This is a genomic window from Burkholderia stabilis, assembly GCF_001742165.1.
GTDB lineage: Bacteria > Pseudomonadota > Gammaproteobacteria > Burkholderiales > Burkholderiaceae > Burkholderia > Burkholderia stabilis.
In genome coordinates this window covers 3,791,818-3,847,732 of record NZ_CP016442.1, presented here as the reverse complement: position 1 = coordinate 3,847,732, position 55,915 = coordinate 3,791,818, and the positions used below count along the sequence as shown (strand labels likewise).

Sequence of the window (55,915 nt, the reverse complement as noted above, 5' to 3'; positions counted from 1 at the left end):
CCGAGTGTGCGCATGCGGCCCAGGCCGCATTTTTTGTTTCGACCGTCAGCAAGCCATCGTCTGCGCGAGCCAGCGGCTTACCTGCCAAGGAGCCTGTCATGGAATTGCTGATCGGATTTGTGACCACCGTTTGCATCTCGCTGCTGATCTTCCGCAAGTAATGCCGATTCACCCGCCGCGCCCCGGGTGCGACATCGTTCTTTCAAGCTAACATGCAGGCTTCGTATTCCGCTCCTGCCGGCGCCTTGCCGGCTGCACCACGTATGAATCCCCGAGTGATCGCCGTCGCAGTCGGTGTGCTTGCCGCACACGCGATCATGCTGACGGCCGCCTGGCTCCATCGCAACGCGCCGCCACCGAAATCGGTTGAGGTCCAGACGATCACCGCGCAGCTCATCACGCCCGCACCGATCGCCCAGCAGGTCGCGGCCGAATCGATTCCGCAGCCTACGCCGCCGAAGCCGACACCCGTCAAGCAGAAGGTCCAGCCGAAGCCGGTACCGAAAGTGGCGAAGCCGACGCCTCAGCCGGTCACCCAATCGCCGACCCCGTCGCCGACGCCCGCACCGGCGGCCGCCGATCCGACGCCTGCCCCGGCCGCGCCCGCTCCTGCGGCGCCGGCCGCGACGCCCGCCCCGGCTCGCGAAACGATGCAGGTCAGCGCGCCGAAAAACGTGCCGACGCTTCAATGCAACTTCGTGAAGCCCGACTACCCGTCGATGTCGCGCCGCCGCGGCGAATCGGGCACGGCCTATGTTCACTTCGTCGTCGGCGTGACCGGCAAGATCGAAAGCATCGATCTGCAGAAGAGCAGCGGCTACCCGCGCCTCGACGATGCCGCACTCGACGCGATGCGCTCGACCACCTGCCGTCCGTATATCGAGAACGGCCAGGCGATCCGCGCCGCCCGCACACAGCCCTACAGCTTCGGGCTCACCGACTAACCTGCCTCATCCGGAAGATTCAAAGGAAACAATAAAATGCAAAGCTACGGTATCGCGCACGTCTGGGCGCAAGGTGATTTCGTCACGCGCGCCATTGCGATTACGCTGCTCGTGATGTCGGTCCTGTCGTGGATCGTGATCGTCCTCAAGGGCTGGAACGTGGTTCGCCTGAACCGCCTCACGAAGAACGCCGAACAGGCGTTCTGGCATTCGGACAATTTCGACGACGGCATCAAGAAGCTCGGGCTCGCCGCGTCGACGCCGAACGACAACCCGTTCCTCGCGCTCGCGCTGTCGGGCAAGGAAGCCGCCGATCACCATCACCAAACGCAACCGCACCTGCACGACCGCATGGACGTGTCGGACTGGGTCACGCGCTGCCTGAAGGACACGATGGACGAAGGCATCTCGCGCATGCAGAGCGGTCTCGCGATCCTCGCGTCGATCGGCAGCACGGCGCCGTTCGTCGGCTTGTTCGGCACGGTCTGGGGGATCTACCACGCGCTGCTCGCGATCGGCGCAACCGGTCAGACGTCGATCGACCAGGTCGCCGGCCCGGTCGGCGAATCGCTGATCATGACGGCCTTCGGCCTGTTCGTCGCGATCCCGGCCGTGCTCGGCTACAACGCACTGACCCGCGCGAACAAGGGCGTCGTCAGCAAGCTGCGCCGCTTCGCGCACGGCCTGCATGCGTACTTCGTGACGGGCGCGAAACTCGCATCGTCGTCGACGCGCGACGGCCTGCGTCTCGCGACGCGCGCCAGCTGAGACGGGGTGAACCATGGCAATGAATACCGGTTTCAGCGACGATGACGACGATGCCGTGATGAGCGAGATCAACATGACGCCGCTCGTCGACGTCATGCTCGTACTCCTGATCATTTTCCTCGTGACGATCCCGGCGATGCAGCATGCGGTGAAGATCGACCTGCCGCACGCCAGCAGCCAGCCCGTCGACGAAAAGCCGCAGACGGTCGACGTCGCGATCCAGGGCGACGGCACGATCCTGTGGGACGACCACGCGGTCACGCGCGAGCAGTTGCAGGCGCGCATCGCCGAAGCGGCGCAACGCAAGCCGCAGCCCGAGTTGCACCTGCGTGCGGATCGCAAGGTTGCCTACGAGCATGTCGCCGAAGTGATGTCGGATGCGCAGGCCGGCGGCCTGACGAAACTCGGCTTCGTGACGGAGCCGGGCGCGAAAACGAAGTAACGCGCGCACGTCTCGCCCCTCACCGGGGCCGCACAAAGTAAAAGGCCTTCATCGCCAGATGAAGGCCTTTTTTCATGCGCACGCGGGCGCCTTCGGGCGGCGGGCTCTTTGGCGGTATCGGTTGCGCCTCGAGCAACGCAAATGCGACTCTGCCGTGGTCTGCACGGACTGCGCGTTCTGCCCTATCTGGCTCGCAATATATGCGGCCACCTGATTTCGCTCAGAACTTCCTTCACGAAATGGGATTTCAATATAGGCCCGGCCGCGCGCGCATTCAAGGTTCCGGCGATTGAAACTTGCGATTGCAGGCGACGCTTCAATGACAAAACAAATTTGCCTCGTCGCGTGCGTCGTGTTCAGGTCGCCGAAACATCGGCCGCCGCTTCCTTCTTTGCGCGCTCGGGGCAACCCGGCTCCTTGTAGGCGCCGTGATCGAGCTTCTCGACCAGGTAGTCGACGAACGCGCGCACGGCAGGCGGCATCCCCTGCCGCGACACGAACACCGCATACAGTTGCGGCACCGGCAGCGTCCAGCCCGGCATCACGGGCGACAGCTGCCCCGCGCGCAGCGCGTTGCCGTACATCATCTCCGGCAACGCCGCGATGCCGAGGCCGTCGAGCACGGCCTCGCGGATCGTCATCAGGTCGGCCGTCACGAGCCGCGGGTCGTGCTCGTGCACATGACGCGTACCGTCCGGGGCGATCAGGTTGAACACGTGCCGCCCGTCGACGCTCGGCGTATCGAGCGTCTCGAAGCCGGTCAGGTCGTCAGGCACCAGCGGCGGCGCATTCTGGCTCAGCAGGCTCGGCGCGCCCACCAGCATCTGCTCGGTACGCCACAGCGGCCGCACGACGATGTTGGCGTTCTGCGGCGGCTCCGAGCGCACGCGCAGCGCGACGTCGATCGAATCCTCGAACAGGTCGATCACGCGGTTCGTCACGCGGACGTGCACCTTCACCTCGGGATAGCGGCGCAGGAATTCAGGCAGGATGCGCGACAGCATCGTCTGCGACAGCGTGACAGGCACGCTGACGCGCACCGATCCGCGCGGCGACGCACGCAACTGCTGCACCGCGTTCATCGCGGCCTGCGCTTCGGCGAGCATCGCCTGGCAATGCTGGTAGAACAACTCCCCCGCCTCGGTCAGCGCGAGCTTGCGCGTCGAGCGCTGCAGCAGGCGCACGCCGAGCGCCGCCTCGAGTTCGGTCAGGCGCCGCGACAGGCGCGATTTCGAGATGCCCAGCACGCGCTCCGCGGCCGAGAATCCGCCATGTTCGACGACCTGCGAAAAGTACATCAGGTCGTTCAGGTTATGTGCATCGATATTCATGTCATCGTTCCAATTTCAGAACAATCCATTGCGAACCATCGCCAATCGGACGGTAAAACGCCCAATATAATAGCGCCATGTTTCAAAAATAACGCTATTCCGATGATCTCGAGGGCTTCCCCATGACGACCGCTCGCTCGCTTGACCGTACGTACCCCGCACTTCGCACGACCGAAGGCGGCGGTTTCGTGGTTCACCGTCCGTTCCCGACCCGGCTGCTGATGGATTTCGATCCGTTCCTGCTGCTCGACGAAATGGGCCCTGTCGACTACGCGCCCGGCGAGGCCAAGGGCGCGCCCGATCATCCGCATCGCGGCTTCGAGACCGTGACCTACGCGCTCGACGGGCGCTTCTGCCATCGCGACTCGTCCGGCCACGCCGGCACGCTCGGCCCCGGCGACGTGCAATGGATGACGGCCGGCGCCGGCGTCGTGCACAGCGAAATGCCCGATCCGGCGTTCGCGCAGGCAGGCGGCCGCTCCCACGGCTTCCAGCTCTGGGTCAACCTGCCGCGCCGCGACAAGCTGATCGCGCCGCGCTACCAGGAGATCCCGGCCGACCGCATTCCGAGCGCGACGTCGCCGGATGGCCGCGCACGCGTTCGGGTCATCGCCGGCGAAGCGTTCGGTGTCCGGGCCGCGATCGAGACGCGCACGCCGATCCTCTACCAGCATTTCACGCTGGAACCCGGTGCAACGGTCACGCAGCCCGTGCCGGCCGGCTATCGCGTGTTTGCCTATCCGATCGACGGAACGGGGCGCTACGGGCCTGACAGGCAGGCTGTCGACGCTCGGCACATGGTCGTGTACGGCGACGATGGCGACACGGTCACGTTCGCCGCCGGCGACACGCCGCTCGACCTGCTGCTGATCGGCGGCGTGCCGCTCAACGAGCCGATCGTCCGCTACGGCCCGTTCGTGATGAATACCGAGGAAGAGATCCGGCAGGCCGTCGTCGACTATCAGACCGGCCGCATGGGCCGTATCGAAGCCTGAGGTTCGATCGGGGGCGGCAGGTGCCGCGAAGCGGGTAGTTTTGCGTCACAATAACTTCTTGAACCATGTGGCCGCCCGCCACCAGAAGGAATCCGTCCCCTTGAACTTCGAACACCTGATCCAGATCAACTCCGACGATCCGGCCGTGCCGGCCCTCACCCGCGAACAACTCTGGGAAGGCCTCGTGCTGCGTGCCGAACAGCCGCAATTGTTCGTACTCGGCCTCGATAGCTGCGTCATCAGCGAACGGACGGACACGACGCTCGAACGCGAGCTGCACTATGGCCACGCGATCGTACGCGACCACGTCACGTTCACGCCGAACCAGCAGGTCCGCTACGACATCCGCGCGGCCGATGGCGAGATCGGCGGCTCGCTGACGATGGCGATCGAGGAACGCGACGATCACCAGCTGTTCCTGCGTTTCGAATACCGCACGACGCTGACCGTCACCGACGACAGCGAAGAAGCACGGCAAACGCACGGGATCGTCAAGGAGGCGTACCGCACGTCGGATATCGACACGGTCCGCCTGATCCGCGAATACGCACAGGGCCGCAAGGACCCCGATCCGCTGCACTGAGTCCGGCGGCGGCCTGCGGGCCGCCTCTTTGATTCAAACTATCAGACTTGCAACATCGATCGATAAAGAGTTTTTGTAAATGGTAATGGTTATCATTTAGAATTCATTCCATCGTATCGACAGTCACCGATCAACCGAATGACCGACACCATGCGCCCGACCACGCTGACCTTGCGCCGTACAACCGGCACCGCAGGCAGCAGCCGCCAGAAAACGGCAGCGGTCACGACGCCGGCGAAACCCGCCGGCAACCGCGATGCAGGCACGCGGGTCCTCAACAGCGAAGCGCTGCTGCAAGGCCACAGCCACATCAGCATCGCGCATAACGGAGAGACCTATCAGTTGCGTGCCACCCGGCTCGGCAAACTGATCCTGACGAAGTAACGACAGAGTATTGTGGGGACCACCTCCCTGAGAGGTGTTGGGCATTAGCCAGCGTAACGGCTTGCACGCGAGATCTAGACCCCTTCGTGCAAACACACTCAAGCAGCCGTTGCAGCAAGCCAAGCCACTTTTTTTGGTTCTCGCACAAGGAAGAAAAAAAGCGACACGTCGAAGGACGTGTCGCTTTTTTGTTTGGGCGGTCGATGCGCAAAGCATCCCGCCCGTGTTCAATCGATCGAAGCCGGAGCGGCGCGCGAGCCGCTTCAGAAGCCCCAGAACATCAGCCACCATGCGCTGTCGACGACGGCAAGCGCAACGGCGAACCACGCGAATGCGGCGAGCCGGCGCGGCCAGGCCGCATAGCGCCCCGTGACTTTCCAGGCGAGCCACGCACTCCATACGTTGGCGCCGACCAGAATCGCGATCCGCACATCGGTCGCCCAGCCGAGCGGCACATGCTCGGCGCGCAGCAACGACAGCGTCGTTGCCGAGAGCCCGAGAAACACGCCCGCGCCCGCGAGCGGAATCAGCGCCTGCGCGAGGTGATGCAGCCGCACGCGATCGAAGCGGCCGAGCATCAGCGTGGCGCCGGCCAGCAGCACGAGCAGCGCCGTGCCGTACACAAGCCCCGTGCCGACGATGTAGCTGACGATCAGCCCGCCGTCGAGCCAGGAGAACACGTCGTTGCGATCCGGGTAATGCGTGAGCAGGAACCACGGCGCATTGGTTTCGAGCGGCCACGTGATGTCATGGTCGATCAGCCAGCCCGCTAGCCATTGCTTGATCTGCACGAACCACGGACTGACGGTCCAGTGGAACGCGCCGATCGCCACGCCGAGCAGGCCGTACAGGATCAGCGCGGTGTCCCACGGGTTCGCCTGCTGCGCACCGAGGTTCACGACTTCGTCGGACGGCGAGCGCAACGACAGCGAGACCGCATCGCGGTGCCCGCTGCAGCGGCCGCACATATGGCACTCCGCCGCACCCTTCATGCTGCGCAACGGCACGAGCGGCGCGCAGTTGATCGGAATCACGCGATGACCGTGCTCGCCGTTCTTGTACGAACGGCGCCACGCATCCTCGTCGACTTTGTAGCGCATCGGCGCGAGCCGCGCGAGCAGCCCGAACACGCCGTTGACCGGGCACAGATACTTGCACCACACGCGCTTCTCGCGGCCGTACAGCACGCCGATCACGATCGCGCCGACGGTCGAGCCGCCGAGCACGAACAGCACCGCGAGCGGGTACTGGTACACGCTCACCATCTGCCCGTAGATCGTCGTGATCCCGAACGCGACGAACGGCCAGCCGCCCCACCGTATCCAGCGCGGAATCGGGCCACCGCGGCCGAACTTGCTCGCGAATTCGGTGAGCGCGCCCTCCGGGCACAGCACGCCGCACCAGACACGGCCGAGCATCACCATCGACAGCAGCACGAACGGCCACCAGATACCCCAGAACGCGAATTGCGCGATGAGCGTGAGGTTGCTCCACAAATGCGCGGAATCGTCCGGCAGCGGCAACACCGCCGGCACGATGATCAGGAACGCATAAACGGCGACGACACCCCACTGGATGCCGCGGATCAGCGCGCCATGGCGCTGCATCCACTGGCCGGCCTGTGCGAGCCAGCCCGGCTTGGTTGCGGCGACCACGCTCATGCCGCGCGGCCCGCGGCGACGGCCGGACGACGGCTCGCGCGCTTCATCAGCAGCCAGACGACCGCCCAGTACACCGCATAGGCGACCAGGTTGGTCAGTGCCGGGTGCGCGCGATAACCGGTCAGCGTCGCGATGAGCGAGCCGAACGTGCCCGAATCATCGAGGATCGCGGACGTATCCCACACCTGCGAGATGCCGAGCGGCAGGATTTCCTTGTCGATCAGCTTGTCGACGCCGGTCTGGAACAGGCCCGCACCGAGGAACAGCAGCATCACTTCGGTGACGCGGAAGAAATGCCGCCACGAGAAGTACTTGCCGCCGAGCTGCAACAGATAGAACGTGAGGAACGCGAGCCCGAGGCCGATCACGACCGCGAGCATCTGGCTACCGTCGACGTGGCCCGACTGGCCGAAACCGAGGCCGTACAGGAAAATCACCGTCTCGCTGCCTTCGCGCGCGATCGCGAGCGCGACCAGCACCGCGACGCCCCACCAGTTCGAATCGCGCGTACTCTGCTGCAGCGATTGCTCCATGTCGCGCTTCAGCGTGCGGCCGTGCCGGCGCATCCACAGCACCATCTGCACGATCAGCACGCATGCGATCAGCACCATGGCAGTCTGGAAGTAATCCTGCGCGTCACCGGACAGCACTTCGGTGAAACCAACCAGCGCGGCGCCGAGGCCGACGGCCATCAGCAAGCCGACGCCGACGCCGGCCCAGAGAAAAGGCAGGCCGCGGCGCGCGTCGTCGTCGCCGTTTTTCAGCCATGCATAGAGAATGCCGACGACGAGCAGCGCTTCGACGCTCTCCCGCCAGACGATGAACAAGATCTGACCCATCGATACCTCCTGACGCGCGGGGCAAGGGACGTGCGCACCCGCGCGCAGATAAAACGCGTTACTTCGCGACGATCACGCCCTGCGCCTGCTGGTGGAAATCATCGAAAAACTTGTATTCGCCCGGCGACAGCGGAGCGACGACCACGAACGAATCCGCGCCCGGCGCGAGCACCTTCTCCTTGCGCAGCTGCACGCTCTCGAATTCGGCGGCGCCCTTGCCGGTGTTCTTGATCTCGATCTTGAAACGCTGGCCGGCCGGCACTTCGATGCGGGTGGGATTCAGCTTGCCGTCCGTCATCTCAAGCTTGAACGTCGGCAGATCGGCAGCGTACGCTGCACCGGCAAGCCACAATGCAGCGGTCGCGGCGACGATTTTCTGGGGAATTTTCATTCTGGGTTCTCTACGCCGACGGCGCGCCGAAGCGCGCCGTCCGTGATGCTGCCGATCAGTAACCGCCCTTCTTGCCGATCCCGGCGAACGGGAAGTCGTACTCGAGGGTAACGGGCTTGAACCACGCGCCCACGCCCGTTTCCTTGTCGACGTGACGGCCGAACGCCATGTGGCCCGACTGCATCGGCGGCTTGACGACCATCGTCAGGTGGTACTTGCCCGGGCCGTTCAGCTTCACGTTGTCGCCGTAGTGCGGGCCGTCGCTCGCGACCATGCCCATCAGGTCGCCTTCAGCCTTCCACTTCGTGTCGCCCTGCTTCGTCAGCTTGTACGTGACCTGCAGGTACGGCATCCAGTCGCCTTCCGCGAAACCCGTCGGGTTGTTCTTGACCGCGTGGATGTCGGCCTCGAGGTGGATGTCGGAATCCGACGCCTTGCGCATCATCCCTTCCGGGTCCATCGTGATCGGCTGCAGGTACACCGCGCCGATTTCCATGCCGCCCTGGATCTGCTGCTTGCCGATCGGATACTCGGCCGCCGAGGCCGACATCGCGGCAAGCGCCGCCGCTACCGCAACCGTCGTGCGGATGAACGAAGAACCCAACATGGACACTCCTTGTTATTTGTCTGACTATCTGACGACACGCGAACCGCCGCCCGGGCGGCTCGCTGGAAACACTAACGCGACGAAGAACGTTAATGCGAACAATTCTCAATAATTGCGGAGTTTAGCACCGAACCTGTTTTGGAACAAACGGGAGTCCGTGTAAACCCCTGATCCGACAAGGCTTACAGGCCTGTTAGCAACAGGTTCCGGTGACGCTTGGAAAGATTTACCGGCCGCCGTTGACGTGGTCGCCGACGTTCGCGCCGAACACGCGCTCGCGCAGCAGCGCAAGCTGGTCGCGGGTCGCGGCCGCCTTCTCGAACTCGAGGTTCTTCGCGTAATCGGCCATCTGCTTCTCGAGACGCTTGATTTCCTTCGCGAGCTGCTTTTCCGACATGTCCTCGAATTTCGCGCGCTGCTGCGCTTCCTTCAGCTCCGCGCGCGCGTCGTCCGCGTTGTAGACGCCATCGATGATGTCCTTGATGCGTTTCACGACGCCGCGCGGCGTGATGCCCATTTTCTCGTTGTGCGCGATCTGCTTCGCGCGGCGCCGCTCGGTTTCGCCGATCGCGCGCTTCATCGACTCGGTCATGTTGTCCGCGTAGAGGATCGCCTTGCCGTTCACGTTCCGCGCGGCGCGGCCGATCGTCTGGATCAGCGAGCGTTCGGCGCGCAGGAAGCCTTCCTTGTCCGCATCGAGGATCGCCACGAGCGACACTTCGGGAATGTCGAGACCTTCGCGCAGCAAGTTGATCCCGACCAGCACGTCGAACGTGCCGAGCCGCAGGTCGCGGATGATCTCGACGCGTTCGACCGTGTCGATGTCGCTGTGCAGGTAGCGCACCTTGACGCCGTGGTCGGCCAGGAACTCGGTGAGCTGCTCGGCCATGCGCTTCGTCAGCACGGTGATCAGCACGCGCTCGCCGGCGTTCACGCGCGCGTTGATCTCGGTGAGCACGTCGTCGACCTGCGAGCTCGCCGGCCGCACTTCGATTTCCGGATCGACGAGCCCCGTCGGCCGCACGACCTGTTCGGCGATCTGCCCCGTCACGCGCTTCTCGTAGTCGGCCGGCGTGGCCGACACGAATACGACCTGGCGCATCTTGCGTTCGAACTCGGGGAACTTGAGCGGCCGGTTGTCGAGCGCCGATGGCAGGCGAAAACCGTAGTTGACGAGGTTTTCCTTGCGCGCGCGGTCGCCGTTGTACATGCCGTTCAACTGGCCGATCAGCACGTGCGATTCGTCGAGCAGCATCAGCGCATCGGGCGGCAGGTAGTCGACGAGTGTCGGCGGCGGATCGCCCGGCGCCGCGCCCGAGAAATGCCGCGAGTAGTTCTCGATGCCCTTGCAGAAGCCGAGCTCCTGCAGCATCTCGAGATCGAAGCGCGTGCGCTGTTCGAGGCGCTGCGCCTCGACGAGCTTGCCGTCGCGATGGAAGAACTCGAGGCGTTCGCGCAATTCGTCCTTGATCGTCTCAACCGCGCGCATCACGGTGTCGCGCGGCGTCACGTAGTGCGACGACGGATACACGGTGAAGCGCGGAATCTTCTGGCGCACGCGCCCCGTCAGCGGGTCGAACAGCTGCAGCGTCTCGACCTCGTCGTCGAACAGCTCGACGCGCACGGCCATTTCCGCGTGTTCTGCCGGGAAGATGTCGATCGTGTCGCCGCGCACGCGGAACGTGCCGCGCTGGAAATCCTGCTCGTTGCGCGTGTATTGCATCGCGATCAGCCGCGCGATCACGTCGCGCTGGCCGAGCTTGTCGCCGGCGCGCAGCGTCAGGATCATCTGGTGGTATTCGGACGGGTTGCCGATACCGTAGATCGCCGACACCGTCGCGACGATCACCACGTCGCGGCGCTCCATCAGGCTCTTCGTCGCCGACAGGCGCATCTGCTCGATGTGCTCGTTGATCGACGAGTCCTTCTCGATGAACAGGTCGCGCTGCGGCACGTAGGCCTCAGGCTGGTAGTAGTCGTAGTACGAGACGAAGTACTCGACCGCGTTGCGCGGGAAGAACTCGCGGAACTCGGCATAAAGCTGCGCCGCGAGCGTCTTGTTCGGCGCGAAGACGATCGCCGGGCGGCCGAGCCGCGCGATCGTGTTCGCCATCGTGAAGGTCTTGCCCGACCCCGTTACGCCGAGCAGCGTCTGGAATGCAAGGCCGTCGCCGACGCCTTCGACGAGCGTTTCGATCGCGGTCGGCTGGTCGCCGGCGGGTGGATACGGTTGATACAGCTGGAACGGCGACCCTTCGAAGGTGACGAATTTGGATTCGTCGAGCGCGTCGCCGACTTCGGCATGATGTTCGGACATGGAATGCGGCCGGAGCGAGGGCAAAGAGAGCATTCTAGCGCTTCGCGGCCTCGCGAACTGCTGTCGGCTCCTGACGCGCGACAGACGGCCGAAATCGCGATTCGCCGCCGAATCGCGCGCCCCCGCCAGCGCGAATTCGCTACAATATCAGGCTGCTGCGCTTTCCGGCGTCGCGCCCGTTGGCGCGCGATCCGCTGCGCCCGCCCCGCCGGTTGAAAGCCTGACCCTCTTTTCACTACTGCCGAATCATCATGTCGCTCTTCTCCGCTGTCCAGCTTGCTCCCCGCGACCCGATCCTGGGCCTGAACGAAGCCTTCAACGCCGATGCGCGTCCGACCAAGGTCAACCTCGGCGTCGGCGTGTACACGAACGAAGAAGGCAAGATTCCGCTGCTGCGCGCGGTTCGCGAAGCAGAGAAGGTGCGTGTCGAAGCCGGCCTGCCGCGCGGCTATCTGCCGATCGACGGGATCGCCGCCTACGATGCGGCCGTACAGAAGCTGCTGCTCGGCAACGATTCGCCGCTGATCGCAGCGGGCCGCGTGGTCACGGCCCAGGCACTGGGCGGCACGGGCGCGCTGAAGATCGGCGCCGATTTCCTGCGCACCGTGAACCCGAACGTGAAGGTCGCGATCAGCGATCCGAGCTGGGAAAACCACCGCGCGCTGTTCGAAGCGGCCGGTTTCGAAGTCGTCGCGTACCCGTACTACGACGCGGCCTCCAACGGCGTGAACTTCGAAGGCATGCTGTCGGCGCTGAACAGCTATGCGGCCGGCACGGTCGTCGTGCTGCACGCGTGCTGCCACAACCCGACCGGCGTGGACCTGACCGAAGCGCAATGGCAACAGGTCGTGGACGTCGTGAAGGCACGCAACCTCGTGCCGTTCCTCGACATGGCCTACCAGGGCTTCGGCGAGAACATCGAGGCCGATGCCGCTGCCGTGCGTCTGTTTGCCGCGGCCGACCTGAACGCGTTCGTGTCTTCGTCGTTCTCGAAGTCGTTCTCGCTGTACGGCGAGCGCGTCGGCGCGCTGTCGATCATCACGTCGAGCAAGGAAGAAGCCACGCGCGTGCTGTCGCAACTGAAGCGCGTGATCCGCACAAACTACTCGAACCCGCCGACCCACGGCGGCGCCGTGGTCGCGGCAGTGCTCGCCTCGCCGGAACTGCACGCCGCGTGGGTGCAGGAACTCGGTGAAATGCGCGATCGCATCCGTGCGATGCGCAACGGTCTCGTCGAGCGCCTGAAGGCAAGCGGCGTCGATCGCGACTTCAGCTTCATCAATGCGCAGCGCGGGATGTTCTCGTACTCGGGCCTGACCTCGGCGCAAGTCGATCGCCTGCGCGACGAGTTCGGCATCTATGCGGTCGGCACGGGCCGGATCTGCGTTGCAGCGCTGAATACGCGCAACCTCGACGCGGTCGCCAACGCCGTCGCAGCCGTCCTGAAGTAAATCGGCGGTAGCGGGCGGCAGCCGTCACCGGCCCGCCCTGCCGAAATGAAAAACGCGCTCCCCGGAGCGCGTTTTTTATGCCGACCGCTGTGGCGCGACGACTAGGCCAGCGCCGCCCGCGTCACTGCATGAACCAGCCATGGCTGACGACCACCGACTGGCCCGTGAGCGCGGCGCTCGGGAACGCCGACAGGAACAGCACCGTCTGCGCGACATCCTGCACCGTCGTGAACACGCCGTCGACCGTAGCGCCGAGCATCACCTTCTTCACCACGTCCTCTTCGCTGATCCCGAGCTCCTTCGCCTGCTCCGGAATCTGCTTGTCGACCAGCGGCGTGCGCACGAAACCCGGACACACGACATGCGAGCGCACGTTGTGCTTCGCGCCTTCCTTCGCGAGCACGCGCGCCAAACCGAGCAGACCGTGCTTGGCCGTCACGTAGGCCGACTTCAGCGGCGACGCTTCGTGCGAGTGCACCGAACCCATGTAGATCACGACGCCGCCGCGATCGTCCTTGTACATGTGCTTGAGCGCGGCCTTCGTCGTCAGGAACGCGCCGTCGACGTGGATCGCCTGCATCTTCTTCCAGTCGGAGAACGCGTAGTTCTCGATCGGGTTGACGATCTGGATGCCCGCGTTCGACACGAGGATGTCGACCGAGCCGAACGCCGCGGCCACCTTGTCGATGCCGCTGTTCACGGCTTCCTCGTTCGTCACGTCCATCGCGACGCCGATCGCCTTGCCACCCGCCTTGTTGATCTCGTCGGCGACCGCATTCGCGCCGTCCTGGTTCAGGTCGGCGATCGCGACGGCCGCGCCCGCCTTCGCGAGCTCGAGTGCGATTTCCTTGCCGATGCCGCTCGCGGCACCCGTGACGACTGCGGTCTTGCCATTCAGATCTGCTGCCATGTCCGTCTCCTCCCGTTGTCGGATCGATAAAGCACGCGCCCGCCGCATCCGCTTTCGTTGCGCGATCGTACCGGCGGGCCAGCCGTCATTGTGCACGATCGGCCCCGCCGTTCGCGTGCAAAACGTCTAAGCTTAAGGTCGGTTCTGTCACGCAGGAGATTCGCATGCACTATCGACGGCTAGGCCGCTCCGGCCTGCAGATCAGCGAGCTCTCGCTCGGCTCGTGGGTCACGTACGGCAATCAGGTCGACCAGCGGGTCGCGCGCGAATGCCTCGCGGCCGCACGCGACGCGGGTGTCAATTTCTTCGACAACGCCGAGGTCTATGCGGGCGGCAAATCCGAGGAAATCATGGGCCAGGCGCTCAAGTCGCTCGACTGGCCGCGCATCAGCTATATCGTGTCCACGAAGTTCTTCTGGGGGCTCGCAGAGGCCCCGAACCAGTACCACACGCTGAACCGGAAATACCTGCTGAACGCAATCGACGGCTCGTTGCGCCGGCTGCAGCTCGACTATGTCGACCTCGTCTATTGCCATCGGCCCGATCCGAACACACCGATCGAGGAAACCGTCTGGGCGATGAGCGACATGATCGTGCGCGGCAAGGCGCTGTACTGGGGGACGTCGGAATGGAGCGCTGACGAGATCCGCGCCGCATGCGAAATCGCCGAGCGGCATCACCTGCACAAACCGGTCGTCGAACAGCCCCAATACAACCTGTTCCACCGCACGCGGGTCGAACAGGAATATGCGCGGCTCTACGACGACTACGGTCTCGGCCTCACGACCTGGAGCCCGCTAGCATCAGGCCTTCTCACCGGCAAATATCGCAACGGCGTGCCGCCGGGCAGCCGTGCGCAACTGCAGGGCTACGACTGGATGCGCGACCGCCTGACCGATCAAGCCAGTAACGACATCGTCGAGCGACTCGGCGGGATCGCGGCCGAACTCGGCTGCAGCACGAGCCAGCTCGCGATCGCGTGGGTGCTCGCGAATCCGCGCGTGAGTTCGGTCATCACAGGCGCATCGCGAATCGAACAGATCGGCGACAACATGCGCGCGCTCGACGTCGCCGCAAAGCTGACGCCGGAGGTAAAGCAACGTATCGAGGAGGTGGTCGGCAACGCATACGAGTAAGGCGACTCACGGCCACTCGCGTACAATACGCGGCCGCATCGGCGCCCGGCCTGACGGCCGCGCACGATCGACCGCTTTTATCGATTCACCTTTCGTTTCAGGCAGCCCGCCATGCTCAGTTATCGTCACGGTTTTCACGCAGGCAACCACGCGGACGTGCTCAAGCACGCCGTCGTCGTCCAGCTGCTGCGCTACCTGAACAAGAAAGACAAGTCGTACTGGTACATCGACACGCACGCAGGCGCCGGCGTGTACTCGCTGCGCGACGGCTACGCGGCAAAGACGGCGGAATTCGACACCGGCATCGGCCGGCTGTGGAACGACAAGAACCTGCCGGAAGCGCTGGGCGACTATGTGGACGAAGTCCGTGCGCTGAACGACGATGGCGAACTGCGCTACTACCCCGGTTCCCCGTACATCGCGTGGCGATCGATGCGCGAACAGGACCGCATGCGCCTGTTCGAAATGCACACGACGGAAATCGACGTGCTGCGCCACAATTTCCGCGACGCAGGGCGGCGCGCGATGATTTTCGCCGGCGACGGCTTCGAAGGCATCAAGGCGTTGCTGCCGCCGCCGCCGCGACGCGCACTCGTGCTGATCGACCCGTCTTACGAGGACAAGAAGGATTACGCGCGCACCGTGAGCTGCGTGACTGAATGTCTGAAGCGTTTTGCGACCGGCTGCTATGCCGTCTGGTACCCGCAGGTCACGCGGCTGGAGTCCCAGCGCTTCCCCGATCAGTTGAAACGCCTGCAACCGAACAACTGGCTACACCTGACGCTGACGGTGTCGAATCCGCCGACTGACGGCCTGGGCCTCTACGGCAGCGGGATGTTCATTCTGAATCCGCCGTATACGCTCGCCGAGAGCATGAACGAGGCACTGCCCTATCTGGTCGAGATGCTCGGACAGGATAGCGGCGCCCGATACCAGATCGAGCAGCGCGGAAACTGATCGCGCGACACGCCGTTACGGCTACGGCCTCGGCGCAAGTCTCGGTTGATTGACCGGCGGTGCACCCCAGGCGGGGACATTGATATACGGCGCGACGAACAACGGCACCGACGTATTCGGCGTCTGCCCGGCCGGCGTCCGCATGCCCGCCGGCTCGACGATCAGCTCGGTAGACAACGGCGCTGTCTGCAGCACCAACCCGCCCTTGCCGTCCTGGATACCGCGTTGTGTATCGAGAATCAGCGGTTTGGACGAAGTCGCAGCGATGGCCGCGAAGCCATGGACAAGCACCGCCGCGCCCAAAACGAGACGCGCGCGGGCACCGCGACGCACATCGAGACGCAAACGCATGATCGTGTCCTTCAGGATGAAAAGCAGGCCCATACCATAGCGCCGCATCGACGATTTCACCAGATCCGGCGCACAAAAAAACAAAGCCCCGTCAATACGGGGCTTGCTTATCGTTCGGTGCCACACGGCACCTGACGGTGACTCCGATTACAGCGAGTAGCCGTTGGTTTCGAGCGAGCGGATGCGGTGCTCGAGCTGGACGATGTCCGACGACGTGGCGAGGTAAGCCTCACGGCGCTCACGTTCTGCGGATTCGAACCAGTTGCTCAGCTTTTCGACGATGTAGGCGATCATGACGTTCTCCAAGGAAGAGGGACCCCTGGTGAATCGAGATTCAGGGATTTCCCGTATAGGGTTATCCCGAATTATAGCGACGCTGCACCAAGATGCTAGTGAAATACTTGCATGGAAGCCATTCCGATTCGGAATGAGCAAGCGTCACTCGATCGCAACCCTTTGATTTTTATAGATATTGAGACAGAGGCCCATTTCGGGCCTCGAGTGCATGCACTAATCTGGTTCACTGACGGGGTCAGCCAGACGCGCCAAAATCGGGCAATCGGGCCGCCCATCACCATGACAGTGCGCGGCCAAGTCGGCCAGCGTGTCGCGCATATCACTCAATTCCGCGATGCGTTTGTCGAGCTCGGCCACGTGCTCGAGGGCGATCGACTTCACTTCGGAGCTGGCGCGTGAGCGATCTTGCCAGAGCATCAGCAGCTTGCGGATGTCCTCGACGAGAAAACCGAGCCGCCGCGCCTGGCGGATGAAACGCAGGATGTGGATTTCGTCCGCGCCGTAGATCCGGTAGCCGGCATCGGTCCGTTTGCTCGGCGCAAGAAGGCCGACCTGTTCGTAGTACCGGATCATTTTTGCGCTGACGCCGGATTCGCGTGACGCGTCGCCGATATTCATTCCCCCGCCCTCTCCATCAAGCCCTGGTTTCGAACATGAGGCCGGCAAATGCAATCGCCGACGATATTTCGATCGTACCAAATCGCGTGGTTTCGTTCCGCGGCGGACATTGATATGGACAGAGAGGAAGGAGCCTGCCGATTTCAGTGACGAGGAACTGCGGGGTGCTCAAGGTTTGAGCGCGTCTCGGTGGTCTTGACCTGCTCCCCGTAAACCGGGCCAGTCGGAATCTAGTAAAGTCCGTTTTCGGAGAGGAAGACGGACATGAAGAAGCGCTTTTCGGAAGAACAGATCATCGGCTTCCTGAAGGAAGCGGAGGCGGGCCTGCCGGTGAAGGAGCTGTGCAGGAAGCATGGGTTCAGTGACGCCTCGTTCTACACGTGGCGCGCGAAGTTCGGCGGCATGGAGGTGTCGGAAGCCCGTCGGCTCAAGGAGCTGGAAGCCGAGAACGCGAGGCTGAAGAAGCTGCTGGCCGAGGCGATGCTCGATATGGAAGCCCTGAAGGTGGTCGTGAAGGGAAAGCCCTGAGCCCGCAGGCCAGGCGCGAGGCGGTCGCGGCGATTCGGCAGAAGGTCAATGTCTCCGAGCGCCGTGCCTGCCGGCTTGTCGGGCTTTCGCGCAGCGTGCTGCATTATGAAGCGCAGCCGGACCACGAGAATGAGGCGCTCAAGGCGCGCCTCATCGAGCTGGGGCACCAGAGGCGGCGTTTCGGCTATCGGCGGCTACACGCGCTGCTGGCGCGCGAAGGAAGGCACGTAAACCACAAGCGCGTGCACCGGCTGTATCGCGAGGCCGGACTGGCCGTGCGGCGCCGGCGACGGCGCCACGGCGTGATGGTCGAGCGCGAGCAGCTGGCTTTGCCGAGTACGCCGAACGAGGTGTGGTCCCTCGATTTCGTGATGGACGCATTGTCCAACGGGCGTCGCCTGAAGTGCCTGACCATTGTCGACGACTTCACCAAGGAAGCGGTCGAGATCGTGGTGGACCACGGCATCTCGGGTCGGTATGTGACGCGCGTGCTGGACCGGGTGGCGCGCTTCAGGGGCTACCCGAAAGCGTTGCGCACGGACCAGGGACCCGAATTCACGAGCCGCGCGCTGGACCAGTGGGCCTACGCCAACGGCGTGACGTTGAAATTGATTCAGGCGGGCAAGCCGACGCAGAATGCGTACATCGAGTCGTTCAATGGCAAGTTTCGTGACGAGTGTCTGAACGAGCACTGGTTCACGACGCTCGCCCACGCCCGGGCCGTGGTGTCGGCATGGCGCCGGGACTACAACGAGGCACGGCCGCACAGCGCATTGAACTACCAGTCGCCGGCCGAATTCGCGGCGAAGCATCCGGCACCAGTAGGCGCTCCTGTCTTGCAGGAGCATGTTTGAACAGGACTTTACTAGAAGCTCCGTGGCCCTATCGAAGGGGCAGGTCAGTCTCGCGAATGGCGGGTTCTGGTCTGAAGGTAACGTCTGGAAGAGCGACTTGGAGGGGCAAAGGCCGAGCGGCCATCCTCTCGCGCATGCATTTCCATCACCGAAATGCAAAAACCCCCGCCTGGTCGGGCGGGGGTTTCTGGCTTAGGGAGCCTGACGATTACCTACTTTCACACGGGAATCCGCACTATCATCGGCGTAGAGTCGTTTCACGGTCCTGTTCGGGATGGGAAGGGGTGGGACCGACTCGCTATGGTCATCAGGCAAAGAGGGTTGTCACGTTGCTTCGCAACGCAACCAATCGGGAAGAAGCAGTAATTTTTGAGGTTGTGCGTATCAGCACATCGCGGTCATTCAACCGCTGTCTGTAAAACAGACTTGTTATAGGATCAAGCCTTACGGGCAATTAGTATCAGTTAGCTGAACGCATTACTGCGCTTACACACCTGACCTATCAACGTCCTGGTCTCGAACGACCCTTCAAGGGGATCTAGTCCCCAGGGATATCTCATCTTAAGGCGAGTTTCCCGCTTAGATGCTTTCAGCGGTTATCTCTTCCGAACATAGCTACCCGGCGATGCCACTGGCGTGACAACCGGTACACCAGAGGTTCGTCCACTCCGGTCCTCTCGTACTAGGAGCAGCCCCCTTCAAATATCCAACGCCCACGGCAGATAGGGACCAAACTGTCTCACGACGTTTTAAACCCAGCTCACGTACCTCTTTAAATGGCGAACAGCCATACCCTTGGGACCGGCTACAGCCCCAGGATGAGATGAGCCGACATCGAGGTGCCAAACACCGCCGTCGATATGAACTCTTGGGCGGTATCAGCCTGTTATCCCCAGAGTACCTTTTATCCGTTGAGCGATGGCCCTTCCATACAGAACCACCGGATCACTATGACCTGCTTTCGCACCTGCTCGACTTGTCGGTCTCGCAGTTAAGCACGCTTATGCCATTGCACTATCAGCACGATTTCCGACCGTACCTAGCGTACCTTCGTACTCCTCCGTTACGCTTTGGGAGGAGACCGCCCCAGTCAAACTGCCTACCATGCACTGTCCCCGACCCGGATCACGGGCCAAGGTTAGAACCTCAAACAAACCAGGGTGGTATTTCAAGGACGGCTCCACCGAAACTAGCGTTCCGGTTTCATAGCCTCCCACCTATCCTACACAGATCGGTTCAAAGTCCAATGCAAAGCTACAGTAAAGGTTCATGGGGTCTTTCCGTCTAGCCGCGGGTAGATTGCATCATCACAAACACTTCAACTTCGCTGAGTCTCGGGAGGAGACAGTGTGGCCATCGTTACGCCATTCGTGCAGGTCGGAACTTACCCGACAAGGAATTTCGCTACCTTAGGACCGTTATAGTTACGGCCGCCGTTTACCGGGACTTCAATCAAGAGCTTGCACCCCATCATTTAATCTTCCGGCACCGGGCAGGCGTCACACCCTATACGTCCACTTTCGTGTTTGCAGAGTGCTGTGTTTTTATTAAACAGTCGCAGCCACCAGTTTATTGCAACCCCTTCACCCTTTGCCCGCAGGGGCATCAAGCTACAAGGGCGTACCTTATCCCGAAGTTACGGTACCAATTTGCCGAGTTCCTTCTCCCGAGTTCTCTCAAGCGCCTTAGAATACTCATCTCGCCCACCTGTGTCGGTTTGCGGTACGGTCATCGTTAGACTGAAGCTTAGAGGCTTTTCTTGGAACCACTTCCAATTGCTTCGCTCCCTAAGGAGCTCGCGCCACACCCTTGAATCCTGCGCCCGGATTTGCCTAAGCGCCTTCTCCAATGCAGCGACCGGGACTTCCAACACCCGGACAACCTTCCGCGATCCGTCCCCCCATCGCATCTAACAATGGTGCAGGAATATTGACCTGCTTCCCATCAGCTACGCATTTCTGCCTCGCCTTAGGGGCCGACTCACCCTACGCCGATGAACGTTGCGTAGGAAACCTTGGGCTTACGGCGAGGGGGCCTTTCACCCCCTTTATCGCTACTCATGTCAGCATTCGCACTTCTGATACCTCCAGCATCCCTTCCGAGACACCTTCGCAGGCTTACAGAACGCTCTCCTACCATGCGAGCATAGCTCGCATCCGCAGCTTCGGTATATAGCTTAGCCCCGTTACATCTTCCGCGCAGGACGACTCGATCAGTGAGCTATTACGCTTTCTTTAAAGGGTGGCTGCTTCTAAGCCAACCTCCTGACTGTTTTAGCCTTCCCACTTCGTTTCCCACTTAGCTATATTTGGGGACCTTAGCTGGCGGTCTGGGTTGTTTCCCTCTTGACACCGGACGTTAGCACCCGATGTCTGTCTCCCGTGATTGCACTCTTCGGTATTCGGAGTTTGCTATGGCGGGGTAATCTGCAATAGACCCCCCAACCATGACAGTGCTCTACCCCCGAAGGTGAGACACGAGGCACTACCTAAATAGTTTTCGGAGAGAACCAGCTATTTCCAAGTTTGTTTAGCCTTTCACCCCTATCCACAGCTCATCCCCTAACTTTTCAACGTTAGTGGGTTCGGACCTCCAGTACGTGTTACCGCACCTTCATCCTGGCCATGGATAGATCACTTGGTTTCGGGTCTACGCCCAGCAACTGAACGCCCTATTCGGACTCGCTTTCGCTACGCCTGCCCTATACGGTTAAGCTTGCTACTGAACGTAAGTCGCTGACCCATTATACAAAAGGTACGCCGTCACCCCTTACGAGGCTCCGACTGTTTGTATGCATGCGGTTTCAGGATCTATTTCACTCCCCTCCCGGGGTTCTTTTCGCCTTTCCCTCACGGTACTGGTTCACTATCGGTCGATCACGAGTATTTAGCCTTGGAGGATGGTCCCCCCATCTTCAGACAGGATTTCACGTGTCCCGCCCTACTTGTCGCACACCTAGTTCTTTCATACTGTTTTCGCCTACGGGGCTATCACCCGCTATGGCCGCACTTTCCAGAGCGTTCGGCTAACAATACAAATAAAGAGTGCAAGGCTCATCCCATTTCGCTCGCCACTACTTTGGGAATCTCGGTTGATTTCTTTTCCTGCGGTTACTTAGATGTTTCAGTTCACCGCGTTCGCTTCGCATGGCCTATGTATTCAGCCATGGATACTCCAAAAGGAGTGGGTTTCCCCATTCGGACATCTACGGATCAAAGCTCGTTTGCCAGCTCCCCGTAGCTTTTCGCAGGCTACCGCGTCCTTCATCGCCTGTGATCGCCAAGGCATCCACCACATGCACTTGTTCGCTTGACCCTATAACGAGTCTGTCTCTCCGACAGTCGTTACAGGTTGAGTTTTCGCGTTGTGCCGTATTCCAATTGAGTCAAACATAGAGTTCGAATCATCTTGAGATACATCGATACAATCACAACCCGGATAACTTCCACGTCCATCTCAAGACGCTTCCGCTATCCAAATTACTTACTTCTTCCAGATTGTTAAAGAACGACAGCCGATATGGTGTTACTCATATCACTCTGACTGGCTCAATCGCCAATGGCAAATGCTCGTCTCACACGTCACTTTCGTGTGATCCAAACGCTTCCCATTGAAGATTGGTGGAGGCAGACGGGATCGAACCGACGACCCCCTGCTTGCAAAGCAGGTGCTCTCCCAGCTGAGCTATGCCCCCATGAGTACAGATTCCTCAGGTACTACCGCCAGACAAGACATTGGTGGGTCTGGTTGGATTCGAACCAACGACCCCCGCCTTATCAAGACGGTGCTCTAACCGACTGAGCTACAGACCCCTGAGTCTGTCTTTAATTTACAGCCGATAAGCGTGAGCGCTCAACTTTGCGAGATAGCTCTGGAAAGGAGGTGATCCAGCCGCACCTTCCGATACGGCTACCTTGTTACGACTTCACCCCAGTCATGAATCCTACCGTGGTGACCGTCCTCCTTGCGGTTAGACTAGCCACTTCTGGTAAAACCCACTCCCATGGTGTGACGGGCGGTGTGTACAAGACCCGGGAACGTATTCACCGCGGCATGCTGATCCGCGATTACTAGCGATTCCAGCTTCATGCACTCGAGTTGCAGAGTGCAATCCGGACTACGATCGGTTTTCTGGGATTAGCTCCCCCTCGCGGGTTGGCAACCCTCTGTTCCGACCATTGTATGACGTGTGAAGCCCTACCCATAAGGGCCATGAGGACTTGACGTCATCCCCACCTTCCTCCGGTTTGTCACCGGCAGTCTCCTTAGAGTGCTCTTGCGTAGCAACTAAGGACAAGGGTTGCGCTCGTTGCGGGACTTAACCCAACATCTCACGACACGAGCTGACGACAGCCATGCAGCACCTGTGTATCGGTTCTCTTTCGAGCACTCCCACCTCTCAGCAGGATTCCGACCATGTCAAGGGTAGGTAAGGTTTTTCGCGTTGCATCGAATTAATCCACATCATCCACCGCTTGTGCGGGTCCCCGTCAATTCCTTTGAGTTTTAATCTTGCGACCGTACTCCCCAGGCGGTCAACTTCACGCGTTAGCTACGTTACTAAGGAAATGAATCCCCAACAACTAGTTGACATCGTTTAGGGCGTGGACTACCAGGGTATCTAATCCTGTTTGCTCCCCACGCTTTCGTGCATGAGCGTCAGTATTGGCCCAGGGGGCTGCCTTCGCCATCGGTATTCCTCCACATCTCTACGCATTTCACTGCTACACGTGGAATTCTACCCCCCTCTGCCATACTCTAGCCTGCCAGTCACCAATGCAGTTCCCAGGTTGAGCCCGGGGATTTCACATCGGTCTTAGCAAACCGCCTGCGCACGCTTTACGCCCAGTAATTCCGATTAACGCTCGCACCCTACGTATTACCGCGGCTGCTGGCACGTAGTTAGCCGGTGCTTATTCTTCCGGTACCGTCATCCCCCGGCTGTATTAGAACCAAGGATTTCTTTCCGGACAAAAGTGCTTTACAACCCGAAGGCCTTCTTCACACACGCGGCATTGCTGGATCAGGCTTTCGCCCATTGTCCAAAATTCCCCACTGCTGCCTCCCGTAGGAGTCTGGGCCGTGTCTCAGTCCCAGTGTGGCTGGTCGTCCTCTCAGACCAGCTACTGATCGTCGCCTTGGTAGGCCTTTACCCCACCAACTAGCTAATCAGCCATCGGCCAACCCTATAGCGCGAGGCCCGAAGGTCCCCCGCTTTCATCCATAGATCGTATGCGGTATTAATCCGGCTTTCGCCGGGCTATCCCCCACTACAGGACATGTTCCGATGTATTACTCACCCGTTCGCCACTCGCCACCAGGTGCAAGCACCCGTGCTGCCGTTCGACTTGCATGTGTAAGGCATGCCGCCAGCGTTCAATCTGAGCCAGGATCAAACTCTTCAGTTCAAACCTGTTACTGTTTTCGGTTCTGTTAAGAACCGGTCGCTCACTCAAAGCTGACAGGTATATGAATTGCTTCATAAACCTGACTTACTTTAGTGTGAGACTCTTGATACTTTCGCTTTCTGATCCGAGGATCAGCTCGCTTCCATCAAGCGCCCACACTTATCGGCTGTTAATTTTTAAAGAGCATTTCTGCGAGAAACCGTTTGTTTCTCAGCAGCGCTGCGTTTTCAGCAGCAGAGAAGCGAGATTATGAACCGAGTTTCGCAGTTCGTCAACAACTTTTTAACTACTTCGTTGCGACTGCGGGGCCCATCTTCCTGCGCCAGCTGTGCGCCGAACCTGCTGCGCACCACCGACTTTGCTTCCCTCTTCCGCGCCGCGTTTCCGTTAGCGCGAAAGAGGCGTGATTCTATGCACCACACGACGATCGCGCAAGGGGGATGAAGCAACTTTTTCACAAAAGCCGCAATTCAGCCGTCCGGCCATGCCTCGGCACGAGACCGCTTATGGTGCAAAGAACGGACTAGAATGTGAGGTTCTTCGCCTCTTTCTATATACGTCTTTAATATGCGCCAGCGAATCGCCAAACGCCTCCCCCCCGATGCCGACAAACTGGTTGGTCTGTCGCTTGCGCTCTTCGCCTCGGGCAGCCGCATCGAGGATCGCTTCTGGGAAGCGAAGCTCGACGCGCTGCTCGCCAAGATTGTTCGCAACGGCAACCAGACCACGCTCGACGCAGCGCTCGACCATCTGCAGCAGAATCATCCCGACGCCTACGGCGCGCTCGCCGACATGGCCGAGACCCACAGCGAGTCGATGGTGATCGAACACGATGGCCAACCGTACGATGCGCTGCTGGTCGCCGTCCCGGTGCTCGCATGGACGCGCTACATGATTCCGTCGGGCCCGCTCAAGGGTGACGTTGCCGACGCGTTGCGCACGCACCTGCAGGCCCACGTCCTTGCGAACGGCACACTCGTCGGACTTGCGCCGCTCCTGTACAGCATCGACCAGTTGCCGCGGCACCACGTCGAAACCTACCGGCTTGCGCAGCAACTCGCGCATGCGGCGATCAGCCAGCACACGCCCAAGCTCAGCTTCGGTGATCTGCCCGAAACTTCGCCGATCCTGGCCGACCCGCGCTTCCTGCTCGCCGTCGTCGCCGCGCCGGTCGGCTCGCCGCTGTTCCGCTGGCAGGAAGAAGAAAACGGCAGCCGTATCGAGCGCGGTCAATGCCTCGAGCAGTGGACGGCCCAGGGCGGTCCGAACCTGTCGATCGCCCTGCCCGGGTGCGAGTTCGAATGCCTGCTTCCGGACGCGTACTACTCGGCCTGCCGCGATGCTGACGAACGGATTCGTCCGCACACGGTGCGAACCGCCATTCGTTATCTATTCGACACACTTGGTGCTGCACCGCAGGAGCTGCGCGCGGTGGTCGCCGGCTTCGGCGAACGCCGCATCGACGAGTATCGCGTCGGCTTCACGCGGCGTGCCAGCAATGACGTGATCTACGGCGTCGTGTGGCCGCTCTACGGCCGTGAAAACGGCGACGTGTCGACCGACAACGCGACGCTCGAAGGCGAAGCGCCGATCGAAGGGCCGCTCGAGGAAATCGTGAGCCTGCTGAAAGAGTGCGGCGTAACCGACGTCCGGCGGCACGCGGGCCGATTCGAACCCGAATACTGCGACGACTGCGGCGTGCCGCTCTACGCAGATCCGCTCAGCGAAATCGTCCACGCGGAAATGCCCGAAGACGCATCGCCTGCCCAGCCGCACTTCCACTGACCCGCGCAGCAGGCCCTCACGGCCTGCCCGCCCGAAGCCGCTCCCGGTTCCCGCCGGCGCGGCTTTTTTCTTGTCCGCTGTTCCACCACCCGAAATTTCAGACTTTTCCTAAGCCTTTCAGCCAAGCAGACATCGTGTAAGGTCTTTGTCATTATCGAACCCAAGGCATGCCCGCCGGCAGATCAATGACTCACCTTATGGAGATTGAATATGCGGTTCCTGGTGCTCAATTCAGACGCCGAGCGGCGTGACGGACTGAAGGCCCTGTTGCGGCAGATCGACCGTCACGCCAGCATCAACGATGCGCCCGACGGTTTCCAGGCGCGCCGGCTGTTGCGCACCCAGCGTTTCGACCTCGTCGCAATCGACTGGCTCGACGTCGGCCGGCTCAGCGAGCTTCAGGCGCTCTGCAGCGCGTGTTCGCCGACGCCCGCTGCCGTCCTGATCGACGAAGCCTCGCCGGAGGCCATCCAGCGTTTCTTCAACTATGGTGTCGCGGGCGTGATCCCGCATTCCACGCGGCCTCACCTGATCGTGCGCGCGCTCGAGATGGTGCTGCTGGGCGGGCACTACATCCCGCCGATCGCCCTCAGCCTGCTGCCGTCCGCCGCTGCGGCACGCCACGACGCCCATTTCCAGACACTCGCCGGATCGCTTCCCCGCCGCCCGCCGAGCGGCCTGTTGTCGCCGCGGCAAGCGCAGATCATGCGCTTCGTCCACATGGGCAGCACGAACAAGATGATCGCCCGTACGCTCGGCATCAGCGAAGGCACCGTGAAGATCCACCTCGCCAGCATCTTCCAGCAGCTTGGCGCCGCGAACCGCGCCGCCGCGGTCGCAATCTACAACGGCTGGCTGTCGCCCCATCTCGAGGTGCTGCTCGCGAACCGCAGTCGCGCGCGCAAGCCTGCCGTCGGCGAACACGGCCCGGTTCCGCTGCGCAAGCAACAACGGAACGACCATCCGTACCCGTTGCCGGCCGCAAACACCGGCACGCAGGACCTGCCGCTCGCCGCCGAGCCGCCGGCACGGTTCCGGCGCGAACGCTAGGCAAACAGTCTCGATATTGCGACGGTCGGCATGTGCGGATTCCCACCTTTGATGCTCAACGAGTAATATGAACGCATGGGTTTTCTTTTCACACCGCTTCCGCTCTGGATTGGCATCGGTGGCTGGATCGCCGCCGCGGCCCTGCTCGCGCTCGCGATCTGGAATCGCCCCTTCGTGCGCCTGCAGGACGCGACGCTCCAGCACGTGTGGCTCGCGCTCGTCACCGCGATTGCGGTCCTCTGGGCTTCGAATGCGTGGCTCGACGACGGCATCGTCATGCATCTGCTGGGCGCGACGCTGCTCGTTACGCTGTTCGACTGGACACTCGCACTGATCGCGATGGGGCCGTCACGGCTGTTGCCGCGATCATCTTCGACGCGCCGTGGCAGGGCATTGGCCTGACCTATCTGATCTACGGCGCGCTGCCTGTCGGCGTGTCGGCGTTACTGCAACGCGCCGCGCTCGCATGGCTGCCGCACAACCTCGCATCGTTCATCACCGGCCAGGGATTTCTGTCGCCGGCCATCGCGATCGTCACGGTCGCCGCCGCCGCGGCCGGCGTCCAGCTCGCGCTCGCGGATGGCGTGCCCGTCGTGATTCCCGCCGGCTATCTGCTGAACACTGCGCTGCTCGCACTCGGCGAAGCGTGGTTCACCGGCATGGCGACCGCGCTCATCGCCGTCTATCGTCCGGCATGGGTCACGACCTTCGACGTCCGGCGCTATCGCCTCGGCGGCCCGCGCGCCTGAATCTCCTGCGGATCCGGGCACCGTCAACGCGTGCCGGCGGCACTTTCCGCGCTGCGGGAGAATACGCCATCTACTGCCGCACAACTTTTTTACGCTAAGATTGAACTCCTGTTCTTCATCGGGCATCTATACGTGCCCGATGTCTCATTCGCTCCTCACCAATAACCAGATGGACAGCTCACCTGCCTCGCTCCGGATTCTCCGAGCGTTCGGCAAGCTGGCAGCCTGTGTCGCGGGCCTGTCGCTTGCGCTTCCGGCACCGGTATTCGCCGACCTGCTCGACCAGCGCTCCGAACTGATCAACAAATTCGTCAACGACATGCATGCCGATCCGCTCGCCGCCGATTGTGCAGCGCACGGCAGCTTCATCGCCAGCACGTCGTCGGCCTTCGACCGCGTCGACTTCGCACCGAACGCCTTCGACAGCGGCAACGCGACGATCACGCCGTGGAACGACTCGTTCGACCAGGGCAAGCAGCGTGTGAAGGTCGACAATATCGTTACTGTCGACGGACTCGGCGTCCACAGCGACGGCAGCGACCCGACACCGCTGAAATTTCGTTGCGGCTACGTCGGCCAGCAAATGCTCGCGTTCAGCTGGAACGATCCCGTTCCGCCGCTGAAGCCGCGCGTCGAACGCTCGACGTCGTCCACGAAGAAGGTCAAAGGCAAATCGCACCGGGGCAAGGCCAAGGCAAAGGCATCGGGCCGCACCGTCAAGAAGGCCGTCGCAACAAAGAAGCCGAGCGCCCAGAAGAAGGTCGTGAAAAAGAAAACCGCGAAGAAGTCCTGACACGACGGAGCGGCAACGACAAAAGCAAAAAAGCCGGGGCATCCTGAGATGCCCCGGCTTTTTTCATGCGACGACGATACGCTTACGCGAACGCGTCGATGTGCACCAGGATCGCGGCCAGCATCGCCGCACCGAGCGCCGCGCTGCGTTCGCCATTCCAGCCGACACGCTCGTCGGGCAGGTTCGCGTTGTCCTTGAACGGCATCTCGAGCGTCAGCGACAGGCAGTCGAACTGGTGGCCGATGTACTTCGACGCAAGCTTGAGTGCGTCTTCCTTGTACTTGCTTGCCGCATAACCATGCTCGGTCTGGAAGTCGGGGCTCGCGACCTTGAACGCGTCGATGAACGCGGTCTGCTCCTTGCCCTGCTGCTCGGTAAAGCTCGGCAGCATCTCGGAACCGGCAACGAACACGTACGGCAGATCCTCGTCGCCGTGAATGTCGAAGAACATGTCGCAACCGATCGCGTGGATCGCGTCGCGCACGGCCAGCACCTCGGGGCTGCGCTCGGCATCGGGCGTCATCCATTCGCGGTTCAGGTTCGCGCCTGCCGCGTTGGTGCGCAGGTTGCCGTGCACACTGCCGTCCGGGTTCATGTTCGGGACGATGTAAAACGTTGCCCGATCGTAGAGCTTGCGCGCAACCGGATCGCCGGACCAGTCGCCCCATCCGGCCAGCCGCTTGACGAGCCCCTCGACGAACCACTCGGCCATCGTCTCGCCGGGATGCTGGCGCGCGATGATCCACACCTTCTTCTTCGGTGCGCCGTCGGTTTCCGGCGTACCGAGCGTCAACATCGACATCGGGCGGCCTTCGACCGTGCGGCCGAGCTCGACGACGCTCGCCTGCGGCAACTGCTGGACTGCGCCGAGGAACGCCGCGTGGCGCTCTTCCGAGTACGGCTCGAAGTATGCGTAGTAAATGCTGTCGAATTCCGGCGTGTGGTCGATGGTCATCGTCTTGCCGTCGAACGTCGTCGGCACGCGGAACCAGTCGACCCGGTCATAGCTCGCCACCGCGCTGTAGTTGCGCCAGCCCGACGGATACGCGCATTCGGCCGCGTTCTCGAACGTCATCACGCACCGCTCGCCGCGCGCGCCGGTCAGGCGGTAGTAAAACCATTGCGCGAATTCCGAGCGGCTGTCGCCGCGCACGCGCAACCGGATCGCATCGGGGCTGTCGCACGACACGACGTCGATTGCGCCTGCGTCGAAGTTGCTGGTGATCGAAAGGGTCATCTGTCTCTCCTGTGTCGACCGGAGTCAGCGCGTCAGCACTTACTCCGGTCCCATGCAAAGCTGTCGACCGGAACGGGCGGTGTGCCGCTTGCCCGGCCTCATGCATGAGCCGGCCGTCTCGTGAACGGCCGGCATGGTCACTCGCCGATTCGCCGGCGATATACGTAAGTCGAATCGTTCGACGCAGCCGCGTCGAACGCATAGCCTTCCGTCGCGAAATCCTTCAGCGCGTTCGGCTCGGTAATACGGTTCTCGACGATAAAACGCGCCATCAGGCCGCGCGCGCGCTTCGCATGGAAGCTGATGATCTTGTAGCGGCCGCCCTTCCAGTCCTCGAACACCGGCGTGACGACGGGCGCAGCCAGCAGTTTCGGCTTGACCGACTTGAAATATTCGGTCGATGCGCAGTTGACCAGCACGCGCGACGCGCCGCTGCGCGCTTCGAGCTGCTCGTTCAGCGCCCGCGTGATGCGGTCGCCCCAGAACGCGTACAGATCCTTGCCGCGCGCGTTCGCGAAGCGCGTGCCCATCTCGAGCCGGTACGGCTGCAGCAGGTCGAGCGGGCGCAGCAGCCCGTACAGGCCCGACAGCACGCGTACGTGCTGTTGCGCATAGTCGAGATCGGCGGACGACAGCGATTTCGCGTCGAATCCCTCGTAGACGTCGCCGTTGAACGCGAGCACGGCCTGCTTCGCATTGGCCGGCGTAAAAGTTGGCGACCAGTCGGCGTAACGCTGAAAGTTCAGGCGCGCGAGCGGATCGGAGATATCCATCAGCGCGGCGATGTCCTGCGGCGAAAGCTTGCGCAGGCCGTCGATCAGCTCGGACGCGTCGTCGACGAATGCAGGCTTCGTGTAAGACTGGACGTGCGCGGGCGTATTGTAGTCGAGGGATTTGGCGGGAGAGAGAACGATTATCATAGAGGCTCGCTGGCACGCCGTGCCTTGCGGTCAGACGAAAACCACCGATTGTAACGAATGACCCGCTCTCTCGCCCCGCACGCCGCGCATCGCGTCGTGCTCGACTCGAACGTCTGGATCGACATTCTCGTATTCGACGACCCCGCCACGCGCCCGATCCGGGCCGCGCTCGAACGCGGCGCGCTGGCCGCCGTGATCGACGGCCGCTGCCTGACCGAGCTCGAGTACGTGCTCGATTATCCGCAGTTCCAGGCGCGTGCGGTCGACAAGACTACCGCGCTCGCCACCGTCGCGCGCCTCGCGAGTCTCGTCGAGCCGCCGCCTGTCGACGCCGACGCCCTCCCCCTGCCGAAATGCAAGGACCGCGACGACCAGAAGTTTCTCGAACTCGCCCGCGCCGCGCAGGCCGATTGGCTCGTGTCGAAAGACCGCGCGCTGCTGAAGCTCGCGAAGCGCACCGCACGCGACTTCGGCTTCCGGATCGCGCAACCCGCGCCGTTTGCCGAGGCCTGCGCGCTCGACGCCGCGCCGGCCGCCCCTGCCACACCGGCCTGACGCACGCCGCACCACCCGATTTCGACCGTATCGATGAACGCTCCTTCAGACATGCCAACGACTCCCGTTTTCCCCTCGCGCCTGCCGAACGTCGGCACGACGATCTTCACGGTCATGAGCGCGCTTGCCGCCGAAAAAGGCGCCGTGAACCTCGGCCAGGGTTTCCCGGATTTCGATTGCGACCCGCGCATCGTCGATGCGGTCACGACCGCGATGCGCAACGGGCACAACCAGTATCCGCCGATGGCCGGCGTCGCGCCGCTGCGCGACGCGATCGCCGACAAGATCGCGCAAATCTACGGCCGGCGCTACGACCCCGCCACCGAAATCACCGTGACGGCGGGCGCGACGCAGGCGCTGCTGACGGCGATCCTGTGCGCGGTGCATCCGGGCGATGAGGTGATCGTCGTCGAACCGACCTACGACAGCTACCTGCCGTCGATCGAACTCGCGGGCGGCAAGCCGGTGTTCGTCACGCTGGAAGCGCCCGACTATGCGATCCCGTTCGACCGTCTCGCGGCCGCGATCACGCCGAAAACGCGCATGATCCTGATCAACACGCCGCATAACCCGACGGGTACCGTGTGGCGCGAGGCGGACATGCGCAAGCTCGAGGAAATCGTGCGCGGCACCAACGTGCTGATCCTGTCCGACGAGGTCTACGAGCACATGGTCTATGACGGCGCGCGCCACGAGAGCGTCGCGCGCTATCCGGAACTCGCCGCACGCAGCTTCATCGTGTCGAGCTTCGGCAAGACTTATCACGTGACGGGCTGGAAGGTCGGCTATGTCGCGGCGCCTGCCGCGCTGACCGCGGAATTCCGCAAGGTCCACCAGTTCAACGTGTTCACGGTGAACACGCCGATGCAGATCGGGCTCGCTGACTACCTGCGCGACCCGGCACCGTACCTGACGCTCGCCGGCTTCTACCAGAAGAAGCGCGACTTCTTCCGCGCAGGCCTCGAGCGCACGCGCTTCAAGCTGCTGCCGTGCACGGGCACGTACTTCCAGTGCGTCGATTACTCGGCGATCAGCGACCTGCCCGAAGCGGAATTCTCGAAGTGGCTCACGTCGGAGATCGGCGTGGCGGCCATTCCGGTGTCGGCGTTCTATCACGAGCCGCACGAATCGGGTGTCGTGCGTTTCTGCTTCGCGAAACAGGAAAGCACGCTCGCGTCCGCGCTCGAACGGCTCGCCAGCCTGTAAGCCCGGCACGGGCGGCCATGCGCCGCCCGCCGGTGCCGCGCTTAAGAACGCGCGCCGCTGGTCGACTCGATATAAACCTTGCGCTCGGCCGCCACGCGCTGCGCGGCTGCGCGCTCACCGACCTTCTTCGCATGCGCCTTCCAGTCGATGCCGGCATCGAGCAGGAAGTCGCGGCCGAACACGGCCTTCGTCGCCATCCCGATGATCGGAAGATGGATCGACGCGGCGATGTCCGCGAGGCTGAACGACTCGCCGAGCACATACGGCGAGAATTGCGTCATCTGCTTGAACGCATCGATCGCGCGCGGCAGGCGCTTCTCGACATGCGCCTTCATTCCGTCGCTGACCTTGCCGCCGAAAAACGCTTCCGTGTAGACCTCGCGCGCCACCCATTCGAGATACAGCTCGAGCGTCTCGACCAGTTCGCGCACCTTCGCGGCCGCGAACGGCGCCGACGGGAAAATGGCTTTCTCGGGATAACGCGCCGCCAGGTATTCGATGATGACCTGCGACTCGAACAGCGCGCCTTCTTCGGTCTTCAGGAACGGAATCTTGCCGAGCGGCGAATCGGCGAGCTGGGCCGGATCGCTGATCGGCAACCCGCACACCGACTCCTCGAACGGGATGTCGTGCTCGAGCAGGACGAACTTCACCTTGTTGTAATAGTTGGACAACGGAATACCGCACAGCTGTAGCATCGGAGTCTCCTTCCTTGCTGGAGCGCGGCCGCAACGGTGCCGGCCGCATCGGGATTCGTCGCGCTGAAAAGCACGTTCGTGCTAGTCTAAAACAGTTTCGTGTCCGTCACGACAACATTGCATCCGTTACGGCAGCGACCTCGCCTGCCCACATCACACGCGCGGCGCCCCAGCGTCGCCATCCGATGGAGACACACTCGCATGAGTGCTGAACTGCTGGCCTCGCGTCCGCCCGAGAGCGATTCGACGCTCGTCCTCACGTTATCCAATCCCGGCGCGCGCAACGCGCTGCATCCCGACATGTACGCGGCCGGCGTCGAAGCGCTCGCCACGGCCGAGCGCGATCCGCAGATTCGCGCGGTCGTGCTGACGGGCGCCGACCGCTTCTTCTGCGCGGGCGGCAACCTGAACCGGCTGCTCGACAACCGCTCGAAGGATCCGGCCCACCAGGCCGACAGCATCGATCAGCTCGCTGCCTGGGTTGCGGCGATCCGCGCGTCGACGAAGCCGGTGATCGCGGCAGTCGAAGGCGCCGCGGCCGGCGCCGGCTTCTCGCTCGCACTCGCATGCGACCTGATCGTCGCCGCGCACGACGCGAAATTCGTGATGTCGTATGCACGCGTCGGCCTGACGCCCGACGGCGGCGGGTCGTGGTTCCTCGCTCGCACGCTGCCGCGTGCTATCGCGGCCGAGATCCTGTTCGAAGGCAAGCCGATCGCGGCCGATCGCCTGCACACGCTCGGCGTGGTCAACCGTCTTGCGGTGCCCGGCGCGGCGCTGACCGACGCGCTTGCATGGGCCGACGCACTCGCCGGCATCTCGCCGAATGCGCTCACGCGCATCAAGTCGCTGCTCGACGATGCGACGATGCAACCGCTCGAAGCGCATCTCGGCACCGAGCGCGATCACTTCGTCGCGTCGCTGCATCATGCGGACGGGCTCGAAGGCATCACGGCCTTTCTCGAGAAACGCCAGCCCCGCTACAAACGCTGATCCGTCATGCCCTGTTGCGAACGAGCCGGCCCGACGATCCGCGCCGACGGGGACGTCTACCTGGCCAACGACATGTTCCGTATCGCGGCGATCCTGCAGGGCATCATGAAGCGCGTCGTCGACGGCACCGCGTCGAGCGCGCAGGCGCTGGATGCCGGACGGCGCACGCGCCCGATGGCGGAACTCGCGTGGCGGTACGCGCAGAAAGTGCGTCAGCGAAAGCCGCGCGCGGCGTCGGCGGTCATCGCCCGTTTGCGTGTGCCCACGCGTCGGCACGCACGTTTTCGCCGTCAGCAGCCCGCGTCGATCCATGCTCTAATGACCGCCTGTCGCGGCGCGCCCCCCGCGCCGTTTTCGCGCATGCCACAAAGGAGTTGACGATGATCGACGTCTATAGCTGGGCGACCCCGAACGGCCACAAGGTGCACATCATGCTCGAGGAAACAGGCCTCGCGTATCGCGCACTTCCGGTCGATATCGGCGCAGGCGACCAGTTCAAGCCCGAGTTCCTGAAGATCAGCCCGAACAACAAGATCCCCGCGATCGTCGATCCGGAAGGCCCCGGCGGCACGCCGATCTCGCTGTTCGAATCGGGCGCGATCCTGATCTACCTCGCGGAGAAGACCGGCAAGTTCCTGCCGACCGATCCGGCCGCGCGCTATGCGACGCTCGAGTGGCTGATGTTCCAGATGGGCGGTGTCGGCCCGATGCTCGGGCAGGCGCACCACTTCCGCCTGTATGCGCCGGAAAAGATCGAGTACGCGGTCAACCGCTACACGAACGAAGCGAAGCGCCTGTACAACGTGATGGAAAAGCGTCTCGGCGAATCGGAATATCTCGCGGGCGACGCGTACACGATCGCGGACATTGCGACGTTTCCGTGGACACGCTCGTGGCAGAACCAGGGCATCGTGCTCGACGAGTTGCCGAACGTGAAGCGCTGGCACGAGGCGATCGCTGCACGGCCGGCCGTGCAGCGCGGCGTCGAGGTGCTCGCGTCGATGCGCAAGGCGCTGCAGGACGACAAGGCACGCGAGGTGCTGTTCGGCGCGACGCAATACGCGAAGCACTGACACGCACGTGACGGGCGGGGCGGCATCCGTGCATGCCGCCCCGCGCTTCAGAAGTAATGCAGCGTGATGAATTCCGCGGCGCAGACGGGCAACGGCGCGTCGGGACGCTCGATCTGCATCGACACCGACCACGTCACCTGCACGCCGCCTCGCGCGGCCTCGGCGGTTTCCTTCACCGCAAACAGCGCGCGCACGCGTGCACCGACCGGCACCGGCTTCAGGAACCGCACGCGGTTCAGCCCGTAGTTCACGCCCATCTTCTGCTCGAAGCGCATCGCGTCGGTCATCAGCACGGGAATCAGCGACAGCGTCAGGAACCCGTGCGCGATCGGCCCGCCGAACGGCGACTCGCGCCGCGCGCGTTCGGGATCGACGTGAATCCATTGATGATCGCCGGTCGCCTCGGCGAAACCGTCGACGCGCTGCTGGTCGATCGAGATCCAGCCGCTCGCGAGCGGCGCCTCGCCGACGCGTGCCTGCAGCGCCTGCACCGATGCGATCAGCGGCAATGTCACGTCGGTCATGCGTTCGTCCCTCCCGGATGGCGCAACCCGAAAATCACCTTGGTGTGCACGGTGATCACCGTCTCGCCGCGGCTGTTGGTGCCGATCCACTCCGTCGACACGATGCCGCGATCGGGCTTGCTCTCCGAAACGCGCTTGTCGTGGACCTTCTGGTGCATCGTGATCGTGTCGCCGGCACGCACCGGCTTGAGCCAGCGAATCGAGTCGATGCCGGGCGAGCCCATGCTGGTCGAATCCGGCCCGAGCTTCTTGATGAGCAGGCTCATGAACACCGAGCACGTATGCCAGCCGCTCGCGACGAGCCCGCCGAACGGCGACGCCTTCCCCGCCTCCTCGTCGAGATGGAACGGCTGCGGATCGTAGCGTTGCGCGAACGCCTTGATGTCGTCGGGCTCGAACGTGTAGCTGCCCACTTCGGTGGTACTGCCAACCACCATGTCTTCGTAACTGATACCCACTTGTGCGTCTCCTTGTCTGGCGCGCTCGCGCGTCGCCGTCATGCCGCGTCGGTCTGCGCGAAGTCGGGCAGCGCCACGATGCGGGCAAGATGATGATCGGTGTCGCCGAGCGTCGTCTCGATGATCGACAGCCGCTTGAACAGGTGCGCGGCGGCAACCTCGTCGGTCACGCCCATGCCGCCGTGCAGTTGCACGGCCTGCTGGCCGACGAAGCGAGCGGCCGCGCCGACGCGCGCCTTCGCGGCCGATACGGCCTTGCGTCGCGCATCGGCGTCGCCGCTCGCGTAACGCACCGCCGCCAGGTAGGTCAGCGAACGCGCCTGCTCGGCATGGATCAGCATGTCGACCATCCGGTGCTGCAGCGCCTGGAAGCGTGCAATCGGCACACCGAACTGCTCGCGCGTCTTCGTGTATTCGACCGTCGCGCGATTCAGTTCGTCGAGTGCGCCGACCGCTTCCGCACACAGCAGGAACGTCGCGTAATCGGCGATCTGCTCGAGCGCCGCCGTGTCGCGCGCCCCGCCCGTCAGCAGTCGGGCGGGCGTTTCATCGAACGCGATCGTCGCGGCGCGCTGGCCGTCGATCGTGCGGTAATCGACCACCTTCGCGTTCGCAGCGTCCCGTTCGACGACAAAGAGACCGATGCCACCGCCGTCGACGCGCGCCGGCACGATCCACGCATGCGCCTGCGCACCGTGCTGAACGACCGACTTGGTGCCGGTCAGCCGGTAAGTACCGCCCTGTTCGCGCGCGTGCGTGTCGAGCTCGAACAGGTCGTAGCGCGCATGCGGCTCGTGGAACGCGACCGCCAAGCGCTTCTGCCCCTGCGCGACCGCCTCCAGCAACGCGGCATCCTCGCCCGCGCCCGAACCGGCGATGCGCAATGCCTCGACGCCGACGGCCGTTGCCCAGTATGGTTCGATCACGAGCGCGCGGCCAAGCTCCTGCATCACGACCAGCATGTCGACCGGGCCGCCACCGAAGCCGCCCTGCGCTTCCGGCACGGGCAGCGCGGTCAGCCCGAGTTCGGTGAACGCGCTCCATTGCGTGTCCGACACGCCCGTGTCGCCATGCACGATCGCGCGACGCGCATCGAAGCCGTATTGCTCGCCGAGATACCGGCGCAGCGCGTCGGCAAACTGCTGCTGCTCATCGGTAAAGCTGAAATCCATGGTTGTCTCCGATCCCGTTCCCTGTTCACAGACCCAGAATCATCTGCGCGATGATGTTCTTCTGGATTTCGTTCGAACCGCCGTAGATCGACGTCTTCCGGTAATTGAAGTAGTACGCGGCGAGCGGCGCCGCATCGTCGTCGCCCGCGATGCTGTGTTCGCGCTCGCCTTCGAGGAACGGCAGGTCGAACGGCGCGGCGAGCGGACCGATCGCGTCGAACATCAACTCGGTGAGCGCCTGCTGCACTTCGGTGCCCTTGATCTTCAGCATCGACGCCTCGGGGCCCGGCCCCTTGCCGCTCGTCTCGCCGCTGACGACGCGCAGCACCGTCACCTCGAGCGCCATCAGCTCGACTTCGAGCGCCGCGACCTTCGCGGCGAACACCGGATCGGCCAGCAACGGCTTGCCGTTCTTGCGCTGGTTCGATGCCACGCGCTTCAGGAACGCGAGTTCGCGCTTCGACGCGCCGACGCGCGCGATGCCGGTGCGCTCATGGCCAAGCAGGTATTTCGCATAGGTCCAGCCGCGGTTCTCGTCGCCGACGAGATTCTCGAGCGGCACCTTCACGTCCTCGAAGAACACCTCGTTAACCTCGTGATCCTCGTCGAGCGTGATGATCGGCCGCACCGTGATGCCGGGCGTCTTCATGTCGATCAGCAGGAACGAGATGCCTTCCTGCTTCTTCGCATCCGGATCGGTGCGCACGAGGCAGAACATCATGTCGGCGTACTGGCCGAGCGTCGTCCAGGTCTTCTGGCCGTTGACGACGTAGTGATCGCCGCGGCGCTCCGCGCGCGTGCGCAGCGACGCGAGGTCGGATCCGGAGCCCGGCTCCGAGTAGCCCTGGCACCACCAGTCCGAGCCGTCGAGAATGCGCGGCAGATAGTGGCGCTTCTGCGCTTCGCTGCCGTATTTCATCAGCACCGGCGCGACCATCGACACGCCGAACGGCAGCACGGTCGGCGCACCGAGCCGCGCGCACTCCTCGTCCCAGATGTGTCGCTGCGTCGCGTTCCAGCCCGGGCCGCCGTATTCGGCCGGCCACGCAGGCGCGGACCAGCCGCGCTGGCCGAGAATCCGGTGCCAGCTCGCGAAATCCTCGCGGTCGAGTCGTTTGTGATCGAGTACTTTGGCGCGCAGTGCGTGAGGCAGATTAGCCTCGAGCCAGGCGCGGACGTCGACGCGGAACGCGTCGTCGGCGGGGGAATAATCCAGATCCATGCGCAGTGTCTCCTGGCCGCGGCCATCCGGCCCGGCAAGGACACACTGCGTACGTCATTGCAGCGGTTCTTTCAGCGCGGCAGGAATAGGCAGCGGCATCACTTCAATGCCTTCTTCAGCCAAGGATTGCGCATCTTCGGGCGTCGTGACGCCACGAATGCTGCGTGCCGGCGCCTCGTTGTAATGGATGCGCCGCGCTTCCTCGGCGAAGCGCTCGCCCACGTTCTCGGTCTTCTCCAGCACCTCGCGCAACGCGCGCATCACCTGCGCCTGCAGCGCGCGCGGATCGGCCGGCTGCGCCTGCGTCGCGCCCGACAGGTTCAGGCGCGGCGCCGACGGCAGACGGTTGACCTCGGTCGTCCCGCACACCGGACATTCGACCAGCTTGCGGGACAACTGCGCTTCGAATTCATCGGCGGAAGCAAACCAGCCTTCAAACCGATGACCGTGCGGGCACTGTAAATCGAGGACCTTCATGCTGAATCAGGGCGTGTGGCGAGTGTAGCGCAAAAAGCGATTTTGTGAACGACCGTGCTAAACCCGATCGCGCGACGCGAGCGCGCCGCGTCACCGGATTGTAACGCGGCGTCCCGCCCGCCGCTGACGCCCTGCTCAGGGCGTCAGGACCGGCCCGAGCGGCCACGTGCCGGACAGCACCTTCTCGAGCCACATCGTGCCGATGATCGTCTTTACGTCAGAGATCTGGCCCGTGCGCACCCACTCCTGCAGGTCGGCCTGCGTGGCGGTGAAGGTTTCGAGGAATTCGCCTTCGTCGAGCTTGCGCTCGCCAGCGGTCAATCCGCGCGCGAGATACAGGTCGATGAATTCGGTCGAGTAGGAAATGATCGGGTGAATGCGGGTCAGGAACACATATTCGCGCGCCGTGTAACCCGTTTCCTCGCGCAGTTCGCGCACCGCGCACGCGAGCGCGCCTTCGTTCGGATCGAGCTTGCCGGCCGGGAATTCGGCCATCACCTTGCCGATCGGATAGCGGTACTGGCTTTCCATCAGCACGCGACCGTCATCGAACAGCGGGATCACCATCACCGCGCCCGGATGCTGCACGTATTCGCGCAGCGCCTTCTTGCCGTCCGGCAGACGGACGGTATCGCGCTTGAGCTTGAGGAACGCGCCGTCGAAGATTGCCTCGCTTTCGAGGCAGGTTTCGGTCAGTGCGGCGTCGTGATTGGGTAGTTCGGCCATCGGCGGCTCCTGGATGAGCGCGACGGACGGCCGGAGCCGTCAGCGTCGTTTGACGAGATACTGGAACGTGAAGCCGGGAAACGCGAACACGACGAAAAGACTGAACGTGATCGCGTAGAACTGCCAGCCCTGTTCAAAGCGGTTGCCGGCGCGCGACTCGAGCCAGAAGCCGAGTGCGCCGACGATGAAGTACAGCACGATCAGTTCGCCGATCCGCACCCACCCGCTCTTCTTCGCCGCGCCGAACGGCACGACGGCGAAGAGGCGTTGGTTCAGGAACGGCAGGTTGGCGCCTACGAGCGCCAACAGCACGATGAACCAGCCGGCTGCCGACATTACAGCGGCAGCGTGTGACGGATTGCCTGCAGGCACGCCGTCAGCAGCGGGCTCGGGATCAGGCCGAGCACGACGACCGCGAGGCCGTTCAGCACGAGGATCGTGCGCTTGCAGAAATCGCCCGAGATCGGCGTCGAATCCTGCGGTGCATCGAAGTACATCAGCTTCACGATGCGCAGGTAGTAGAACGCGCCGAACAGCGACGTGATCACGGCCAGCACGGCCAGCCACGTGAGGCCCGCGTTGACGGTGGCCTCGAGCACGGCGAGCTTCGCGTAGAAGCCGACGGTCGGCGGAATGCCGGCCAGCGAGAACATCATGACCATCATCACGAACGCGAACACCGGGCTGCGCTTGTTGAGGCCCTTGAAGTCGTCGATCGTTTCCGCTTCGAAATCGCGGCGCGCGAGCAGCATCACCACGCCGAACGAACCGAGCGTCGTGATCAGGTAGACGATCGCGTAGAACATCGCCGAGCTGTATGCATTGGCCGGAGCCGCCGCGTCGCCCTTCACGATACCGGCGAGCAGGCCGAGCAGCACGAAGCCCATGTTCGAGATCGCCGAATACGCGAGCATCCGCTTGATGTTGCGCTGGACGATACCCGTGATGTTGCCGACGATCAGCGACAGCGCGGCGAGGATCACGAGCGCGGTCTGCCAGTTCTGTGCAAGCGGCAGCAGGCCCATCACCAGGAAGCGCAGACCCCACGCGAATGCGGCAACCTTCGGGCCGCCGCCGACGAACAGCGTCATTGCGGTCGGTGCGCCCTGGTAGACGTCCGGCACCCACATGTGGAACGGCACGGCGCCGAGCTTGAAGGCGATACCGGCGACGATGAAGACCACGCCGAACATCAGCACGGCTGCATCGGTGTTGCCGCCGACCGCCTTGTACACCTCGCCCAGCTCGAGCGAGCCGGTCGCGCCGTAGAGCATCGAGATGCCGTACAGCACGAAGCCCGACGCGAGCGCACCCAGCACGTAGTACTTCATCGCGGCTTCGCTCGATTGCGGAGCGTCGCGGCGCAGCGCGATGACTGCATACAGCGACAGCGACATCAGTTCGAGACCGAGATACAGCGTCAGGAAGTTGTTGCCCGACACCATGACCAGCTGGCCGAGCAGCGAGAACATGCCGAGCAGGAACACGTCGCCGCGGAACATGTCGCGATCTTCGAGGTACTTGCGCGAATAGACGAGCGAGACTGCGAAACCGAACGACACGACAGCCTTCATCATGCTCGCGAACGAGTCGACGACGACCATCTTCGAGAAGAAGTAGTACTGCTGCGGGTCGAGCGACTGCACCGCGAACCACACGCCGGCGACGACCGACGAGACGACCGCGATCAGATAGGTCAGGCGGCGGCCGGAAGCACCGGTAAAGGTGTCGTTCAGCCATGCGACGACGATGGCGGCCATCACCAGCGCGTCAGGCAACAGGACATTCATAGGAGCATTCATGGTCTTGGTTTCCTCCGCTCGCGATTACTGGGCCAGCGGCAGCTTCGACTGCGCGACGTGGGAGAGGAGGTTTTCCACGGAAACGTGCATCACGTCCGTGAAAGGCTTCGGGTACAGGCCCATCAGCAGCGTGAACGCGGCAAGCACGGCCAGCATCAGGAACTCGCGACGGCCGATGTCCTTCAACTTGGCGACGTGATCGTTCGCGACCGCGCCGAAGTACACGCGCTTGTACATCCACAGCGTGTAAGCGGCACCGAGGATCAGCGTGAACGCCGCGCCGAATGCGATCCAGAAGTTGTACTGGACGGCTGCGAGAATCACCATGAACTCGCCGACGAAACCCGACGTACCCGGCAGGCCGCAGTTGGCCATCGAGAACAGCATCGCGAATGCCGCGAACTTAGGCATCACGTTGACGACACCACCGTAATCGGCGATCTGGCGCGAGTGCACGCGGTCGTACAGCACGCCGATGCAGAGGAACATCGCGCCCGACACGAAGCCGTGCGAGATCATCTGGATGATCGCGCCTTCGACGCCGAGCTGGTTGAAGATGAAGAAGCCGAGCGTGACGAAGCCCATGTGTGCGATCGACGAATACGCGACCAGCTTCTTCATGTCGGCCTGCACCATCGCGACGAGGCCGATGTAGATCACCGCGATCAGCGACAGCGTGATCACGACCGGTGCCAGGAAGTGGCTTGCGTCAGGCGTGATCGGCAGCGAGAAGCGCAGGAAACCGTACGCGCCGAGCTTCAGCATGATCGCGGCCAGCACGACCGAGCCGCCCGTCGGCGCTTCCACGTGCGCGTCCGGCAGCCACGTGTGCACCGGCCACATCGGCACCTTCACCGCGAACGCGAGGAAGAACGCAATGAACAGCAGGATCTGTGGCGTCATCGCGATCTTCGCGTTCTGCCAGGTCGCCAGGTCGAACGAATGCGTTTCCGTGTACAGGTAGATCAGCGCGACCAGCATCAGCAGCGAGCCGGCCAGCGTGTACAGGAAGAACTTGAACGCCGCATACACGCGGTTCGGGCCACCCCACACGCCGATGATGATGTACATCGGGATCAGGGTTGCTTCGAAGAACACGTAGAACAGCAGGCCGTCGGCCGACGAGAACACGCCGATCATGATCCCGGACAGGATCAGGAACGCGGCGAGGTACTGCGCGACGTTCTCGGTGATCACTTCCCACGCGGCGATCACGACGATCACCGTGATCAGCGCGGTCAGCACGACGAACCACATCGAGATGCCGTCGACGCCGAGGTGGTACGCGATGTCGAAGCGCTCGATCCAGGTCGACTTCTCGACGAACTGCAGCGCAGCCGTGCTCGAGTCGAAGCCCGTGATCAGCGGAATCGTGACCGCCAGCCCGAGCAGCGAACCGATCAGCGCGACCCAGCGGGCCGTCCCCGGATTTTTATCGTTACCCACCGCAAGCACGAGGAGGCCGAAAACGATCGGCAGCCAGATCGCGGTACTGAGAATCGGAAAAGCGTGCATTAGTTGTCCCCCCGCCTTATTTGCCGCCGAGCGTTACAAACAGGGTCAGGAGCCCCAGCATGCCGATGATCATGGCGAACGCGTAGTGATAGATGTAACCGGATTGGAGGAAGCGGATCACGCTGGCGAACCAGCCGATGAACCGGGCGCTGCCGTTGACGAGGCCGTCGATCACGACGACGTCACCTTCCTTCCACAGGCCCCGGCCAATCGCCACCGAACCGCGGGCGAACACCACTTCGTTGATCTTGTCCATGTAGTACTTGTTGTCCAGCAGCGTGTAGATCGGGCCGAACGCGCGGCGGATCGACGCCGGCAGATCCGGACGCTTCAGGTACAGGAACCATGCGACGACGACACCGGCGAGCGCGAGCCAGACCGGCAGGCCCGACACCGAGTGCAGGCCCATGCCCACCCAGCCGTGGAACTCTTCGGCCATCTCGGCCAGCGCCGGGTGGTTTTCGCCGATGAAGATCACCTTGTCGAATGCCACGCCGTGCTGGAAGAAGTCGCCGAACAGCATCGGGCCGACCGCGATCGCACCGATGATCACCGACGGGATCGCCAGCAGGACCAGCGGCACCCACACGACCCACGGGGTCTCGTGCGGCTCGTGCGCGTGATCGTCATGACCGTGGCCATGGCCGTGGTCGTCGTGGCCGTGCGCGGCCGCCATGCCCATCGGCGACTCCGGATGCTTCGGCTTGCGGAAGCGCTCTTCGCCGTGGAACACCAGGAAGTACATGCGGAACGAGTACAGCGCCGTGACGAACACGCTCGCGACGACCGCGAAGTACGCGAAGCCCGAACCCGGCAGGTGCGACAGCTTCACCGCGTCGATGATCGAGTCCTTCGAGTAGAAGCCCGAGAAGAACGGCGTGCCGATCAGCGCGAGCGAACCGACGAGCGACGTGATCCACGTGATCGGCATGTACTTGCGCAGGCCGCCCATGTTGCGGATGTCCTGGTCGTGGTGCATGCCCATGATGACCGAGCCGGCGCCGAGGAACAGCAGCGCCTTGAAGAACGCGTGCGTCATCAGGTGGAACAACGCGACCGGGTACGCGGACACGCCGAGCGCGACGGTCATGTAGCCGAGCTGCGACAGCGTCGAATACGCAACCACGCGCTTGATGTCGTTCTGGATGATGCCGAGGAAGCCCATGAAGAGCGCCGTGATCGCGCCGATCACCGTGACGAACGACAGCGCGGTGTCCGACAGCTCGAACAGCGGCGACATGCGCGACACCATGAAGATACCGGCCGTCACCATCGTCGCCGCGTGAATCAGCGCCGAGATCGGGGTCGGGCCTTCCATCGAGTCCGGCAGCCACACGTGCAGCGGGAACTGAGCCGATTTACCCATCGCGCCGATGAACAGGCAGATACAGGCAACGGTCAGCAGGCCCCAGTCGGTGCCCGGGAAGTGCAGGCTCGCGAGCTCTGCGCGCTTCGCGAACACTTCGCCGTAGTTCATCGAGCCGGCGAACGCGAGCAGCAGGCCGATGCCGAGCAGGAAGCCGAAGTCGCCCACGCGGTTCACGAGGAACGCCTTCATGTTCGCGTAGATCGCGCTCTCACGCGTGAAGTAGAAGCCGATCAGCAGGTACGACACCAGACCCACCGCTTCCCAGCCGAAGAACAGCTGCAGGAAGTTGTTGCTCATCACGAGCATCAGCATCGAGAACGTGAATAGCGAGATGTACGAGAAGAAGCGCTGGTAGCCGTCCTCTTCCGCCATGTAGCCGATCGTGTAGATGTGCACCATCAGCGAGACGAAGGTCACGACGACCATCATCATCGCGGTCAGCGAATCGACGAGGAAGCCGACTTCGAGCTTCAGCGAGCCGACGTTCATCCATTCGTAGACGGTCGCGTTGAAGCTTGCGCCGCCCGTCACGTCGAAGAAGACTTTCGCCGACAGGAGGAACGCGATCATTACGCCGAGGATCGTGATCCGGTGTGCGCCCTTGCGCCCGACTGCGTTCCCGAACAGCCCCGCAATCAGCGAGCCGGCCAGCGGAGCGAGCGGAATCGCCAGCAGCAGGTTTTCATTGAGTGTCGTTGACATAACAGCGTTGCCTGAAATTAACCTTTGAGCTGATCGAGATCCTCGACATTGATCGTGTCGAGCTTACGGAACAGGGTCACCAGAATCGCAAGACCGATCGCAGCTTCCGCTGCAGCGACGGTCAGCACGAAGAACACGAAGATCTGGCCGTGCACATCGCCGAGGTAGTGCGAGAACGCGACGAAGTTGGTGTTCACCGCCAGCAGCATCAGTTCGATCGCCATCAGGATGATGATGATGTTGCGGCGGTTCAGGAAAATCCCGACGATCGCGATCGCAAAGAGGATCGCGCCGAGCACGAGGTAGTGAGCAAGAGTCAACATGGTTTTCTTTCCTCCGCTTAGCCGTTGGTGCTCGAACCGGCTTCGCTCTGCGCCGTTTCCGGCTGCGGCTTTTCCGCGTCCATCTTCACGAGGCGCACGCGATCGTTGCGGCGCACCTTGACCTGATCCGACACGCGCTGGCGCTTGCTGTCCTTGCCCTTGCGCTCGGTCAGCCCGATCGCGGCAATGATGGCGACCAGCAGCACGAGGCCGGCGATTTCGAACGCGAAGATGTAGTCGGTGTAGATCACCTTGCCGATCAGTCGTGTGTTCGACCAGTTGGCCATCTCGCCCGTCGCCATTGCGTGCACGGTTTGCGTGTCGCCGTAGCCGCGCCACAGGATCAGCGCGGTCTCGATCACGATGATCGCGCCGACCACGGTCGCCATCGGCACGAAGCGCTTGAAGTCGCGGCGCAGGTAATCGATGTTGATGTCCAGCATCATCACGACGAACAGGAACAGCACCATCACCGCGCCCACGTACACCAGCACCAGCAGGATCGCGAGGAACTCCGCTTCCAGCAGCATCCAGATCGCGGCGGCGTTGAAGAACGCCAGCACAAGGAAAAGCGCAGACGCCACCGGGTTGCGCGAAGTGATCACCTTCAGCCCTGATACCACCAGGAGCAGCGCGAAGATGTAGAACAGTACGGTCGTGAATTCCATGATTACCGGTTCATCGTTAGGCCATAGTCAGGCGCGGCTTGCGGGACGCTCTCGCGTGCCGCACCCGTCGCGGCGGCTCGGCCCGTGCTTCGGGCCGGCACTGCAAACACAATCAACGATACGGCGCGTCGGCAGCCTTCGCCGCTGCGATGTCCTTCTCGTAGCGATCGCCCACCGCGAGCAGCATTTCCTTCGTGAAATACAGGTCGCCGCGCTTTTCGCCGTGGTACTCGAGAATCTGCGTCTCGACGATCGAATCGACCGGGCAGCTCTCTTCGCAAAAACCGCAGAAGATGCACTTCGTCAGGTCGATGTCGTAGCGCGTCGTGCGGCGCGTGTTGTCCGCGCGCGTTTCCGATTCGATCGTGATCGCCATTGCGGGGCACACGGCCTCGCACAGCTTGCACGCAATGCAGCGCTCTTCGCCGTTCTCGTAGCGGCGCAGCGCATGCAGCCCGCGAAAGCGCGGCGAAATCGGGGTCTTTTCTTCCGGGAACTGCACGGTGAACTTGCGCTTGAACGTGTAACGACCGGTCAGCGCGAGCCCCTTCAGCAGCTCGGTCAGGAAGAAGGTCTTAAAGAAGTGTTGGATAGCCGTCATGATTTCGTCCTTACTTCACCCAGATGTTGAGCGGCGACATCATCCAGCAGCCGACCACGACCACCCAGATCACCGTGACGGGCAGGAACACCTTCCAGCCCAGGCGCATGATCTGGTCGTAACGGTAGCGCGGGAACGTCGCGCGGACCCAGATGAACACCGACAGCAGTGCGAATACCTTCAGCACCAGCCAGAAGATGCCCGGAATGAACGACAGGAACTCGAACGGTGCATCCCAGCCGCCGAGGAACAGCGTCGCAGCCAGCGCCGAGATCACGATCATGTTGATGTACTCGGCGAGGAAGAACAGCGCGAACGCCATGCCCGAGTAATCGATCATGTGACCGGCAACGATTTCCGACTCCCCTTCCACCACGTCGAACGGGTGGCGGTTCGTTTCGGCGATGCCCGAGATGAAGTAGACGACGAACGCCGGCAGCAGCGGCAGCCAGTTCCACGACAGGAAGTTCACGCCATGGCCGGCGAAGAAGCCGTGCTGCTGCGAGTTGACGATTTCCGACATGTTCAGGCTACCGGCGGTCATCAGCACGAGCACCAGCGCGAAGCCCATCGAGATTTCGTACGAAACCATCTGGGCGGCTGCACGCATCGCGCCGAGGAACGCGTACTTCGAGTTCGACGCCCAGCCTGCGAGGATCACCGCGTACACGCCGATCGACGAGATCGCCATCGCGTACAGCAGGCCCGCGTTGATGTTCGCGAGCACGGCCTGCGCCTGGAACGGGATCACGGCCCACACGGCGAACGCCGGCACGACGGTCATGACCGGCGCGATCAGGTACAGCCAGCGGCTGGCGGCGCTCGGCTGAATGACTTCCTTCAGCAGCAGCTTCAGCACGTCGGCGATCGGCTGCAGCAGGCCGCCGGGGCCGACGCGGTTCGGACCGAGACGCACGTGCATCCAGCCGATCAGCTTGCGTTCCCACAGAATCAGGTACGCGACGCACAGGAGGATGACGACGGAGACGACGAGGATGCGCACGACTGCCCACACCGTCGGCCACGCGACGCCGAGAAGCTGGGCCCCGCCCGCGTTGATCGTATCGAACAAGCTCATTTACGCCTTCTCCACCACCAGTTCACCGGACAGGCTGCCGAGCGCTGCGCCGGCAGGCGTCGCCGCCGACACGCGAACGACCGTCTCCGCAAGATTCGCGTCGCGCACGGCCGGCAACTGCACCGCACGCTCGCCCTGGCGCACGCGCACGGCGTCGCCCTCCTTCAAGCCCAGCTTGTCGAACAGCGCGGCCGGCAGGGCTGCGGCATTCGCCGCCTTCGCGGCGGCCGTCAGGTGCAGTGCACCTGCGCGGCGCACGAGCGCGTCGGCGTGATAGATCGGCACATCGGCCAGGCGCTCGAAGCCGCCGTTCGCGGCATTCGCCGCGACGCGCACCGGAGCGACCGACGTCTGGTTCGACAGACGGCCCGCGACGCCGGCGTCGCCGAGCGCTGCGAGACGCACTTCTTCCGCCGTCTCGTATTCGAAGTTCGGCAGACCGAGCAGGCTGCCGAGCACGCGCAGCACCTTCCACGCCGGACGCGTGTCGCCGAGCGGGCGCACGACGCCGTTGAAGCTCTGCACGGTGCCTTCCGCGTTGACGAACGTGCCGGCCGTTTCCGTGAACGGCGCAACCGGCAGCAGCACGTCGGCGTAGTCGAGGCCGTGCTTGAACGGCGACATCACGACGACCATCTCGGCCTGGTTCAGCGCGGCAAGCGCCTGCGCCGGATCGGCCGTGTCGAATTCCGGTTCGACGTTCAGCAGCACATAGCCCTTGCGCGGCTGCGCGAACGCTTCGCGTGCGTTCAGGCCGCCTTCGCCCGGCAGCGCGCCGACGACGTGCGCGCCGACCGTGTTCGCCGCTTCCGTCAGGAAACCGAACGTGGCGCCGGTGTTGTCGGCGATCCACTGCGCGACCGCGTGCAGCTTCGCGAATTCCGGATGGCGGACCGCGACGTTGCCGAGCAGCACTGCGCGGCGTTCGCCGTTCGCGAGCGACTGCGCGACAGCCTGTGCGGCCGGTGATGCCGTGACGCCCGCGAGCGTGTCGGGCAGCGCGACGCCGCGCAGTTGCGCGACGGCCGCAGCGACGCCGGCCAGCTCGTCGAGCCATGCGGACGGCGCGGCGACGATGCGCTGCGCGGTCGGGATCAGTGCGTCGTCACCGGTTGCGTGCAGGAAGTGCAGCTTCGCGCCGCTCTTCGCGGCCTGACGCAGGCGGGAAGCGAACAGCGGGTGGTCGCGGCGCAGGAACGAACCGACGACGAACGCGGCATCCACGTTCGAGAGATCGGCGATCGGCATGCCGAGCCACGGTGCGCCCTGGACCGGCGCCGAGAAATCCTGCTGACGCAGACGGAAATCGACGTTCGGCGTCTTCAGTTCGTTGGCGAGCTGCTTCACGAGGAACAGCTCTTCAGCGGTGCTGTGCGCGCTCGCGAGCATCGCCAGCGCGTTCGCGCCGTGATCCGCAGCGATGCCCTTCAGGCCCTTCGCGACATATTCGAGTGCGGTCTGCCAGTCGGTTTCGATCCACTGGCCGCCCTGCTTCAGCATCGGCTTCGTCAGGCGCTCTTCGCTGTTGAGGCCTTCGTACGAGAAGCGGTCCTTGTCCGAGATCCAGCATTCGTTGATCGCTTCGTTCTCGAACGGCAGCACGCGCATCACGCGGTTGTTCTTCACCTGCACGACGAGGTTCGCGCCGACGGAATCGTGCGGGCTCACCGACTTGCGGCGCGACAGTTCCCACGTACGGGCGCTGTAGCGGAACGGCTTGCTGGTCAGCGCGCCGACCGGGCACAGGTCGATCATGTTGCCCGACATCTCGGAGTCGACCGTCTTGCCGACGAACGTCGTGATTTCCGAGTGCTCGCCGCGGCCCAGCATGCCGAACTCCATCACGCCGGCGATTTCCTGGCCGAAGCGGACGCAGCGCGTGCAGTGGATGCAGCGCGACATTTCTTCCATCGAGATCAGCGGGCCCACGTTCTTGTGGAACACCACGCGCTTTTCTTCCGAGTAGCGCGACGACGACTTGCCGTAGCCGACCGCCAGATCCTGCAGCTGGCATTCGCCGCCCTGATCGCAGATCGGGCAATCGAGCGGGTGATTGATGAGGAGGAATTCCATCACCGACTGCTGCGCCTTCACAGCCTTGTCGGACTGCGTGCGGACGATCATGCCGGCCGACACGGGGGTCGCGCAGGCAGGCACGGCCTTCGGCATCTTCTCGACTTCGACGAGACACATCCGGCAGTTGGCCGCAACCGACAGTTTCTTGTGATAGCAGAAGTGAGGAATGTACGTATCCGCCTTGTGCGCAGCCTGGATCACCATGCTGCCTTCGGGCACCTCGACCTTCTTGCCGTCTATTTCAAGTTCAACCATGATGGTGAATGGTCCTTAACCTATTTCCGCTCGTTCGCGCCTTCGCCCGACCGTGCGCTCAAATTCCGCAACCGGGTTCGCTTCAGGCCGCAGCCGCGTGCGCGTGGCCGCCAACCATGCAGTGCTTGTGCTCGACGTGGTACGCGAATTCGTCCCAGTAGTGCTTGAGCATCCCGCGTACCGGCATCGCCGCCGCATCGCCGAGCGCACAGATCGTGCGGCCCATGATGTTCTCGGCAACCGAGTTCAGCAGGTCCAGATCTTCCTGACGGCCTTCGCCGTGCTCGATACGATTCACGACGCGATACAGCCAGCCGGTGCCTTCGCGGCACGGCGTGCACTGACCGCACGATTCCTCGTAATAGAAGTACGACAGGCGCAGCAGCGAGCGCACCATGCAGCGCGTCTCGTCCATCACGATCACCGCGCCGGAACCGAGCATCGAGCCCGCCTTCGCGATCGAATCGTAGTCGAGATCGGTCTGCATCATGATGTCGCCCGGGATCACCGGCGCCGACGAGCCGCCCGGAATCACGGCCTTGATCTTCTTGCCGCCGCGCATCCCGCCGGCGAGCTCCATCAGCGTCGCGAACGGCGTGCCGAGCGGCACTTCGTAGTTGCCCGGACGCTCGACGTCACCCGACACCGAGAAAATCTTCGTGCCGCCGTTGTTCGGCTTGCCGATCTCGAGGTAATTCTGCGGCCCGATGGACAGCAGGAACGGCACCGCGGCGAACGTCTCGGTGTTGTTGATCGTGGTCGGCTTGCCGTACACGCCGAAGCTCGCCGGGAACGGCGGCTTGAAGCGCGGCTGGCCCTTCTTGCCTTCGAGCGACTCGAGCAGTGCCGTTTCCTCGCCGCAGATGTACGCGCCGTAACCGTGGTGCGCGTGCAGCTGGAACGAGAATTCCGAGCCCATGATGTTGTCGCCGAGGAACCCGGCGGCGCGCGCTTCATCGAGCGCGGCCTCGAAGCGTCGATACACTTCGAAGATTTCGCCGTGGATGTAGTTGTAGCCGACGGTGATGCCCATCGCGTATGCGCCGATGGCCATGCCTTCGATCAGCGCGTGCGGGTTCCAGCGCAGGATGTCGCGATCCTTGAACGTGCCCGGCTCGCCTTCGTCCGAGTTGCAGACGAGGTACTTCTGCCCCGGGAACTGGCGCGGCATGAAGCTCCACTTCAGGCCGGTCGGGAAGCCCGCGCCGCCACGGCCGCGCAGGCCCGACGCCTTGACGTCGGCGATCACCTGCTCGGGCGTGATCTTTTCTTCGAGAATGCGGCGCAGCTGCTTGTAGCCACCGCGCGCAACGTAGTCTTCGAGATGCCAGTTCTCGCCGTTCAGACCAGCGAGGATCAGCGGTTTGATGTGACGGTCGTGGAGGGACGTCATTTCGAGAGCTCCTCAAGCAGCTGGTCGATCTTCTCGCGGCTCATGAAGCTGCACATTCTGTGATTGTTCACCAGCAGCACCGGCGCATCGCCGCACGAGCCCATGCATTCGCCTTCCTTCAGCGTGAACTTGCCGTCAGGCGTGGTTTCGCCGAAGCCGATGCCGAGCTTCTGTTTCAGGTAGTCGGCCGTCGCTTCCGCGCCGCCGTGCGGACCAAGCTGGCACGGCAGGTTCGTGCAAAGCGTGATCTTGTGCTTGCCGACCGGGTTGAGCTCGTACATCGTGTAGAACGTCGCGACTTCCTGCACGGCAACGGCCGGCATGCCGAGATAGTCCGCGACGAACTGCATCAGTTCGGGCGACAGCCAGCCGTGCTCTTCCTGAGCAACGGCCAACGCCGACATCACGGCGGACTGTTTCTGATCGGCGGGATACTTCGTCAACGCTCGATCGATTTCCTTCAGGCCTTCAGCTGAGATCATTTTCAGACACGACTCTTTCAATTCCTACCGAACGAACAACCTGCCGCACTGGGGTGCATGGGCAGACCTGGCGCTCACTGTTGACAGCCTGCGAAGCCGCGCCGGTTCAGCGCGCATCGCGTGTGACTTGCTGCTCGCCGCCCGCTCGCGCGGGCGGCGCAACCATTAGCGATCGATTTCGCCGAACACGATGTCCTGCGTACCGATGATCGTGACGGCGTCGGCGATCATGTGACCGCGCGCCATTTCGTCGAGCGACGCCAGGTGCGCGAAACCCGGTGCGCGAATCTTGAGGCGATACGGCTTGTTCGCACCGTCGGACACGAGATAGATGCCGAACTCGCCCTTCGGATGCTCGACCGCTGCGTAGGCTTCGCCTTCCGGCACATGGAAACCTTCGGTGAAGAGCTTGAAGTGGTGAATCAAGTCTTCCATGTTGGTTTTCATGCCGACGCGCGACGGCGGTGCAACCTTGTGATTGTCCGTCATCACCGGGCCCGGATTCTTGCGGAGCCACTCAATACACTGTTTCGCGATGCGGACCGACTGGCGCATTTCTTCGACACGCACCAGATAGCGGTCGTAGCAATCGCCGTTCACGCCGACCGGCACGTCGAAATCCATGCGGTCGTACACTTCGTACGGCTGCTTCTTGCGCAGATCCCACGCGATGCCCGAGCCACGCAGCATCGGGCCCGTCAGGCCCATCTGCAGCGCGCGTTCGGGGCTGACCACGCCGATCCCGACCAGACGCTGCTTCCAGATCCGGTTGTCGGTGAGCAGCGTTTCGTATTCGTCGACGCACTTCGGGAAGCGCGTGAAGAAATCGTCGATGAAATCGAGCACCGAGCCGCTGCGCGCTTCGTTCATCTTCGCGAGCGCCTTCTCGTTGCGAATCTTCGACGCCTTGTATTGCGGCATTGCGTCAGGCAGATCGCGGTAGACGCCGCCCGGGCGGTAATACGCCGCGTGCATCCGGGCACCGGACACCGCTTCGTACACGTCCATCAGGTCTTCGCGTTCGCGGAAGGCATACAGGAACACCGCCATCGCGCCGACGTCGAGTGCGTGTGCGCCGATCCACATCAGGTGGTTCAGCACGCGCGTGACCTCGTCGAACAGCACGCGGATGTACTGCGCGCGCTCAGGCACTTCGATGCCGAGCAGCTTTTCGATCGCGAGCACATAGCCGTGCTCGTTGACCATCATCGACACGTAGTCGAGACGGTCCATGTACGGCACGGACTGGATGAAGGTTTTGGATTCCGCGAGCTTTTCGGTCGCGCGGTGCAGCAGGCCGATGTGCGGATCGGCACGCTGGATGACTTCGCCGTCGAGCTCGAGCACGAGGCGCAGCACGCCGTGCGCTGCCGGGTGCTGCGGGCCGAAGTTGAGCGTGTAGTTCTTGATTTCTGCCATGACGCCCCCTTAATGTTTCAGACCGCCATAGCGATCCTCGCGGATCACGCGCGGCGTGATTTCGCGCGGCTCGATCGTCACCGGCTGGTACACGACGCGCTTCTCTTCCGGGTCGTAACGCATTTCGACGTAGCCCGACACCGGGAAGTCCTTGCGGAACGGGTGGCCGATGAAGCCGTAGTCGGTGAGGATGCGGCGCAGGTCGGGGTGGCCTTCGAACACGATGCCGTACAGGTCGAACGCTTCGCGCTCGTACCAGTTCGCGGAGGTCCAGATGTCGACCAGCGACGCCACGATCGGCAGGTCGTCGTCCGGCGCGAACGCGCGCAGGCGCAGGCGCCAGTTGTTCGTGACCGACAGCAGGTGCGACACGGCCGCGAAGCGCGGGCCGTCGTAGGCGCCGTCGCCGAAGGTCTGGTAGTCGACGCCGCAGAGATCGAGCAGTTGCTCGAAACGGAGCTTCGGATCGTCGCGCAGCATCTTTGCGACTTCGAGGTAATCGCTCGCCTTCACGACGAGCGTCAGTTCACCGATCGCTTCGGTGAGGCTCACCACGCGCGCGCCGAGCGCGGCTTCGAGGTTTGCCTTGAGGGTCTCGATTTTGCTTGCCATATTGAGGGGACGCTCGGGGCTTTATTGACGGGCGATGGTATTGGTGCGGCGGATCTTCGCCTGAAGCTGGATCACGCCGTAGACCAGCGCCTCGGCCGTGGGCGGACAGCCCGGCACGTAGACGTCGACCGGCACGATCCGGTCGCAGCCGCGGACCACCGAATACGAGTAGTGGTAGTAACCACCGCCGTTCGCGCACGATCCCATCGAGATCACCCAGCGCGGCTCGGCCATCTGGTCGTACACGCGGCGCAGCGCGGGCGCCATCTTGTTGCAGAGCGTGCCGGCGACGATCATCACGTCCGATTGACGCGGGCTCGGACGAAACACGACGCCGAACCGGTCCAGATCGTAACGGGCGGCGCCCGCATGCATCATCTCGACGGCGCAACACGCGAGCCCGAACGTCATCGGCCACAGCGAGCCGGTACGCGTCCAGTTGATCAGCTTGTCAGCCGTCGTGGTGACAAACCCTTCCTTCAAGACCCCTTCGATACTCATTTGCTTTCCACTCCAGACGAGCGACCGAGCGTGGCCGCCCATGCAAACCGGCGATTAACCCATCACTCCCAGTCGAGCCCGCCTTTCTTCCAGATATAGGCAAAGCCCAGCAGGAATTCGAGCAGAAAAATCATCATTGCGATGAAACCCGGCCAGCCGATGTCCCGGAGCGCGACGCCCCACGGAAACAGGAATGCGGTTTCGAGATCGAAGATGATGAACAGGATGGCGACGAGGTAATACCGGACGTCGAATTTCATCCGGGCGTCTTCAAAGGCTTCGAAGCCGCACTCGTACGGTGCGTTCTTCTCGACGTCCGGCTTGTTGGGGCCAAGGAGCTTGCCGATGCTGACCAGCGCTATACCTAAACCAGTGCCCACGAGGAGGAACAACAAGACGGGGTAATAGGCTGCGAGGTTCAAGGCAATCCTCTATCGGTTGGTTCTGAGCGTCCGGAGAATACCACTATCCGGCGGAAGGGATCATTTCGGAGTGCATGCGATCGCAAGACAACCGCAAGCACACCCCAGAAATGAAAAATGCCAGCCACTAGAAGCGGCTGGCATTGAGTAACTTTGGTGCCGACGGCGAGACTCGAACTCGCACAGCTTTCGCCACTACCCCCTCAAGATAGCGTGTCTACCAATTTCACCACGTCGGCACTGCATGCAACTCGGGTTGTGTTGCTTGTTTCCCGCGAATCGCTTCAAGAATTAAATTCTAACCCGACTTCCAGAATTGTTCAACGCACAAACGCAAAAATTTTAACTTTTTATTTCGGGACGTCCTGGCCCGGCGCGCTCGCAGCCGAACCCGCGACAGCGGACGCCGCGACGGCCGGCACCGACGCTGCGGGCGCCGATGCCGGTGCGGTCGCAGCCGCGCCGAGCACGCCTGCCGACGGCGTCGACTTGTACGAACCGAGGTACGTCAGCGCGAGCGTCGCGATAAAAAAGATCGTCGCGAGAATGCCCGTCGTGCGCGACAGGAAGTTCGCCGAGCCCGTCGCACCGAACAGGCTGCCCGACGCACCGCTGCCGAATGCGGCGCCCATGTCGGCACCCTTGCCGTGCTGCAGCAGCACGAGACCAATCACACCGAGTGCAGACAGCACCTGCACCACAATAATCAGCGTTTTGAATAACAGCATCACACCCACCCAATTGGATCGGGCGACCGGATCGACCGGCCGCCGTCATGGTTCAATTCGATCGCGGACCGCTCAACGCGCGGCCCGGCAGATCGCCAGGAAATCTTCCGCCTTCAGCGACGCGCCGCCGATCAGGCCGCCGTCGATGTCCGGCTGCGCGAACAGCTCTTCCGCGTTGTCCGGCTTCACGCTGCCGCCGTACAGCACGGACACGTCCGCCGCACCCTTCGCCGCCAGACGCGCACGCAGGAACGCGTGCACGTCTTGCGCCTGCGCCGACGTCGCGCTCTTGCCCGTACCGATCGCCCACACCGGCTCGTATGCGACGACGATGCGCGCGGCATCTTCGACCGTCAGCACGGCCAGCACGGCGTCGAGCTGCGCGCCGACGACCTGCTCGGTCGCACCCGACTCGCGCTCGTCGAGCGTCTCGCCCACGCACACGACCGGCGTAAGACCCGCCGCAAGCGCGCGCTGCGTCTTCGCGGCGACCGTCTCGCTGGTCTCGCCGTGGTACGCACGACGCTCCGAGTGACCGACGATCGCATAGCGCGCGCCG

53 protein-coding genes, 3 tRNA genes, 3 rRNA genes and 2 pseudogenes (1 of these 61 cut by a window edge) are annotated in these 55,915 nt (G+C 63.0%); 19 read left to right on the top strand and 42 right to left on the bottom strand.

The features are described from left to right. Positions 1 to 212 precede the first annotated feature (212 nt). The 3 genes from BBJ41_RS17990 to BBJ41_RS17980 are packed head-to-tail and all read left to right on the top strand — an operon-like array spanning position 213 to position 2,154. A complete protein-coding gene (locus tag BBJ41_RS17990) occupies positions 213 to 944 on the top strand; it encodes an energy transducer TonB (RefSeq protein ID WP_069747502.1) in 732 nt (243 codons plus the stop codon). A gap of 36 nt (positions 945 to 980) precedes the next feature. Beyond that, positions 981 to 1,712, top strand: a complete 732-nt coding sequence (locus BBJ41_RS17985; protein ID WP_069747501.1) for a MotA/TolQ/ExbB proton channel family protein — start codon at positions 981 to 983, stop codon at positions 1,710 to 1,712. 13 nt (positions 1,713 to 1,725) lie between these two features. Then, positions 1,726 to 2,154: an ExbD/TolR family protein gene (locus BBJ41_RS17980; protein ID WP_069747500.1), complete on the top strand. Its 429-nt coding sequence runs from the start codon at positions 1,726 to 1,728 to the stop codon at positions 2,152 to 2,154. Positions 2,155 to 2,510: 356 nt separating this feature from the next. Here BBJ41_RS17980 and BBJ41_RS17975 read toward each other — a convergent pair whose 3' ends face one another. Next, the gene (locus tag BBJ41_RS17975) at positions 2,511 to 3,485 is read right to left on the bottom strand and encodes a LysR family transcriptional regulator (protein WP_034190356.1); all 975 of its coding nucleotides are present in this window, start codon (positions 3,483 to 3,485) and stop codon (positions 2,511 to 2,513) included. 122 nt (positions 3,486 to 3,607) lie between these two features. Here BBJ41_RS17975 and BBJ41_RS17970 point away from each other — a divergent pair, with 122 nt between their 5' ends. From BBJ41_RS17970 to hemP, 3 genes are all read left to right on the top strand, one after another. Further along, positions 3,608 to 4,480 (top strand): pirin family protein, encoded by an 873-nt coding sequence (locus tag BBJ41_RS17970; RefSeq protein ID WP_069747499.1) that lies wholly within the window; start codon positions 3,608 to 3,610, stop codon positions 4,478 to 4,480. A 100-nt stretch (positions 4,481 to 4,580) separates the two neighbouring features. Further along, the gene (locus BBJ41_RS17965) at positions 4,581 to 5,063 is read left to right on the top strand and encodes an SRPBCC family protein (protein ID WP_069747498.1); all 483 of its coding nucleotides are present in this window, start codon (positions 4,581 to 4,583) and stop codon (positions 5,061 to 5,063) included. A gap of 138 nt (positions 5,064 to 5,201) precedes the next feature. Continuing rightward, entirely contained in the window at positions 5,202 to 5,447 is a 246-nt protein-coding gene (gene hemP, locus BBJ41_RS17960) for a hemin uptake protein HemP (protein ID WP_069747497.1), read from the top strand. Between the two features lie 263 nt (positions 5,448 to 5,710). Here the strand turns inward: hemP and BBJ41_RS17955 are convergent, their stop codons facing one another. From BBJ41_RS17955 to uvrB, 5 genes are all read right to left on the bottom strand, one after another. Further along, the gene (locus BBJ41_RS17955; RefSeq protein WP_069747496.1) at positions 5,711 to 7,108 is read right to left on the bottom strand and encodes a 4Fe-4S binding protein; all 1,398 of its coding nucleotides are present in this window, start codon (positions 7,106 to 7,108) and stop codon (positions 5,711 to 5,713) included. Further along, on the bottom strand, positions 7,105 to 7,947 hold the full coding sequence (locus BBJ41_RS17950) for an FTR1 family iron permease (RefSeq protein ID WP_069747495.1): 843 nt from the start codon (positions 7,945 to 7,947) through the stop codon (positions 7,105 to 7,107). Before BBJ41_RS17950 ends, BBJ41_RS17955 begins: the two co-directional genes overlap by 4 nt. Positions 7,948 to 8,005: 58 nt before the next feature. Beyond that, a complete protein-coding gene (locus BBJ41_RS17945) occupies positions 8,006 to 8,338 on the bottom strand; it encodes a cupredoxin domain-containing protein (RefSeq protein ID WP_069747494.1) in 333 nt (110 codons plus the stop codon). A gap of 55 nt (positions 8,339 to 8,393) precedes the next feature. Continuing rightward, positions 8,394 to 8,945 carry an iron transporter gene (locus BBJ41_RS17940; RefSeq protein WP_047898578.1) on the bottom strand — a complete coding sequence of 184 codons (552 nt, stop codon included), beginning with the start codon at positions 8,943 to 8,945 and terminating at the stop codon, positions 8,394 to 8,396. Positions 8,946 to 9,171: 226 nt separating this feature from the next. Beyond that, complete coding sequence (gene uvrB / locus BBJ41_RS17935; protein ID WP_069747493.1) at positions 9,172 to 11,262, bottom strand: excinuclease ABC subunit UvrB; 2,091 nt, start codon at positions 11,260 to 11,262, stop codon at positions 9,172 to 9,174. A 251-nt stretch (positions 11,263 to 11,513) separates the two neighbouring features. Here uvrB and BBJ41_RS17930 point away from each other — a divergent pair, with 251 nt between their 5' ends. Beyond that, positions 11,514 to 12,713 carry an amino acid aminotransferase gene (locus BBJ41_RS17930; RefSeq protein ID WP_069747492.1) on the top strand — a complete coding sequence of 400 codons (1,200 nt, stop codon included), beginning with the start codon at positions 11,514 to 11,516 and terminating at the stop codon, positions 12,711 to 12,713. Between the two features lie 121 nt (positions 12,714 to 12,834). Here the strand turns inward: BBJ41_RS17930 and BBJ41_RS17925 are convergent, their stop codons facing one another. After that, on the bottom strand, positions 12,835 to 13,623 hold the full coding sequence (locus BBJ41_RS17925) for a 3-hydroxybutyrate dehydrogenase (RefSeq protein ID WP_069747491.1): 789 nt from the start codon (positions 13,621 to 13,623) through the stop codon (positions 12,835 to 12,837). Between the two features lie 164 nt (positions 13,624 to 13,787). On the opposite strand from BBJ41_RS17925, the gene BBJ41_RS17920 reads away from it, so the two are divergent. Further along, positions 13,788 to 14,759, top strand: a complete 972-nt coding sequence (locus BBJ41_RS17920) for a potassium channel beta subunit family protein (RefSeq protein ID WP_069747490.1) — start codon at positions 13,788 to 13,790, stop codon at positions 14,757 to 14,759. A gap of 111 nt (positions 14,760 to 14,870) precedes the next feature. Next, positions 14,871 to 15,716 (top strand): 23S rRNA (adenine(2030)-N(6))-methyltransferase RlmJ, encoded by an 846-nt coding sequence (locus tag BBJ41_RS17915; protein ID WP_069747489.1) that lies wholly within the window; start codon positions 14,871 to 14,873, stop codon positions 15,714 to 15,716. A gap of 21 nt (positions 15,717 to 15,737) precedes the next feature. Here BBJ41_RS17915 and BBJ41_RS17910 read toward each other — a convergent pair whose 3' ends face one another. The 3 genes from BBJ41_RS17910 to cueR form a co-directional block, all read right to left on the bottom strand. Next, entirely contained in the window at positions 15,738 to 16,100 is a 363-nt protein-coding gene (locus BBJ41_RS17910; RefSeq protein ID WP_069747488.1) for a hypothetical protein, read from the bottom strand. Between the two features lie 114 nt (positions 16,101 to 16,214). Then, positions 16,215 to 16,361 carry a DUF3563 family protein gene (locus BBJ41_RS39240; RefSeq protein WP_072445473.1) on the bottom strand — a complete coding sequence of 49 codons (147 nt, stop codon included), beginning with the start codon at positions 16,359 to 16,361 and terminating at the stop codon, positions 16,215 to 16,217. 216 nt (positions 16,362 to 16,577) lie between these two features. After that, the gene (cueR, locus tag BBJ41_RS17905; protein ID WP_069747487.1) at positions 16,578 to 16,982 is read right to left on the bottom strand and encodes a Cu(I)-responsive transcriptional regulator; all 405 of its coding nucleotides are present in this window, start codon (positions 16,980 to 16,982) and stop codon (positions 16,578 to 16,580) included. 264 nt (positions 16,983 to 17,246) lie between these two features. Here cueR and BBJ41_RS17895 point away from each other — a divergent pair. Beyond that, a protein-coding gene (locus BBJ41_RS17895; RefSeq protein WP_370512851.1) for an IS3 family transposase occupies positions 17,247 to 18,364 on the top strand; the annotation gives its coding sequence in 2 pieces (ribosomal slippage) (positions 17,247 to 17,505 and positions 17,505 to 18,364; 1,119 coding nt in all). Between the two features lie 199 nt (positions 18,365 to 18,563). Here BBJ41_RS17895 and rrf read toward each other — a convergent pair. The 5 genes from rrf to BBJ41_RS17870 form a co-directional block, all read right to left on the bottom strand. After that, a 5S ribosomal RNA gene (gene rrf, locus BBJ41_RS17890) occupies positions 18,564 to 18,676 on the bottom strand. Positions 18,677 to 18,797: 121 nt separating this feature from the next. Then, positions 18,798 to 21,679, bottom strand: a 23S ribosomal RNA gene (locus tag BBJ41_RS17885). 303 nt (positions 21,680 to 21,982) lie between these two features. Further along, positions 21,983 to 22,058, bottom strand: a tRNA-Ala gene (locus BBJ41_RS17880). Positions 22,059 to 22,099: 41 nt separating this feature from the next. Then, positions 22,100 to 22,176: transfer RNA gene (locus BBJ41_RS17875), tRNA-Ile, on the bottom strand. Between the two features lie 63 nt (positions 22,177 to 22,239). Beyond that, a 16S ribosomal RNA gene (locus BBJ41_RS17870) occupies positions 22,240 to 23,772 on the bottom strand. Together the 16S, 23S and 5S rRNA genes with 2 tRNA genes alongside form the textbook arrangement of a ribosomal RNA operon. Before the next feature lie 567 nt (positions 23,773 to 24,339). Here BBJ41_RS17870 and BBJ41_RS17865 point away from each other — a divergent pair. The 4 genes and pseudogenes from BBJ41_RS17865 to BBJ41_RS17850 all read left to right on the top strand — a co-directional run bounded on the left by BBJ41_RS17865 (position 24,340) and on the right by BBJ41_RS17850 (position 28,149). After that, entirely contained in the window at positions 24,340 to 25,557 is a 1,218-nt protein-coding gene (locus BBJ41_RS17865) for a DUF2863 family protein (RefSeq protein WP_069747486.1), read from the top strand. Positions 25,558 to 25,767: 210 nt separating this feature from the next. After that, positions 25,768 to 26,607, top strand: coding sequence for a LuxR C-terminal-related transcriptional regulator (locus BBJ41_RS17860; RefSeq protein ID WP_069747485.1), 840 nt, complete (start codon positions 25,768 to 25,770; stop codon positions 26,605 to 26,607). Between the two features lie 75 nt (positions 26,608 to 26,682). Next, positions 26,683 to 27,356, top strand: a pseudogene (locus BBJ41_RS17855) (energy-coupling factor ABC transporter permease). A gap of 139 nt (positions 27,357 to 27,495) precedes the next feature. Then, positions 27,496 to 28,149 carry a BspC domain-containing protein gene (locus BBJ41_RS17850; RefSeq protein ID WP_069747484.1) on the top strand — a complete coding sequence of 218 codons (654 nt, stop codon included), beginning with the start codon at positions 27,496 to 27,498 and terminating at the stop codon, positions 28,147 to 28,149. 82 nt (positions 28,150 to 28,231) lie between these two features. On the opposite strand, the gene BBJ41_RS17845 is transcribed toward BBJ41_RS17850, so the two are convergent. Beyond that, positions 28,232 to 29,386, bottom strand: a complete 1,155-nt coding sequence (locus tag BBJ41_RS17845; protein WP_069747483.1) for a M14 family metallopeptidase — start codon at positions 29,384 to 29,386, stop codon at positions 28,232 to 28,234. 137 nt (positions 29,387 to 29,523) lie between these two features. Continuing rightward, positions 29,524 to 30,306: a peroxide stress protein YaaA gene (yaaA, locus tag BBJ41_RS17840; protein ID WP_069747482.1), complete on the bottom strand. Its 783-nt coding sequence runs from the start codon at positions 30,304 to 30,306 to the stop codon at positions 29,524 to 29,526. Between the two features lie 57 nt (positions 30,307 to 30,363). On the opposite strand from yaaA, the gene BBJ41_RS17835 reads away from it, so the two are divergent. Continuing rightward, on the top strand, positions 30,364 to 30,861 hold the full coding sequence (locus BBJ41_RS17835) for a putative toxin-antitoxin system toxin component, PIN family (protein ID WP_069747481.1): 498 nt from the start codon (positions 30,364 to 30,366) through the stop codon (positions 30,859 to 30,861). 33 nt (positions 30,862 to 30,894) lie between these two features. Then, on the top strand, positions 30,895 to 32,067 hold the full coding sequence (locus BBJ41_RS17830; protein ID WP_069747480.1) for a pyridoxal phosphate-dependent aminotransferase: 1,173 nt from the start codon (positions 30,895 to 30,897) through the stop codon (positions 32,065 to 32,067). Positions 32,068 to 32,108: 41 nt separating this feature from the next. Here the strand turns inward: BBJ41_RS17830 and BBJ41_RS17825 are convergent, their stop codons facing one another. Then, positions 32,109 to 32,765 carry a glutathione S-transferase family protein gene (locus BBJ41_RS17825; RefSeq protein ID WP_069747479.1) on the bottom strand — a complete coding sequence of 219 codons (657 nt, stop codon included), beginning with the start codon at positions 32,763 to 32,765 and terminating at the stop codon, positions 32,109 to 32,111. A gap of 201 nt (positions 32,766 to 32,966) precedes the next feature. Here BBJ41_RS17825 and BBJ41_RS17820 point away from each other — a divergent pair, with 201 nt between their 5' ends. The 3 genes and pseudogenes from BBJ41_RS17820 to BBJ41_RS17810 all read left to right on the top strand — a co-directional run bounded on the left by BBJ41_RS17820 (position 32,967) and on the right by BBJ41_RS17810 (position 34,831). Beyond that, a complete protein-coding gene (locus BBJ41_RS17820; RefSeq protein ID WP_069747478.1) occupies positions 32,967 to 33,758 on the top strand; it encodes an oxepin-CoA hydrolase, alternative type in 792 nt (263 codons plus the stop codon). A 15-nt stretch (positions 33,759 to 33,773) separates the two neighbouring features. Next, positions 33,774 to 33,971, top strand: a pseudogene (locus tag BBJ41_RS39230) (phosphotransferase family protein); the annotation flags it as partial. Positions 33,972 to 34,138: 167 nt separating this feature from the next. Then, positions 34,139 to 34,831 (top strand): glutathione binding-like protein, encoded by a 693-nt coding sequence (locus tag BBJ41_RS17810; RefSeq protein ID WP_069747476.1) that lies wholly within the window; start codon positions 34,139 to 34,141, stop codon positions 34,829 to 34,831. Between the two features lie 47 nt (positions 34,832 to 34,878). Here BBJ41_RS17810 and BBJ41_RS17805 read toward each other — a convergent pair whose 3' ends face one another. From BBJ41_RS17805 to tpiA, 24 genes are all read right to left on the bottom strand, one after another. After that, positions 34,879 to 35,355 carry a MaoC family dehydratase gene (locus tag BBJ41_RS17805; RefSeq protein ID WP_069747475.1) on the bottom strand — a complete coding sequence of 159 codons (477 nt, stop codon included), beginning with the start codon at positions 35,353 to 35,355 and terminating at the stop codon, positions 34,879 to 34,881. Then, the gene (locus BBJ41_RS17800; protein ID WP_069747751.1) at positions 35,352 to 35,813 is read right to left on the bottom strand and encodes a MaoC family dehydratase; all 462 of its coding nucleotides are present in this window, start codon (positions 35,811 to 35,813) and stop codon (positions 35,352 to 35,354) included. Before BBJ41_RS17800 ends, BBJ41_RS17805 begins: the two co-directional genes overlap by 4 nt. Positions 35,814 to 35,851: 38 nt before the next feature. Continuing rightward, complete coding sequence (locus tag BBJ41_RS17795) at positions 35,852 to 36,985, bottom strand: acyl-CoA dehydrogenase family protein (protein ID WP_069747474.1); 1,134 nt, start codon at positions 36,983 to 36,985, stop codon at positions 35,852 to 35,854. A 25-nt stretch (positions 36,986 to 37,010) separates the two neighbouring features. Further along, on the bottom strand, positions 37,011 to 38,207 hold the full coding sequence (locus BBJ41_RS17790) for an acyl-CoA dehydrogenase family protein (RefSeq protein WP_069747473.1): 1,197 nt from the start codon (positions 38,205 to 38,207) through the stop codon (positions 37,011 to 37,013). Between the two features lie 54 nt (positions 38,208 to 38,261). Continuing rightward, positions 38,262 to 38,684, bottom strand: coding sequence for a DUF1178 family protein (locus tag BBJ41_RS17785; protein WP_069747472.1), 423 nt, complete (start codon positions 38,682 to 38,684; stop codon positions 38,262 to 38,264). Between the two features lie 135 nt (positions 38,685 to 38,819). Continuing rightward, the gene (locus tag BBJ41_RS17780; protein WP_069747471.1) at positions 38,820 to 39,410 is read right to left on the bottom strand and encodes an NUDIX domain-containing protein; all 591 of its coding nucleotides are present in this window, start codon (positions 39,408 to 39,410) and stop codon (positions 38,820 to 38,822) included. Positions 39,411 to 39,449: 39 nt separating this feature from the next. After that, positions 39,450 to 39,746 (bottom strand): DUF2818 family protein, encoded by a 297-nt coding sequence (locus BBJ41_RS17775; RefSeq protein ID WP_069747470.1) that lies wholly within the window; start codon positions 39,744 to 39,746, stop codon positions 39,450 to 39,452. Then, on the bottom strand, positions 39,746 to 41,200 hold the full coding sequence (nuoN, locus tag BBJ41_RS17770) for an NADH-quinone oxidoreductase subunit NuoN (RefSeq protein ID WP_175972756.1): 1,455 nt from the start codon (positions 41,198 to 41,200) through the stop codon (positions 39,746 to 39,748). The genes BBJ41_RS17775 and nuoN overlap by 1 nt, the downstream gene beginning before the upstream one ends. 36 nt (positions 41,201 to 41,236) lie before the next feature. Then, positions 41,237 to 42,727, bottom strand: coding sequence for an NADH-quinone oxidoreductase subunit M (locus BBJ41_RS17765; RefSeq protein ID WP_069747468.1), 1,491 nt, complete (start codon positions 42,725 to 42,727; stop codon positions 41,237 to 41,239). A 16-nt stretch (positions 42,728 to 42,743) separates the two neighbouring features. Further along, entirely contained in the window at positions 42,744 to 44,798 is a 2,055-nt protein-coding gene (gene nuoL / locus BBJ41_RS17760; RefSeq protein ID WP_069747467.1) for an NADH-quinone oxidoreductase subunit L, read from the bottom strand. A gap of 17 nt (positions 44,799 to 44,815) precedes the next feature. Beyond that, positions 44,816 to 45,121, bottom strand: coding sequence for an NADH-quinone oxidoreductase subunit NuoK (nuoK, locus tag BBJ41_RS17755; RefSeq protein ID WP_004185739.1), 306 nt, complete (start codon positions 45,119 to 45,121; stop codon positions 44,816 to 44,818). 17 nt (positions 45,122 to 45,138) lie between these two features. Continuing rightward, on the bottom strand, positions 45,139 to 45,789 hold the full coding sequence (locus BBJ41_RS17750; RefSeq protein WP_069747466.1) for an NADH-quinone oxidoreductase subunit J: 651 nt from the start codon (positions 45,787 to 45,789) through the stop codon (positions 45,139 to 45,141). A gap of 112 nt (positions 45,790 to 45,901) precedes the next feature. Further along, complete coding sequence (gene nuoI, locus BBJ41_RS17745; RefSeq protein WP_009691265.1) at positions 45,902 to 46,390, bottom strand: NADH-quinone oxidoreductase subunit NuoI; 489 nt, start codon at positions 46,388 to 46,390, stop codon at positions 45,902 to 45,904. 10 nt (positions 46,391 to 46,400) lie between these two features. Beyond that, entirely contained in the window at positions 46,401 to 47,468 is a 1,068-nt protein-coding gene (gene nuoH, locus BBJ41_RS17740) for an NADH-quinone oxidoreductase subunit NuoH (protein ID WP_069747465.1), read from the bottom strand. Then, positions 47,469 to 49,799, bottom strand: a complete 2,331-nt coding sequence (nuoG, locus tag BBJ41_RS17735; RefSeq protein WP_069747464.1) for an NADH-quinone oxidoreductase subunit NuoG — start codon at positions 49,797 to 49,799, stop codon at positions 47,469 to 47,471. A gap of 82 nt (positions 49,800 to 49,881) precedes the next feature. Continuing rightward, positions 49,882 to 51,192, bottom strand: coding sequence for an NADH-quinone oxidoreductase subunit NuoF (gene nuoF, locus BBJ41_RS17730; RefSeq protein ID WP_069747463.1), 1,311 nt, complete (start codon positions 51,190 to 51,192; stop codon positions 49,882 to 49,884). Continuing rightward, positions 51,189 to 51,674, bottom strand: a complete 486-nt coding sequence (nuoE, locus tag BBJ41_RS17725; protein ID WP_006756903.1) for an NADH-quinone oxidoreductase subunit NuoE — start codon at positions 51,672 to 51,674, stop codon at positions 51,189 to 51,191. The genes nuoF and nuoE overlap by 4 nt, the downstream gene beginning before the upstream one ends. A gap of 165 nt (positions 51,675 to 51,839) precedes the next feature. Continuing rightward, the gene (locus tag BBJ41_RS17720; protein ID WP_069747462.1) at positions 51,840 to 53,093 is read right to left on the bottom strand and encodes an NADH-quinone oxidoreductase subunit D; all 1,254 of its coding nucleotides are present in this window, start codon (positions 53,091 to 53,093) and stop codon (positions 51,840 to 51,842) included. 9 nt (positions 53,094 to 53,102) lie between these two features. After that, positions 53,103 to 53,705, bottom strand: a complete 603-nt coding sequence (locus tag BBJ41_RS17715) for an NADH-quinone oxidoreductase subunit C (protein ID WP_011352699.1) — start codon at positions 53,703 to 53,705, stop codon at positions 53,103 to 53,105. 21 nt (positions 53,706 to 53,726) lie between these two features. Next, positions 53,727 to 54,206, bottom strand: coding sequence for a NuoB/complex I 20 kDa subunit family protein (locus BBJ41_RS17710; RefSeq protein WP_006398799.1), 480 nt, complete (start codon positions 54,204 to 54,206; stop codon positions 53,727 to 53,729). A 62-nt stretch (positions 54,207 to 54,268) separates the two neighbouring features. Beyond that, positions 54,269 to 54,628, bottom strand: a complete 360-nt coding sequence (locus BBJ41_RS17705; RefSeq protein WP_006398798.1) for an NADH-quinone oxidoreductase subunit A — start codon at positions 54,626 to 54,628, stop codon at positions 54,269 to 54,271. 154 nt (positions 54,629 to 54,782) lie between these two features. Continuing rightward, positions 54,783 to 54,867 (bottom strand) — tRNA-Leu (locus BBJ41_RS17700). A 111-nt stretch (positions 54,868 to 54,978) separates the two neighbouring features. Next, positions 54,979 to 55,356: a preprotein translocase subunit SecG gene (gene secG, locus BBJ41_RS17695; protein ID WP_069747461.1), complete on the bottom strand. Its 378-nt coding sequence runs from the start codon at positions 55,354 to 55,356 to the stop codon at positions 54,979 to 54,981. Between the two features lie 72 nt (positions 55,357 to 55,428). Continuing rightward, positions 55,429 to 55,915, bottom strand: partial view of a triose-phosphate isomerase gene (gene tpiA, locus BBJ41_RS17690; RefSeq protein ID WP_069747460.1) — the 3' portion only. It continues 269 nt past the right edge of the window; only the last 487 of its 756 coding nucleotides appear in the window; the start codon falls outside the window, past its right edge; its stop codon occupies positions 55,429 to 55,431.

Excerpts from the sequence above, each read along its gene's own strand:
- BBJ41_RS17925 (WP_069747491.1), bottom strand. The coding sequence starts at position 13,623 with ATGGCAGCAGATCTGAATGGCAAGACCGCAGTCGTCACGGGTGCCGCG.
- nuoG (WP_069747464.1), bottom strand. The coding sequence starts at position 49,799 with ATGGTTGAACTTGAAATAGACGGCAAGAAGGTCGAGGTGCCCGAAGGC.
- BBJ41_RS17975 (WP_034190356.1), bottom strand. The coding sequence starts at position 3,485 with ATGAATATCGATGCACATAACCTGAACGACCTGATGTACTTTTCGCAG.
- BBJ41_RS17950 (WP_069747495.1), bottom strand. The coding sequence starts at position 7,947 with ATGGGTCAGATCTTGTTCATCGTCTGGCGGGAGAGCGTCGAAGCGCTG.
- BBJ41_RS17715 (WP_011352699.1), bottom strand. The coding sequence starts at position 53,705 with ATGGCAAGCAAAATCGAGACCCTCAAGGCAAACCTCGAAGCCGCGCTC.
- BBJ41_RS17790 (WP_069747473.1), bottom strand. The coding sequence starts at position 38,207 with ATGGATCTGGATTATTCCCCCGCCGACGACGCGTTCCGCGTCGACGTC.
- BBJ41_RS17930 (WP_069747492.1), top strand. The coding sequence starts at position 11,514 with ATGTCGCTCTTCTCCGCTGTCCAGCTTGCTCCCCGCGACCCGATCCTG.
- BBJ41_RS17860 (WP_069747485.1), top strand. The coding sequence starts at position 25,768 with ATGCGGTTCCTGGTGCTCAATTCAGACGCCGAGCGGCGTGACGGACTG.
- BBJ41_RS17985 (WP_069747501.1), top strand. The coding sequence starts at position 981 with ATGCAAAGCTACGGTATCGCGCACGTCTGGGCGCAAGGTGATTTCGTC.
- hemP (WP_069747497.1), top strand. The coding sequence starts at position 5,202 with ATGACCGACACCATGCGCCCGACCACGCTGACCTTGCGCCGTACAACC.
- BBJ41_RS17920 (WP_069747490.1), top strand. The coding sequence starts at position 13,788 with ATGCACTATCGACGGCTAGGCCGCTCCGGCCTGCAGATCAGCGAGCTC.
- nuoF (WP_069747463.1), bottom strand. The coding sequence starts at position 51,192 with ATGACGTCCCTCCACGACCGTCACATCAAACCGCTGATCCTCGCTGGT.
- BBJ41_RS17970 (WP_069747499.1), top strand. The coding sequence starts at position 3,608 with ATGACGACCGCTCGCTCGCTTGACCGTACGTACCCCGCACTTCGCACG.
- secG (WP_069747461.1), bottom strand. The coding sequence starts at position 55,356 with ATGCTGTTATTCAAAACGCTGATTATTGTGGTGCAGGTGCTGTCTGCA.
- yaaA (WP_069747482.1), bottom strand. The coding sequence starts at position 30,306 with ATGATAATCGTTCTCTCTCCCGCCAAATCCCTCGACTACAATACGCCC.
- BBJ41_RS17990 (WP_069747502.1), top strand. The coding sequence starts at position 213 with ATGCAGGCTTCGTATTCCGCTCCTGCCGGCGCCTTGCCGGCTGCACCA.
- BBJ41_RS17835 (WP_069747481.1), top strand. The coding sequence starts at position 30,364 with ATGACCCGCTCTCTCGCCCCGCACGCCGCGCATCGCGTCGTGCTCGAC.
- uvrB (WP_069747493.1), bottom strand. The coding sequence starts at position 11,262 with ATGTCCGAACATCATGCCGAAGTCGGCGACGCGCTCGACGAATCCAAA.
- nuoN (WP_175972756.1), bottom strand. The coding sequence starts at position 41,200 with ATGAATGTCCTGTTGCCTGACGCGCTGGTGATGGCCGCCATCGTCGTC.
- BBJ41_RS17810 (WP_069747476.1), top strand. The coding sequence starts at position 34,139 with ATGATCGACGTCTATAGCTGGGCGACCCCGAACGGCCACAAGGTGCAC.
- BBJ41_RS17825 (WP_069747479.1), bottom strand. The coding sequence starts at position 32,765 with ATGCTACAGCTGTGCGGTATTCCGTTGTCCAACTATTACAACAAGGTG.
- nuoI (WP_009691265.1), bottom strand. The coding sequence starts at position 46,390 with ATGACGGCTATCCAACACTTCTTTAAGACCTTCTTCCTGACCGAGCTG.
- BBJ41_RS17980 (WP_069747500.1), top strand. The coding sequence starts at position 1,726 with ATGGCAATGAATACCGGTTTCAGCGACGATGACGACGATGCCGTGATG.
- BBJ41_RS17945 (WP_069747494.1), bottom strand. The coding sequence starts at position 8,338 with ATGAAAATTCCCCAGAAAATCGTCGCCGCGACCGCTGCATTGTGGCTT.
- BBJ41_RS17830 (WP_069747480.1), top strand. The coding sequence starts at position 30,895 with ATGAACGCTCCTTCAGACATGCCAACGACTCCCGTTTTCCCCTCGCGC.
- BBJ41_RS17865 (WP_069747486.1), top strand. The coding sequence starts at position 24,340 with ATGCGCCAGCGAATCGCCAAACGCCTCCCCCCCGATGCCGACAAACTG.
- BBJ41_RS17720 (WP_069747462.1), bottom strand. The coding sequence starts at position 53,093 with ATGGCAGAAATCAAGAACTACACGCTCAACTTCGGCCCGCAGCACCCG.
- BBJ41_RS17850 (WP_069747484.1), top strand. The coding sequence starts at position 27,496 with ATGTCTCATTCGCTCCTCACCAATAACCAGATGGACAGCTCACCTGCC.
- BBJ41_RS17820 (WP_069747478.1), top strand. The coding sequence starts at position 32,967 with ATGAGTGCTGAACTGCTGGCCTCGCGTCCGCCCGAGAGCGATTCGACG.
- nuoL (WP_069747467.1), bottom strand. The coding sequence starts at position 44,798 with ATGTCAACGACACTCAATGAAAACCTGCTGCTGGCGATTCCGCTCGCT.
- BBJ41_RS17785 (WP_069747472.1), bottom strand. The coding sequence starts at position 38,684 with ATGAAGGTCCTCGATTTACAGTGCCCGCACGGTCATCGGTTTGAAGGC.
- BBJ41_RS17710 (WP_006398799.1), bottom strand. The coding sequence starts at position 54,206 with ATGAGTATCGAAGGGGTCTTGAAGGAAGGGTTTGTCACCACGACGGCT.
- BBJ41_RS17845 (WP_069747483.1), bottom strand. The coding sequence starts at position 29,386 with ATGACCCTTTCGATCACCAGCAACTTCGACGCAGGCGCAATCGACGTC.
- nuoE (WP_006756903.1), bottom strand. The coding sequence starts at position 51,674 with ATGATCTCAGCTGAAGGCCTGAAGGAAATCGATCGAGCGTTGACGAAG.
- BBJ41_RS17940 (WP_047898578.1), bottom strand. The coding sequence starts at position 8,945 with ATGTTGGGTTCTTCGTTCATCCGCACGACGGTTGCGGTAGCGGCGGCG.
- BBJ41_RS39240 (WP_072445473.1), bottom strand. The coding sequence starts at position 16,361 with ATGATCGCCTACATCGTCGAAAAGCTGAGCAACTGGTTCGAATCCGCA.
- BBJ41_RS17795 (WP_069747474.1), bottom strand. The coding sequence starts at position 36,985 with ATGGATTTCAGCTTTACCGATGAGCAGCAGCAGTTTGCCGACGCGCTG.
- BBJ41_RS17750 (WP_069747466.1), bottom strand. The coding sequence starts at position 45,789 with ATGGAATTCACGACCGTACTGTTCTACATCTTCGCGCTGCTCCTGGTG.
- nuoK (WP_004185739.1), bottom strand. The coding sequence starts at position 45,121 with ATGTTGACTCTTGCTCACTACCTCGTGCTCGGCGCGATCCTCTTTGCG.
- cueR (WP_069747487.1), bottom strand. The coding sequence starts at position 16,982 with ATGAATATCGGCGACGCGTCACGCGAATCCGGCGTCAGCGCAAAAATG.
- BBJ41_RS17775 (WP_069747470.1), bottom strand. The coding sequence starts at position 39,746 with ATGTCGGCAGCCGGCTGGTTCATCGTGCTGTTGGCGCTCGTAGGCGCC.
- BBJ41_RS17780 (WP_069747471.1), bottom strand. The coding sequence starts at position 39,410 with ATGGCCGAACTACCCAATCACGACGCCGCACTGACCGAAACCTGCCTC.
- BBJ41_RS17915 (WP_069747489.1), top strand. The coding sequence starts at position 14,871 with ATGCTCAGTTATCGTCACGGTTTTCACGCAGGCAACCACGCGGACGTG.
- BBJ41_RS17805 (WP_069747475.1), bottom strand. The coding sequence starts at position 35,355 with ATGACCGACGTGACATTGCCGCTGATCGCATCGGTGCAGGCGCTGCAG.
- nuoH (WP_069747465.1), bottom strand. The coding sequence starts at position 47,468 with ATGAGCTTGTTCGATACGATCAACGCGGGCGGGGCCCAGCTTCTCGGC.
- BBJ41_RS17910 (WP_069747488.1), bottom strand. The coding sequence starts at position 16,100 with ATGGGCCTGCTTTTCATCCTGAAGGACACGATCATGCGTTTGCGTCTC.
- BBJ41_RS17765 (WP_069747468.1), bottom strand. The coding sequence starts at position 42,727 with ATGCACGCTTTTCCGATTCTCAGTACCGCGATCTGGCTGCCGATCGTT.
- BBJ41_RS17955 (WP_069747496.1), bottom strand. The coding sequence starts at position 7,108 with ATGAGCGTGGTCGCCGCAACCAAGCCGGGCTGGCTCGCACAGGCCGGC.